This window comes from Aliterella atlantica CENA595 (genome assembly GCF_000952155.1).
Taxonomy (GTDB): Bacteria; Cyanobacteriota; Cyanobacteriia; order Cyanobacteriales; family Chroococcidiopsidaceae; genus Aliterella; species Aliterella atlantica.
Genome location: NZ_JYON01000034.1, coordinates 1 through 55,237, shown reverse-complemented (window position 1 = coordinate 55,237; position 55,237 = coordinate 1). Strand labels below are relative to the sequence as shown.

68 protein-coding genes and 1 pseudogene (1 of these 69 cut by a window edge) are annotated in these 55,237 nt (G+C 43.8%); 19 read left to right on the top strand and 50 right to left on the bottom strand.

Annotated features, from left to right (window positions below; translation table 11 throughout):
* The 18 genes from UH38_RS22100 to UH38_RS22015 all read right to left on the bottom strand — a co-directional run.
* Positions 1-138, bottom strand: partial view of a hypothetical protein gene (locus UH38_RS22100; RefSeq protein WP_160296012.1) — the start only. Its footprint begins 384 nt before the window's first position; only the first 138 of its 522 coding nucleotides appear in the window; its start codon is at positions 136-138; its stop codon lies beyond the left edge, outside the window.
* 167 nt (positions 139-305) lie between these two features.
* The gene (locus UH38_RS22095) at positions 306-767 is read right to left on the bottom strand and encodes a DUF488 family protein, N3 subclade (RefSeq protein WP_045056851.1); all 462 of its coding nucleotides are present in this window, start codon (positions 765-767) and stop codon (positions 306-308) included.
* Between the two features lie 49 nt (positions 768-816).
* Entirely contained in the window at positions 817-993 is a 177-nt protein-coding gene (locus UH38_RS26935; protein ID WP_160296011.1) for a hypothetical protein, read from the bottom strand.
* A gap of 82 nt (positions 994-1,075) precedes the next feature.
* Positions 1,076-1,663, bottom strand: a complete 588-nt coding sequence (locus tag UH38_RS22090) for a hypothetical protein (protein ID WP_045056850.1) — start codon at positions 1,661-1,663, stop codon at positions 1,076-1,078.
* A gap of 59 nt (positions 1,664-1,722) precedes the next feature.
* Positions 1,723-2,037 carry a helix-turn-helix domain-containing protein gene (locus UH38_RS22085; protein WP_045056849.1) on the bottom strand — a complete coding sequence of 105 codons (315 nt, stop codon included), beginning with the start codon at positions 2,035-2,037 and terminating at the stop codon, positions 1,723-1,725.
* Positions 2,034-2,255 (bottom strand): hypothetical protein, encoded by a 222-nt coding sequence (locus tag UH38_RS22080; RefSeq protein WP_045056848.1) that lies wholly within the window; start codon positions 2,253-2,255, stop codon positions 2,034-2,036. The genes UH38_RS22085 and UH38_RS22080 overlap by 4 nt, the downstream gene beginning before the upstream one ends.
* Before the next feature lie 63 nt (positions 2,256-2,318).
* Entirely contained in the window at positions 2,319-2,723 is a 405-nt protein-coding gene (locus UH38_RS22075) for a hypothetical protein (RefSeq protein ID WP_045056847.1), read from the bottom strand.
* A 90-nt stretch (positions 2,724-2,813) separates the two neighbouring features.
* Entirely contained in the window at positions 2,814-3,236 is a 423-nt protein-coding gene (locus tag UH38_RS22070; protein WP_144405749.1) for a hypothetical protein, read from the bottom strand.
* Complete coding sequence (locus UH38_RS22065) at positions 3,220-3,504, bottom strand: hypothetical protein (RefSeq protein WP_045056845.1); 285 nt, start codon at positions 3,502-3,504, stop codon at positions 3,220-3,222. The genes UH38_RS22070 and UH38_RS22065 overlap by 17 nt, the downstream gene beginning before the upstream one ends.
* Positions 3,505-3,516: 12 nt before the next feature.
* On the bottom strand, positions 3,517-3,813 hold the full coding sequence (locus tag UH38_RS22060; RefSeq protein ID WP_045056844.1) for a hypothetical protein: 297 nt from the start codon (positions 3,811-3,813) through the stop codon (positions 3,517-3,519).
* Positions 3,798-4,223, bottom strand: a complete 426-nt coding sequence (locus UH38_RS22055; protein WP_045056843.1) for a hypothetical protein — start codon at positions 4,221-4,223, stop codon at positions 3,798-3,800. Before UH38_RS22055 ends, UH38_RS22060 begins: the two co-directional genes overlap by 16 nt.
* A 149-nt stretch (positions 4,224-4,372) precedes the next feature.
* A complete protein-coding gene (locus UH38_RS22050; RefSeq protein ID WP_045056842.1) occupies positions 4,373-4,837 on the bottom strand; it encodes a hypothetical protein in 465 nt (154 codons plus the stop codon).
* Entirely contained in the window at positions 4,834-5,145 is a 312-nt protein-coding gene (locus UH38_RS22045) for a hypothetical protein (protein WP_045056841.1), read from the bottom strand. The genes UH38_RS22050 and UH38_RS22045 overlap by 4 nt, the downstream gene beginning before the upstream one ends.
* Before the next feature lie 359 nt (positions 5,146-5,504).
* The gene (locus UH38_RS22040; protein ID WP_045056840.1) at positions 5,505-5,684 is read right to left on the bottom strand and encodes a hypothetical protein; all 180 of its coding nucleotides are present in this window, start codon (positions 5,682-5,684) and stop codon (positions 5,505-5,507) included.
* 233 nt (positions 5,685-5,917) lie between these two features.
* The gene (locus UH38_RS22030; protein WP_045056838.1) at positions 5,918-6,148 is read right to left on the bottom strand and encodes a hypothetical protein; all 231 of its coding nucleotides are present in this window, start codon (positions 6,146-6,148) and stop codon (positions 5,918-5,920) included.
* A 67-nt stretch (positions 6,149-6,215) separates the two neighbouring features.
* Positions 6,216-7,265: a DUF932 domain-containing protein gene (locus UH38_RS22025; protein WP_045056837.1), complete on the bottom strand. Its 1,050-nt coding sequence runs from the start codon at positions 7,263-7,265 to the stop codon at positions 6,216-6,218.
* 88 nt (positions 7,266-7,353) lie between these two features.
* Positions 7,354-7,587 carry a hypothetical protein gene (locus UH38_RS22020; RefSeq protein ID WP_045056836.1) on the bottom strand — a complete coding sequence of 78 codons (234 nt, stop codon included), beginning with the start codon at positions 7,585-7,587 and terminating at the stop codon, positions 7,354-7,356.
* A 5-nt stretch (positions 7,588-7,592) separates the two neighbouring features.
* Positions 7,593-8,189, bottom strand: coding sequence for a hypothetical protein (locus UH38_RS22015; RefSeq protein ID WP_082065485.1), 597 nt, complete (start codon positions 8,187-8,189; stop codon positions 7,593-7,595).
* A gap of 428 nt (positions 8,190-8,617) precedes the next feature.
* Here UH38_RS22015 and UH38_RS25685 point away from each other — a divergent pair, with 428 nt between their 5' ends.
* From UH38_RS25685 to UH38_RS25070, 5 genes are all read left to right on the top strand, one after another.
* Positions 8,618-8,986, top strand: a complete 369-nt coding sequence (locus UH38_RS25685; protein ID WP_072044975.1) for a helix-turn-helix domain-containing protein — start codon at positions 8,618-8,620, stop codon at positions 8,984-8,986.
* A gap of 91 nt (positions 8,987-9,077) precedes the next feature.
* Positions 9,078-9,296: a type II toxin-antitoxin system HicB family antitoxin gene (locus UH38_RS22005; RefSeq protein ID WP_045056834.1), complete on the top strand. Its 219-nt coding sequence runs from the start codon at positions 9,078-9,080 to the stop codon at positions 9,294-9,296.
* Positions 9,280-9,507 (top strand): type II toxin-antitoxin system HicA family toxin, encoded by a 228-nt coding sequence (locus UH38_RS22000; RefSeq protein WP_045056833.1) that lies wholly within the window; start codon positions 9,280-9,282, stop codon positions 9,505-9,507. Before UH38_RS22005 ends, UH38_RS22000 begins: the two co-directional genes overlap by 17 nt.
* 73 nt (positions 9,508-9,580) lie before the next feature.
* Entirely contained in the window at positions 9,581-10,378 is a 798-nt protein-coding gene (locus UH38_RS25680) for an antA/AntB antirepressor family protein (protein ID WP_072044974.1), read from the top strand.
* 94 nt (positions 10,379-10,472) lie between these two features.
* Positions 10,473-11,648 (top strand): hypothetical protein, encoded by a 1,176-nt coding sequence (locus UH38_RS25070; protein ID WP_052672519.1) that lies wholly within the window; start codon positions 10,473-10,475, stop codon positions 11,646-11,648.
* A 121-nt stretch (positions 11,649-11,769) separates the two neighbouring features.
* Here the strand turns inward: UH38_RS25070 and UH38_RS21980 are convergent, their stop codons facing one another.
* Genes UH38_RS21980 through UH38_RS21970 form a run of 3 tightly spaced genes read right to left on the bottom strand, consistent with a single transcriptional unit; the run spans position 11,770 to position 13,457 of the window.
* Positions 11,770-12,237, bottom strand: a complete 468-nt coding sequence (locus UH38_RS21980; RefSeq protein WP_045056832.1) for an ester cyclase — start codon at positions 12,235-12,237, stop codon at positions 11,770-11,772.
* 5 nt (positions 12,238-12,242) lie between these two features.
* Positions 12,243-12,650, bottom strand: coding sequence for a YybH family protein (locus UH38_RS21975; RefSeq protein WP_045056831.1), 408 nt, complete (start codon positions 12,648-12,650; stop codon positions 12,243-12,245).
* Between the two features lie 57 nt (positions 12,651-12,707).
* Entirely contained in the window at positions 12,708-13,457 is a 750-nt protein-coding gene (locus tag UH38_RS21970) for an SDR family oxidoreductase (protein WP_045056830.1), read from the bottom strand.
* 81 nt (positions 13,458-13,538) lie between these two features.
* On the opposite strand from UH38_RS21970, the gene UH38_RS21965 reads away from it, so the two are divergent.
* Positions 13,539-14,456 (top strand): LysR family transcriptional regulator, encoded by a 918-nt coding sequence (locus tag UH38_RS21965; RefSeq protein ID WP_045056829.1) that lies wholly within the window; start codon positions 13,539-13,541, stop codon positions 14,454-14,456.
* A 426-nt stretch (positions 14,457-14,882) separates the two neighbouring features.
* Here the strand turns inward: UH38_RS21965 and UH38_RS26480 are convergent, their stop codons facing one another.
* Positions 14,883-15,092, bottom strand: coding sequence for a hypothetical protein (locus UH38_RS26480; RefSeq protein WP_235355374.1), 210 nt, complete (start codon positions 15,090-15,092; stop codon positions 14,883-14,885).
* A gap of 96 nt (positions 15,093-15,188) precedes the next feature.
* On the opposite strand from UH38_RS26480, the gene UH38_RS21960 reads away from it, so the two are divergent.
* Both UH38_RS21960 and UH38_RS21955 read left to right on the top strand, forming a co-directional pair.
* Positions 15,189-15,467, top strand: a complete 279-nt coding sequence (locus tag UH38_RS21960) for a hypothetical protein (protein WP_045056828.1) — start codon at positions 15,189-15,191, stop codon at positions 15,465-15,467.
* 148 nt (positions 15,468-15,615) lie between these two features.
* Positions 15,616-16,242, top strand: a complete 627-nt coding sequence (locus UH38_RS21955; RefSeq protein WP_052672518.1) for an AraC family transcriptional regulator — start codon at positions 15,616-15,618, stop codon at positions 16,240-16,242.
* A gap of 8 nt (positions 16,243-16,250) precedes the next feature.
* Here UH38_RS21955 and UH38_RS27495 read toward each other — a convergent pair whose 3' ends face one another.
* The 6 genes from UH38_RS27495 to UH38_RS21925 form a co-directional block, all read right to left on the bottom strand.
* Positions 16,251-16,742, bottom strand: coding sequence for a hypothetical protein (locus UH38_RS27495; protein ID WP_045056827.1), 492 nt, complete (start codon positions 16,740-16,742; stop codon positions 16,251-16,253).
* Between the two features lie 173 nt (positions 16,743-16,915).
* The gene (locus tag UH38_RS27490) at positions 16,916-17,395 is read right to left on the bottom strand and encodes a hypothetical protein (protein ID WP_045056864.1); all 480 of its coding nucleotides are present in this window, start codon (positions 17,393-17,395) and stop codon (positions 16,916-16,918) included.
* A gap of 59 nt (positions 17,396-17,454) precedes the next feature.
* Complete coding sequence (locus UH38_RS21940; protein ID WP_045056826.1) at positions 17,455-17,667, bottom strand: TroA family protein; 213 nt, start codon at positions 17,665-17,667, stop codon at positions 17,455-17,457.
* A 554-nt stretch (positions 17,668-18,221) separates the two neighbouring features.
* A complete protein-coding gene (locus UH38_RS21935; RefSeq protein ID WP_045056825.1) occupies positions 18,222-18,704 on the bottom strand; it encodes a hypothetical protein in 483 nt (160 codons plus the stop codon).
* Positions 18,705-19,156: 452 nt separating this feature from the next.
* The gene (locus UH38_RS21930) at positions 19,157-20,125 is read right to left on the bottom strand and encodes a SitI3 family protein (RefSeq protein ID WP_045056824.1); all 969 of its coding nucleotides are present in this window, start codon (positions 20,123-20,125) and stop codon (positions 19,157-19,159) included.
* Positions 20,126-20,135: 10 nt separating this feature from the next.
* Complete coding sequence (locus UH38_RS21925) at positions 20,136-21,866, bottom strand: hypothetical protein (protein WP_045056823.1); 1,731 nt, start codon at positions 21,864-21,866, stop codon at positions 20,136-20,138.
* Positions 21,867-22,045: 179 nt separating this feature from the next.
* On the opposite strand from UH38_RS21925, the gene UH38_RS21920 reads away from it, so the two are divergent.
* Entirely contained in the window at positions 22,046-23,161 is a 1,116-nt protein-coding gene (locus tag UH38_RS21920) for a transposase (RefSeq protein ID WP_072044973.1), read from the top strand.
* Position 23,162: 1 nt separating this feature from the next.
* Here the strand turns inward: UH38_RS21920 and UH38_RS21915 are convergent.
* Positions 23,163-24,578: pseudogene (locus tag UH38_RS21915) on the bottom strand (alpha-amylase family glycosyl hydrolase); the annotation flags it as partial.
* Between the two features lie 171 nt (positions 24,579-24,749).
* Here UH38_RS21915 and UH38_RS26475 point away from each other — a divergent pair.
* Positions 24,750-24,965 (top strand): hypothetical protein, encoded by a 216-nt coding sequence (locus UH38_RS26475; protein WP_144405747.1) that lies wholly within the window; start codon positions 24,750-24,752, stop codon positions 24,963-24,965.
* Positions 24,965-25,348 (top strand): hypothetical protein, encoded by a 384-nt coding sequence (locus tag UH38_RS21910; protein WP_045056822.1) that lies wholly within the window; start codon positions 24,965-24,967, stop codon positions 25,346-25,348. Before UH38_RS26475 ends, UH38_RS21910 begins: the two co-directional genes overlap by 1 nt.
* A 347-nt stretch (positions 25,349-25,695) precedes the next feature.
* On the opposite strand, the gene UH38_RS21905 is transcribed toward UH38_RS21910, so the two are convergent.
* The 9 genes from UH38_RS21905 to UH38_RS25055 all read right to left on the bottom strand — a co-directional run bounded on the left by UH38_RS21905 (position 25,696) and on the right by UH38_RS25055 (position 34,991).
* Positions 25,696-27,513 carry a HEAT repeat domain-containing protein gene (locus UH38_RS21905; RefSeq protein ID WP_144405746.1) on the bottom strand — a complete coding sequence of 606 codons (1,818 nt, stop codon included), beginning with the start codon at positions 27,511-27,513 and terminating at the stop codon, positions 25,696-25,698.
* Positions 27,514-28,686: 1,173 nt separating this feature from the next.
* A complete protein-coding gene (locus tag UH38_RS21900; RefSeq protein WP_045056820.1) occupies positions 28,687-29,115 on the bottom strand; it encodes an EVE domain-containing protein in 429 nt (142 codons plus the stop codon).
* Between the two features lie 45 nt (positions 29,116-29,160).
* Positions 29,161-29,718 (bottom strand): alpha-ketoglutarate-dependent dioxygenase AlkB family protein, encoded by a 558-nt coding sequence (locus UH38_RS21895; protein WP_052672517.1) that lies wholly within the window; start codon positions 29,716-29,718, stop codon positions 29,161-29,163.
* Between the two features lie 160 nt (positions 29,719-29,878).
* Complete coding sequence (locus UH38_RS21890; protein WP_045056818.1) at positions 29,879-30,091, bottom strand: hypothetical protein; 213 nt, start codon at positions 30,089-30,091, stop codon at positions 29,879-29,881.
* A 279-nt stretch (positions 30,092-30,370) separates the two neighbouring features.
* Positions 30,371-31,203, bottom strand: a protein-coding gene (locus UH38_RS26025) for an IS1 family transposase (protein WP_144405745.1) whose coding sequence is annotated in 2 segments (ribosomal slippage) — positions 30,371-30,856 and positions 30,859-31,203 — 831 coding nt in all. Because the reading frame shifts where the segments join, the coding sequence is not laid out codon by codon here.
* Positions 31,204-31,900: 697 nt separating this feature from the next.
* On the bottom strand, positions 31,901-32,308 hold the full coding sequence (locus tag UH38_RS21875) for a hypothetical protein (protein ID WP_052672516.1): 408 nt from the start codon (positions 32,306-32,308) through the stop codon (positions 31,901-31,903).
* Between the two features lie 683 nt (positions 32,309-32,991).
* Positions 32,992-33,240 carry a hypothetical protein gene (locus UH38_RS26470; RefSeq protein WP_144405744.1) on the bottom strand — a complete coding sequence of 83 codons (249 nt, stop codon included), beginning with the start codon at positions 33,238-33,240 and terminating at the stop codon, positions 32,992-32,994.
* A gap of 246 nt (positions 33,241-33,486) precedes the next feature.
* Positions 33,487-34,344: a hypothetical protein gene (locus UH38_RS26020; protein ID WP_144405743.1), complete on the bottom strand. Its 858-nt coding sequence runs from the start codon at positions 34,342-34,344 to the stop codon at positions 33,487-33,489.
* Positions 34,345-34,424: 80 nt separating this feature from the next.
* The gene (locus tag UH38_RS25055) at positions 34,425-34,991 is read right to left on the bottom strand and encodes a tetratricopeptide repeat protein (RefSeq protein ID WP_052672514.1); all 567 of its coding nucleotides are present in this window, start codon (positions 34,989-34,991) and stop codon (positions 34,425-34,427) included.
* Positions 34,992-35,650: 659 nt separating this feature from the next.
* Between UH38_RS25055 and UH38_RS21860 the strand changes: the two genes are divergently transcribed.
* The 3 genes from UH38_RS21860 to UH38_RS21850 all read left to right on the top strand — a co-directional run bounded on the left by UH38_RS21860 (position 35,651) and on the right by UH38_RS21850 (position 37,673).
* The gene (locus tag UH38_RS21860; RefSeq protein ID WP_045056815.1) at positions 35,651-36,775 is read left to right on the top strand and encodes a hypothetical protein; all 1,125 of its coding nucleotides are present in this window, start codon (positions 35,651-35,653) and stop codon (positions 36,773-36,775) included.
* A gap of 67 nt (positions 36,776-36,842) precedes the next feature.
* Entirely contained in the window at positions 36,843-37,277 is a 435-nt protein-coding gene (locus tag UH38_RS21855; RefSeq protein ID WP_144405742.1) for a hypothetical protein, read from the top strand.
* Between the two features lie 180 nt (positions 37,278-37,457).
* Complete coding sequence (locus UH38_RS21850; RefSeq protein ID WP_045056813.1) at positions 37,458-37,673, top strand: hypothetical protein; 216 nt, start codon at positions 37,458-37,460, stop codon at positions 37,671-37,673.
* A gap of 191 nt (positions 37,674-37,864) precedes the next feature.
* Here the strand turns inward: UH38_RS21850 and UH38_RS28370 are convergent, their stop codons facing one another.
* The 5 genes from UH38_RS28370 to UH38_RS21825 all read right to left on the bottom strand — a co-directional run bounded on the left by UH38_RS28370 (position 37,865) and on the right by UH38_RS21825 (position 45,830).
* Entirely contained in the window at positions 37,865-38,332 is a 468-nt protein-coding gene (locus tag UH38_RS28370) for a transposase (protein WP_200892569.1), read from the bottom strand.
* A gap of 4 nt (positions 38,333-38,336) precedes the next feature.
* Positions 38,337-38,687, bottom strand: a complete 351-nt coding sequence (locus UH38_RS21840; RefSeq protein WP_045056811.1) for a transposase — start codon at positions 38,685-38,687, stop codon at positions 38,337-38,339.
* A gap of 132 nt (positions 38,688-38,819) precedes the next feature.
* Complete coding sequence (locus tag UH38_RS21835; protein ID WP_045056810.1) at positions 38,820-43,979, bottom strand: nSTAND1 domain-containing NTPase; 5,160 nt, start codon at positions 43,977-43,979, stop codon at positions 38,820-38,822.
* A 12-nt stretch (positions 43,980-43,991) separates the two neighbouring features.
* A complete protein-coding gene (locus UH38_RS21830; RefSeq protein ID WP_045056809.1) occupies positions 43,992-45,080 on the bottom strand; it encodes a DUF1822 family protein in 1,089 nt (362 codons plus the stop codon).
* Between the two features lie 12 nt (positions 45,081-45,092).
* A complete protein-coding gene (locus UH38_RS21825; RefSeq protein ID WP_144405741.1) occupies positions 45,093-45,830 on the bottom strand; it encodes a hypothetical protein in 738 nt (245 codons plus the stop codon).
* Between the two features lie 807 nt (positions 45,831-46,637).
* Between UH38_RS21825 and UH38_RS21815 the strand changes: the two genes are divergently transcribed.
* A complete protein-coding gene (locus tag UH38_RS21815) occupies positions 46,638-47,252 on the top strand; it encodes a hypothetical protein (RefSeq protein WP_200892568.1) in 615 nt (204 codons plus the stop codon).
* Positions 47,253-47,394: 142 nt separating this feature from the next.
* Here UH38_RS21815 and UH38_RS27485 read toward each other — a convergent pair whose 3' ends face one another.
* A complete protein-coding gene (locus UH38_RS27485) occupies positions 47,395-48,060 on the bottom strand; it encodes a zinc-finger-containing protein (RefSeq protein WP_072044972.1) in 666 nt (221 codons plus the stop codon).
* A gap of 417 nt (positions 48,061-48,477) precedes the next feature.
* Between UH38_RS27485 and UH38_RS21805 the strand changes: the two genes are divergently transcribed.
* Both UH38_RS21805 and UH38_RS21800 read left to right on the top strand, forming a co-directional pair.
* Positions 48,478-48,957 (top strand): hypothetical protein, encoded by a 480-nt coding sequence (locus UH38_RS21805; protein ID WP_045056806.1) that lies wholly within the window; start codon positions 48,478-48,480, stop codon positions 48,955-48,957.
* Between the two features lie 291 nt (positions 48,958-49,248).
* Positions 49,249-49,815, top strand: a complete 567-nt coding sequence (locus UH38_RS21800) for a CAP domain-containing protein (RefSeq protein ID WP_045056805.1) — start codon at positions 49,249-49,251, stop codon at positions 49,813-49,815.
* A gap of 68 nt (positions 49,816-49,883) precedes the next feature.
* Here the strand turns inward: UH38_RS21800 and UH38_RS21795 are convergent, their stop codons facing one another.
* The 5 genes from UH38_RS21795 to UH38_RS21775 all read right to left on the bottom strand — a co-directional run bounded on the left by UH38_RS21795 (position 49,884) and on the right by UH38_RS21775 (position 53,192).
* Positions 49,884-50,300, bottom strand: a complete 417-nt coding sequence (locus UH38_RS21795; RefSeq protein ID WP_045056804.1) for a type II toxin-antitoxin system VapC family toxin — start codon at positions 50,298-50,300, stop codon at positions 49,884-49,886.
* Positions 50,297-50,659, bottom strand: a complete 363-nt coding sequence (locus tag UH38_RS21790; RefSeq protein WP_045056803.1) for a type II toxin-antitoxin system HicB family antitoxin — start codon at positions 50,657-50,659, stop codon at positions 50,297-50,299. The genes UH38_RS21795 and UH38_RS21790 overlap by 4 nt, the downstream gene beginning before the upstream one ends.
* A gap of 215 nt (positions 50,660-50,874) precedes the next feature.
* Positions 50,875-51,870 (bottom strand): DUF5895 domain-containing protein, encoded by a 996-nt coding sequence (locus tag UH38_RS21785; protein ID WP_052672513.1) that lies wholly within the window; start codon positions 51,868-51,870, stop codon positions 50,875-50,877.
* Positions 51,871-51,939: 69 nt separating this feature from the next.
* On the bottom strand, positions 51,940-52,386 hold the full coding sequence (locus UH38_RS21780) for a hypothetical protein (protein ID WP_045056802.1): 447 nt from the start codon (positions 52,384-52,386) through the stop codon (positions 51,940-51,942).
* Positions 52,387-52,472: 86 nt separating this feature from the next.
* Positions 52,473-53,192 carry a hypothetical protein gene (locus tag UH38_RS21775; protein ID WP_045056801.1) on the bottom strand — a complete coding sequence of 240 codons (720 nt, stop codon included), beginning with the start codon at positions 53,190-53,192 and terminating at the stop codon, positions 52,473-52,475.
* Positions 53,193-53,632: 440 nt separating this feature from the next.
* On the opposite strand from UH38_RS21775, the gene UH38_RS25050 reads away from it, so the two are divergent.
* Complete coding sequence (locus UH38_RS25050; protein ID WP_052672512.1) at positions 53,633-53,956, top strand: helix-turn-helix domain-containing protein; 324 nt, start codon at positions 53,633-53,635, stop codon at positions 53,954-53,956.
* A 33-nt stretch (positions 53,957-53,989) separates the two neighbouring features.
* Here the strand turns inward: UH38_RS25050 and UH38_RS26930 are convergent, their stop codons facing one another.
* Positions 53,990-54,196 carry a hypothetical protein gene (locus UH38_RS26930; RefSeq protein ID WP_235355373.1) on the bottom strand — a complete coding sequence of 69 codons (207 nt, stop codon included), beginning with the start codon at positions 54,194-54,196 and terminating at the stop codon, positions 53,990-53,992.
* 128 nt (positions 54,197-54,324) lie between these two features.
* On the opposite strand from UH38_RS26930, the gene UH38_RS25045 reads away from it, so the two are divergent.
* The gene (locus tag UH38_RS25045) at positions 54,325-55,140 is read left to right on the top strand and encodes a Rha family transcriptional regulator (RefSeq protein WP_052672511.1); all 816 of its coding nucleotides are present in this window, start codon (positions 54,325-54,327) and stop codon (positions 55,138-55,140) included.
* Positions 55,141-55,237 lie beyond the last annotated feature (97 nt).

Here is a 55,237-nt window from a genome sequence, read left to right as displayed (position 1 = left end):
TCCTGGCAGATGCTTCTTCATGCCATATCCCAGTGTAATTGTACTAGCTATTGCTATGACAATAGCCGCAGCTTTTGGGTAGGAGGTATTGTTTGCCAGTGCCTTAATATTCATTGCTAGTTTCTGTCTTAAAGTCACTTTCTTCCAGTCATCACAGTATTCACTTTGTTTGCCCTGTGGGTGTACAGCACAGTGTATTGAGCTTTTTCCGAAGTAGTAAACGCATTGTTCGCATGGGGTTTGTTTTGTTGCAGTATTGTTTTTCAATCCACTTTCTCCCTTTGCTCCTTTAATAAAATAGTGTTTCACTTATTCTTTTGCCAAATGCGACAGCCAGAACAAAAATTCGCGTCCAGCCCAATAGTTAATTGGGTTTCACATACAGTACACTTGGGGATTTCTACTCGTCTGATATCGCAGCCACCGAATACATCGCTTCGATGTTTTTGTACGAGGAGTGCTATCAGATTTCGGTGACAGAAGGCTCCCTGATGCTCCCAGCACAACAGCGTTTGATTTGTTTTAGCATCCAGACTCTTCAGCCAAGATGAAACCTGCTGCCAAGACTCTTTCAGTTGCAGCCGATAGCGCTGACAATATGCCTCTTCGTCAATACTTTTGGCTTTCCAATCCTTGAGCAACTGGGCATTAGGCGCAAGGAAATCTAGAGCGCCGTCAACTCTGAAGCCTTTGGGAACGCTGCGGGAAATCGATAACAGAACGCCGTGATGATGTTCCGGCTCAAAGTACGAGGCTGTATACAGCATATTCCAGGGGTTTTAAAAAAGTTACTTGCTATGTGTTGAAGGACAAAACCTACTTACCTTGGGAACGGAACTGCAAATGCTGGATTCGATAGTTCGCTCTCCTGAAGTATTGTCGCAAAACTGCCTGTCCTTGCAGCTTTGCTTTTGGGTAAACTTGTTGGTAGTGCTTGAGGAAAAATTTTAATTCTTCTAAGCTTTTCTGTTTGAGAAACGTTGTTTCTGGCATTGTTATTTATTCCTTGTGCATGACAAAACCAGGGACTAGATAGTGTTTCTAGACCCTGGTTTCTCTACTTTTGTCTGCCCTTCTAAATACTGTGTGCCAACTGTGGCGATTGCTGCTCCGGCTGCCCTACTCGCCCATGTGCGGCATCGATCTTCACAATCGCTTTTGCTATTACATCTTGCCAGTTTACTTGTTCTGGGTAAGGCGCGAATACCGCTTGCCCTGATGCTGGATTGTAGATGCGGCAGAATAGCACCTGCTCTGTATCTCCAGCTTCTACAGAGATTGTTATTGGCTGGGCAAATGTGGCAACTGGTAGTCTGGAAAGAGTGTAGAGTAGCCCTTTAGCAAATAGGGTTTCTAGCCCAGATTGAATGACGTAATTGCGCTCTGCTCTGATATGCAGGTTTACCTTATGATCTGGTTTACCACGAAATTCTTTTTCCTCAATTTCTAGCTTTTCAACGATGCCTGTTAGAGCGTGCAAGGCGATCGGTTCGTGTGCTTTCTTTGCCCCATCCCAGAAGTACCATAAACACTCAGGATACTGGCGGTTTGCATATATGTATCGGGCTTTCGGTGGATGTCCAAAGCCTAATGGCTGTTTTGATGCTCGTAATTCTTCAAGAATTGCCTGCAAGTATGCGTTACTGTCTGGGTATGAATCCATTTTTAACCTCCTGTGATTGCTTCAATAGTGCGATCGCTTTGCACTGTTAACTCTTGCCTTTAAATCCTTTGAGCAAGCCCAGGCTTTTGCCGCATCCACCGAAACAATGCTGGCATCACCTGGTAGTTTTGCTGTAGGAAGTCCTGATATCGCTCTGGTAATCGACCAGTCAAGCAGACCAATTCCTCATAGTCCAAACCCAAGTAGTACGCTAGTTGTTGGATTACGTACTCCTTGGGCGGGTATTCTGTGGCATCGCTTTCTAGCTTGGATAAATATGTAAAGTCGATCTCCACAAGCCTTGCCAGGTCGCGCTGGCTATATCCTTTGTCTGCTCGTGCAGTGCGGATGATCTGACCAAAGGTTGGGTTCATTGCTGCGTCGGGATGACGAGCGCAATGTTGTACTCGTCGTTAAGCCAATGACTTTTGCAAATGCGGATGAACTTCAATTTCTCACCCAAGGTTGTCGTGTAGTAGAAGCGATCTTGGCTGCCCTCGTCCTGGTGGATTAGCAGTTCTTCTAAATGACGCAAATCCTGTATCTTTAAGTCCAGGCGTTTGCTCAATCTGCAAGGCTGGTCGTCGCTCATTATTCCTCCTGTCTACCCAAAGCTGCTGCTGACGCGATCTCAAAGGCTGCATCAGTTGGTTCCTCAATCAAACATTATTCCTAACAACCAGTCAGTTGAATCAAAGTCAACTCTAGTTTTTTTACAGAACTCTTTTGCTTTTGCAAGTTCTGTACCAAAGTCTTCCAGATTTAAGCTAACCTTCATTGCTTTTGGTTTTTCAAGCAGCCAACAATATTTAGTTAACAGCAAGTAATACTCTCTAGAATTGCCAGCTTTGATAAACATTACGGGTAGCGTACTTGCAAATTGTTCTCTTTGTTCGGGGTCGGCATCAAATATTTCGCCAGGCGGTAAATACTCCGTTTGTTGCGATACGTACTCTAGAAAGTCGCAGTCAAACTCCTCAAAACTTTCCTCTATCCAAGGAGTTCGTTTGTAATCCAGTACAATTCCGTACCCGAAAATAGCTTTAATATCTATACCCATTATTTCTCCTCACTTCTATTGCTCCTGCCATCTCTAGCAGCATTGGGGACAGGGGTACAGTTAAGAGTTGAAAACTGCTCGGTATAGTTGTCATAGGCTTGCCTGCAACTCCAATAAGTCATTGGGATCGTCGTCGAAGCAATACTCAGACGCAGCAATCTGCCCTGCGATCGCTGGCAATTGCCCGTAACAAATGGGGGCAGCAAACTCACACGCCCTGCCAAATTCCCAGTTCCCAGCCTGGGGCAAACGTCCCTCAGGGAAGGACATGGTCATTAAGCCTAAGTTAGTTTGAGTAGGTATGTTATATCCATCTCCTACTAATGCGTAGGAGACGCAGTGTTCGCGAATCGAGGGACCACCGTATCCGCCAGAAAAACCTGTTACTAGATAACTAACGCTATTTGCAAGAGCCGCGTGGCGAAACTGGCTAGCATCGGGATGTTGGGCTTTGCCCCATTCCAATGCTTGTTTTAAAATTTCTGGCATTTCCACCTTAGATTTTCTCCTCATGTTCTTCCTCTAAATAAAGTTGAGATGTTCTTTTCATTAGTTGGACAAGAGCAGCATTAACTTCCGACTTGTCTAGATTTTGTTCCTGTAATTCTAATGAAAGAGAGATGGCAGATAGAAATCCTTGATAAAAGTCTTTTGTTTCTCCAGGAGTAATATGTCGATCTACTGCTTTTTCTAAGTGTGAAAGTATGTTTTGGGGAATTTTACGATGTTCCTCAATTACAGCAATCATGCTTTGAGCTTTATCTGCTTCAATTTTATACATTTGGGCTGTACCTTATTGTTCAATTTTTTGACAACTCATCCAATTAGGCTTGGGATATTCATTCCTCTGAAACCATACCCTATCCTCTTCAATCTCCAGGCTTCCAGGAGGTAAATCTAAAACATACCCCTTATGCATAGAACCAGCGTGTTCTACTGGTTCTATCTCACTAGCCTTTGCTATAGCTTCGGCTTCGGTTGGACAAAACCCGAAGATGGTCAATCCTTGGGCGTATGCCCAAATAACTTCGCTGTTGTGCATTTTGTCTCCTGGTGATTCTGTAATGATTTGCTCTACTTCTTGCTGCATTCTACTACCTCAGCCTTCTGCAATTGCGCGATCGCTTCCTCTCGCTGCTTTTGCACAAGTTTTGCAAAGCTAAAGCCAGCTTCTTCGATGCGATTGCTTAATGCTGAGGCATAGCCATAGTCGATATACTGCTGGCAAGCTGACTCTCCATACCTAAATTTTCTCGTTAGTGCTGCTAAAGTCTCTACTTTTTCGTCCACAGTAGAGCATCTAAACCCCCACCGCGTCGCCTCCGTGTAATAAATCGAAGTTGGGTCGAAAAACTTTTCAGTATGTCCGTTGCACTGGGCAATTACACTTTTGTCGTTAACCTTAGATACTTTATAACCGTTGGCTAGTTCCATGCCTACTTGAGCAGCCACACTACCAATTTTAGTGCGATCGCTGTCTTGGATGACCATCAATTGCATACTTCTTCACTCCAAAACTCGTGCTTGTCAAATGCCTTGCTTAAGATTTCTGTTGCTTGTTCTTCAGTCAGAGATAATGTTTCGGTATCCTTGTCAAAATCCTCTTGGATGCTGCGATAGTACAAGTTCTGCTGCCTGTTGTGCGATTGCTAAGTTTCTATTTCTACGTAAGTTAACGGCAGAATCTTTTGTGCCAACTCTACTTGTTCTGCACTCAAATATTCCATCTCCCCTCTCCCCAGTACAACCAAAGCAGAAAATGCTGTATTCAACAGATCCTTCTCTGAGTCTGGCAAAAGCTCAACCAACGCCAGTAGCATAGGCGATCGCCTTGGTGCAGTCGCAATCATCCTGGCAAACGTTGGTGCGTCCAAAGTTCCCACAATTGCATCTGTAAGGTTGTTCAAGGCTGCGTACTGCTGCCTTATCTGTTGAGTTATTTGCTTCCTGGTTGGACAATTGCCAGTCAGTAAGTTTTCGTTCGCTCTCTCAAAAGCTTGTGTGGACTTCGTTAGAGACAACTGCGCTCTCTTTAGTAGCGTCGCATAGATCGCTATCTCATCCTGTGCTACGTCCATGTGCGCTAGCGCTGGATTTGCGTTAGTTTCGCTCATTGTTTTACTCCCGCTTGGCTTAGTATCGGCTGCATTTTAGCTGGCTGCTTTGCCCGTCCGTTACCGTTAGTATTCGGCAATTGCACTTGCTGATGATTCTTTTGCCGAGGCGCTTGTACTGTGACTTTACTGCTGCAACTAAACTCGAATTTAGGATCTGCTAGCCACCACACTTGCGAAATGAATGCTACGAAGCTGTCGGCAATTTGTTCGCATTTGGCAAAATCTATCTCGTCGCCAATCACATCAATATCTAACGTAATCCTTTGTTTGCGCTGCCTATTGATCGCTGTCGTTTGAAAATCCATGATGTTTTTCCAGTAAATTTGTTGTTATTTGCTATTTGACAAATCACCCTTAACCCCAGACTTGAGTAATGCTTTAAACAAAGCAATCTGTGCGAACGGGACTAAAAAAGCAATTGCACACATTAGTAATGCTGGAGATGCGCTACTTTCCATCTGTTAGCCTCCAATAATTATTGAAGATTCAGCATTAACTTTCACGCTCAAAGCTGGCTAGTGCTGCATCTTTTGCTTGGTGGTAGTATTTCTGTTCCCTACTATGGCAGCCTACAATCTGGCACATTGTATTAATGATAAAAACTCCTAGCTATTGGTATAACTAAGAGTTTTATAATGCAATAATTTATTTGTGCTGCTAAATATTACTTCTCTAATGCTGCCAAAATCTGTTGTTTACTAATTACAGGGTCGTGGGACAAGATTGTGACATCACTACGGATTTCCGCAAGTTCTTTAACAATCTCTTTAATCGAGCGCCCTTTACCTTTTTCTTGCTGAATATAGTCTTGAATTTGATCGATGTCTATTTCTTTAAGGTTCATACAAATTCTCCCTCCGAATTAATAATGAAAAGGTGCTTTATAGATTCACTATCGCAACTTTTAGCCCGTACAAATAAAAATCCGCCGTCCACAAGTAAATTGTAAATACAAAATCTCATCTGGGCTAGGCTACTGACGCGATCGCATAGTATTAACCACTGGATGCTGTTTGGGGTATCAAACATGATTGATGCAAGCTTCCTCATAAAGTTTCTTGACTCTGTTTGGCTCCTCTAAACGGTTGGCGCTGCATCTAACCAGATTTCCCCAACATTCATAGTTAGGTATAGGTTTTCGATCGTGTACGTCCAACCCGACCAATATTCGCTAGTAATATACTTGATGGCGATGACTTGGGCAACTTCTCCGCGCAGCCTACATCCGCTACGGGCATTACATTTGACGTGCGTTCCTAGTTGAAATTTTGGGATAGAGAGATTTTGAGTATTATCAATTTGAGTCATTCGACAATCTCCTCATTGATTTGTAGCTGGCACAGTTGATCGCACCAGCTAGACGAGTGGCTATTTGCTACTGAGCCAAGGCAATCTCTTTCCAAGCCGAAGTAGGTAATGACAGCACCCTACTACCATCGCGCTCTAAATCTGTTGCCCGTTCGTAGTCGTCTAAGTCCTGGCTAGTTCGGGTAATTGCGTTAAGCATTCCATAGGCGGATAAATCCCCACCTTGAATTAGGTGTTGCAATACCCCAGAACTTTCCCCAGCATTAAAGTTGAAGCGCTGGGAAACAAGTTCTACAGCTTTTACTGGGTTGCCCTCTATCTTCTGCTCTGTTGCTTCCCTCATCCTCTGCACGATTGTCGAGAACTTGGCAATATCTACCGCCGCTCGTACTGTGTCTTGCACCTTGAGGAAAAACGCGCGGTCATCAGCCTTGAGTGTTTCATCCCTGTACAACTCCAAAGCTTCATCTGACTCAGCATTTCTGCCTACGTGGTAGCGCTTCTGGCTGTGGTCTTGAGCTATCATGCCATTCGCGCAAATAAGGCGGTAGATTAGGGGTTCTACCTTCAACGAACCCAAGCCTACCTCGGAATTTGAGATCACCATTCCCGCTTGGACTACATCACCTTTCTTAACTTCTAACTCGACACGCTCGTTAATTACTTTGACGTACATCCGAGACGCTGTAAGTTCGGTACTGATAATCTTTAGTCCTTCGCCCATTTCCTTGAGAACGGGCAAAACTGCTTCAGCCAAGTCGTAATTATCTAGGCGGCGGTAACGTTCGCTCAAATAAGCCCTCATCTGTCCGTCTAACGTCCGCACCATGCGTCTTTCTGGCTTTTGATAGAACCATTCGTTGACGTTCGCTGCCAGTAGTTCTGGCGCTGAAGAACGCATCCTTTGATAGTATTTGGCGGGGATGTCTAGCCGTGATGCTATCTGGCTGTGTGCAATGTCTGTAATTGCCAACTCCTGGCGGGTATCACTTTCTATTGCCATCTCGCCTGTATCGGTCATCTTCAGTAGTTCAGTGCTGGCGATGTAGTCTCTCTTCGATTCCGATTGTCTTTCGAGTTCTAGAGCTAGTTCGCTGAGGGTCTTGCCTGCTTTCATGATTGAGAAATCCTTTAGTAAGTGAGTAGAAAGGGCGCTCAGTGTGAAGTGCAGAGCGCCTGATGATGTAGTGCAGTCTTTCTATTGCTTAAAATGGTGCAGTTACAGTAAGTTGAGGGCAGGCTGTATCACCGCTAGCTCTTGCCTTTCCCAGTAGGGTGCAATTGCCTTGGCTCAACGTCCCGACTGACTGGTAATAATCGCATTGCCCACAAGTCAGAGGGGCAACAATTGGCTTATCATCGGTTGCATCCGGCTCATGGCGGTATTCTGTATATTGAGCGCCGAATGCTTCTATCACTTGAAGTTCTATGTATGGCATCGCTATTACCCTGCGTATGCCGCTAACACTCTCTCCCGATGCTCCTGCTGAAACTTCTTACTAGCGATTGCCTTCTGTGCCAACTGCTCGGCTTTTTCGTGGGTTGATGCTTTCCCTACAATGCGATCGCCCACCCATACTTTGTACCAGTATTCACCATCGTATCTCACCACCCAAGAAGGTGCGGTAGGAGTTTTTGTCTGCTGTGGGGTTGGGGTGCTACTGTAGCCTTTTAGGTAGCCTTTAGAATATTGGCACTCGGCTTGAGCGCATATCGGCGGCAGGCGTTTGGCTGCATCAAGTTTGCCGTGTTCAAATCCTTGCTTGTACTCGGTTTCTTCCTTAAATAGTGGTTGCTGTACTTCGTCCTCTGCGTCTAGCACCCATTCTTCTGTATATGAACCGCTATTCGGTTTGACTAGCAGCCATACTCTACCATCGAGGTAAACGTCTTTATCTACTACCTCCATTATCGGAGTGAACGGGATGCAAATGCGATCGCCAATGTTTACTGCTGTCGTTGCTCTATCCCAGGTTTTAGGGGTAGATACTTGATTGTTGACCGCTTCTACTGTTTGAACTTCAGTTAGTTGTGTCATCATATTGTTAGTAATTTTTTAGTTGTTGCCCCAGTCAGTTAGTCGCTGCTGGGGCTTTTTGTTTGGCTTAGGCTATAGTTTCTTCCACCAGGGCATCTCATCAGCGTTCATCCCCTCGCGGGGCTACCTGGCTCGTCTCTCGTCTGGTGGGTGCTAGGCTGACCTTCGTTTCCAGTTCCACTGTTGTCTAGCCAACAGCAACCTTATTCCTTTGTCTATTCATTTTGGCTCGGTCGTTGAATCGGAAGTGAGATTCTGGATTCCGTTGCGGGTGGGGGCTTCTCTCTTTCCCTTTGCCTCATACTACTAATATACCCTCAATGCACTACTATTGTCAATATATTAATAATACTTTTTCGGGTAACAACTATTCTAATATTAGTAATAAAGTGCTAATATACGTTTAGCAGTAACATTAAAGGATTGAGAACATGACTATAGACTCTATGCCATTGAGGAATCGCGTTAAAGAACTTGTAGATAATCTAGGAATTAGCCGCTATCAATTTTGTAAAGACACTGGTCTAACACAGAACACAGGCTACCGACTATATAAAGATGCTGATTATATTCCTGGCTCTGATGCTTTGTTGAAAATTTGTAAGGCTTATAAAATCCAGCCAGGAGTTTTGATTGAATACATCCCTGAAGAAGATGACGGCAACCAAAAAGCGCTTAATAAACAAGAGCAGCCTACTGAGTCGATGCCGCAATGGAAATCGGCTTCTGCTAATCAAGTCAAGCACCGTCGCACCCGCTCTTTCCTTTCTGTTGTTCCCAAAGTACAGGAATCTGCCTAAGCTGTCATTTTCTCTGTACTGCTTTTTCTATACAGGTTTGGAGTCTAAGTCAAATTGAAAGCGGTATAAGTGAAAAATTAAAGGAGACACCATGACTACTAAAACTTTTACCGCCGTTATTCACAAAGAAGAAGACATATATGTTGCTAACTGCCCTGAAGTTGGCACAGTTAGTCAAGGGGAAAACGTAGAAGAAGCGATCGCTAACCTTAAAGAAGCGACCGAGCTTTACCTAGAGGAATTCCCCTTGCCTGACAACAATCTGCCTATTACTACTACCTTCGAGGCTAACTATGCCCAGACTGCCTAGAATCTCTGGGCAAGAGGCGATTCGTGCTTTGGAGCGTCTAGGTTTTGTCCAGGTGAGGCAAAGGGGTAGTCATGTAGTTCTCAAGAAGTTAACGCCTGAAAGTACAGTAGGATGCGTTGTACCCCTGAGCCAACAATTAGCAATCGGAACGTTAGCAGGTATTCTCCGCCAAGCCCAAATAACAACTGAAGAATTTATCGCAAATCTTTGAAGCGATCGCCCTGTCTGGAAAACACGCGATCGCCTAGTTGCACCTTAACCATTGACGAAAAGGTTACAGCCTTATGGAATTTTCGCATGAATTAGCACTAGCTATAGTTCAATCAACTGATGAGTTTCCGATAGATTTCGATACTGCTTGGAAATGGATTGGCTACTCAACCAAGCAGAAGGCTAAGAATAAGTTAACCAATAACTTTGAGCAGGAAATAGACTATTTAACCAAATGGGTGAAAACTCCACAGGGCGGTCGTCCTAGCGAATACATCAGCTTAACCCTTGACTGCTTTAAGTGTCTAGGCATGATGGCTGGCACTGGGCAGGGTAAAGAAGTACGCCGCTATTTTCTTGAATGCGAACGGATTGCCAAGAAAGCAGCAGAAATCATCCCAGTCCAATCAGCAAGGATTCGAGAACTGGAGCTTGAGCTTCAGCTAGCACAAGCTCAAGCCGCTGCTGCCCAGAGTCAGGAAAGACTGATGCAAGCGACAAATGCGATCGCTGCTTTGCATGGCTCTGGTCTAGTGGAGCTAGTTCTTGGCAAACCAGATGCAGTTATTACCCGCACCGAAGTAGTTGAGAAGACCATCGCTGTCGATGCCAAAACTGGACGAGTCAAGAGCCAAAGTGACGGTCTAACCATCGGCTATTTAACTAAGCGCCTGGGCTTCAAAAATAACGAGCAGACTTGGCAGTGGCTTAACTCTGTGCAACTAGGTAAAGATTCTGGTGCTTGGTCAAAAGAATTAACGGCTCACCCTACCCTGAAGCTACCCCGACATCTCCTGCCCCAAATCCAACGCTTGTTTGCCTATCAAGTAGGCAATCGTCAGCTTTTGCTTGGGGAAGGGGGCGGCAGATGAGACAGCTAACCCGTTTCTTTTTCCAATTAGCTTCTGTTGCGATTGCGCTTCGCGCAGTGCTGGAAGCAATCGCATTGACCAAGGAGGTAAGCAAATGACGACCTCTCTTGCTCCTCATCCCTTGCTCATCCCGCCAGACTTAGCTAAGGAAATTGGCTTGCACGAAGCTGTTATTCTTCAGCAAATCCACTATTGGTTAGGAAAGTCAAATCACCTGATTAACGGCTACCTATGGATTTACAATACCTATCAAGCTTGGCAAGAGCAATTTCCCTTCTTGAGTCTATCTGCAATCCGTAGAGCGATCGCACGACTAGAAGGATTAAATTTGCTCAAGACCGAGCGGTTCGATAAGCAACGCTGGAACCAGACAAAGTGGTACAGCATTAACTACCAACGGCTGGAAGTATTGATTTCTAGCATTTGTTCAAATCGGACAGATCGATCTGCTCGAATTGAACACCTCGATAGTGCTATTTTGAGCAGTTCATCTACAGAGACTACGGCATTTACTACTTCTAAAACTACCTCTCTTACCAGCCAGGAGAGGGAAGAAGAAAAGCGATCGGACAAGGCGGTTATTGCTAGATCCTATACTTCGCTGTTAGCCAAAAACGAAATGGCAAGTAAGGAGCCGATAGATTTAGATCGGGATCATCTTTCCGCCCCTGGCGATCGTGTCCAAAATGATTTTGATGGTTTGCCCTGTAAAGAATCCTCTGTAGACTCGCCTGCTTCTGTCCAATCTACGCCCACTAAACAAACTAAATGCTTACCTCCACCTATCTCAGCAAATCAGCCTTCTCAGCCCACTAGCGCTCGTACAGATAAAGCAACAATGGGCGAGTCAGCGCTTGAATCTCCTGCCCGTACTCAATTACTAACCAAGCTATCAGCGCTGACTAATGAATCAGTAGATAGCCTGCGCCTTAACAATATCCTTGCTTCTGCACTTGACCGTTATCCAGACAAGGTTGATGATGCTTTTGAGTATTTTCAGCAGGCAAGTTCTACTTGGAAAAATAAACCAGGGATTGGCTTGTTCGTTCATGCCGTCAAATCTGGGCAAAAACCATCCTTGACTAAACCAGGTAGCGGATGGAAGGAGTGGGCTGACGAAGCTGTTAAACGCCGCTTAATGGAATATTCGCATTCACACGATGGCGACATTTTGGTGCATTTTGTTGGCGGTGTTTCTAAGCTGTGGAGCCAACTGAGATCGTTGCCTTGGTCGGAGGTTGAGCTTATTGCGGCTGGAGGAATAAGATGAGCGATTGTCCCCAAGCTCTTAAAGAGCGTATTGCCGAACTGGAAGCAGAACTAAGGGATGTTTAGCTCTTTCCTCGTGCAATTAAGTATCCTTTAGCCTAGAACTGAGAACTCAGAAGGAGCTATGGCTTGGGTGTGCTGTACACATCTGGTAGCACTAGCGGTCGGATCGCGTCTGCCAATAGCATCTCGAAACCGAGCGGATTATTGCCGCCAACAATGTTCTCGATTAGCTTACCATTACGAAAGCGCATAATATGAGTTTCAATCATAGGTACTTCAATTCCAGTGGGCGACACGCCAAACATTTCTCCAGTATGAGTGGCGTAAGCATCAAACATGACTACTACGCGTTCGCCATCGGCAGATGCAAAGATGTCAGTAATCGTAAGACGACCGTTTGTGAAGGCTGAACCGAACTTCGTTAATATGCTTCGATACTCTTGTTTACCGTCAATGAATCCATTTGGCTTTAGCCCCGTAGAAATCCTTATATTCTCGTCTACGATCTCGTCAAAAGCGGCGGGGTTGTGACCACCAAGTACGCCTTCAACGAAGCGGCGGGCAATGGTAATGTTATCATTTTGCATTTGTATTAGCTCCTTTGTTCCAAAACTGGCTTGTCACTGTTGAACATATCGGCGGCGATTTTCCATTCACCGTCAACCTTAATTAGCAGAAAAAAGTATTTGCCTTTATCTTTGAACTCTCCCTGCGGAGTATCCATGCTTAATTCGTAAGCACCGATTTCGGTTGCCATATCACCTAACTTACTAACCATGATGTTATCGGTTGTATGAACGAGGCTTATATTTTGAGCTTGAAAAAGTCGTTCGTAGGTTTCTCTAACAGCAATAGTGCCGATGGAACGAGCATCATTAGGCGGAAGCCACAAGGTATCAGTGGCATAGAGCGCAACCATTCCAGATAGATTTTTAGTTGCGCTCATTTCATTCCAACGTTTACTAAAATTGCGGATAGTTTCAATCATTACGCTATTCATAGTTCACGCTAACTCAATTTAATTAATGATTCGTCGTGGCTGAATATCTTTATATGACTACCAATTTAGTTCGATCGCTCCGCCAGACTTCCGCATTTCAGCGAAGAATTTACCTTGCGCTCCGCCCTCTGGCAAGGTAGCAAGATATACCGCAGTTTCAGCACCCTCTTCAGGGGTGAATGGCGCATTTTCGCCACCCATATCAGTTTGCATCCAACCAGGTGAGTAGGCATTCACTAAAATATTAGTTTCTTGTAGCTCCTTTGCCAGAATTACTGTCACTCCATTCAGTCCAAGCTTAGACAATCGGTAGGATGGAGCAAGGGGATAATTGTCATTTGGTGTAGCGGTAAGCGATGCCATCTCCGTTGAAATATTCACGATGCGTCCATAGTTTTGCTCTTTCATCAACCCAATTAATGCTTGAGAAATGCGGGCGACAGCCAGAGCATTCGTAGCAAAGGTTGAGAGCATAGTCTCAAGTTTTACGGTCAATACACTAGATTCTTCGATCTGCCTTGTTGGATTGACTCCAGCATTGTTGATCAAAATGTCAACTTTGCCATACATTTGCTTCAACCATGCTGTAAATGCTTGCACGCTTTCTTCATTGGTGACATCTAGGCTATGGTAGTCAGCACTCACGCCTTCTTGAGCTAGTTTTTCTTGAGCTACGCGACCTTCTACTTCACCGCGACTTGTCACAATAACCTGTATTCCTTGAGTTTGACCTAGTTTTTTGGCGATCGCATAGCCCAAACCCCGATTACTTCCCGTGATTACCGCGACTCTAGATTGCTTTGTCATGATATTTATTATTCAATCTTGAGTTCACCGTATCAAAATCATATACATTAATCAAATCGATTATAAAGATAGTAGTTATCAATGAAATCAATTGATTTAGCAGCACTTGACTTAAATTTGTTGGTTGCCTTTGAATCGCTATTTCAAGAACGAAGTGTGACGGTAGCGGCTCAACGCCTATATTTAGGTCAACCTGCCATGAGTGCAGCTTTGGGACGCTTAAGAATTTTATTTAACGATGATTTGTTTATTCGAGTGGGTCGAGAAATGCAACCGACTACTAAAGCAATGGCGATCGCACCTGGTATTTTCACCGCACTGCATCAAATTCGGCACACAATCCAATCTAGTCAAGACTTCGATCCGGCATCCGAGCGGCGAGACTTTGCGCTCGGTAGTACCGATTACACGAGTTTTGTAGTGCTGCCAAAGTTGATTTCCCACTGCTGCGAAGTCGCACCGAACTTGAACTTTAGAACGATCGGCTTTGAGAAAGACACTGTAGGTGATTTGTTGGAGACAGGAGCAATCGATTTAGCGCTTGGTGTTTTTCCAAATCCACCTCGACAAACGATTTGTACTCCTCTATTTCAAGAGCATTTTGTGGGCATTGCTCGCAAAAATCATCCCCAGATAGTGCAAAAGCCCATCTCCTTGGAACTATTTGCAAACCTCCCTCATGCACTAACTACAATTCGACGAGATACCACAGGTGAAGTCGATTTTGCTTTAGCATCCCATAGCTTACAGCGTCGCGTTTTACTAACCGTTCCGCATATGTTAGTTTTGCCGTCGATCGTTGCCTCAACCGAGCTAATCACTTCCCTGCCTTCTCGAATAACAAATTATTCTTCTAAACTTAATGAAATTGAAGTCTTTGAGCTTCCAGTCGAGATCCAACAGTGGACAGTCTCAATGCTGTGGAGTAAATTGACTGACAAAGACTCTGCAAGCTGCTGGTTGCGCCAAACTCTGCAAATGTTATGCAAACAAATTTGATTTCCATGCGAGTGTTCGACTACCACAATTTTAGTTCATCACTTAAAATTTAAGCTGACTGACCAACTCTTTGCTAAGTTTAGTTTTTTCTAAATTCGTATAGTCAACAAGAAACTTCTTTCCTCTTCTATGCTGGGGCTAACACTTGCTCTCTAGTAGAAGCTTTGCAAAGAATCCCCTACGCTTAAGCCTGACCCGCTTGCTTCCGACCTACCGATAGCTACCCAACAGGCTAATTACTTACATCAACCTGCCCCAGCGAACCAGTCTTCTCAATCCACTACGATCTCACAGATGAAGCCACAGTACACGAGCCAGCATTGGAATCACCTGCCGTACTCAATTACTAACCAAGCTGTCGGCTTTGACTAACGAATCGGTAGATAACCTGCGACTTAATACTATCCTTGTTTCTGCACTCGACCGCTATCCAAACAAAGTGCCTGATGCTTTGGAGTATTTTGGGTAGGCGATCGCGAATTGGAAAAATAGACCAGGGATAGGTTTATTCATCCATGCCGTTAAGTCTGGGCAAAAGCCATCGCTGACCAAACCTGGCTGCGGCTGGAAGGAATGGGCAGATGAAGCTGTTAAACGCCGCTTAATGGAGTATTCACATTCCCACGAGGGAGACATCCTGGTGCATTTCGTCGGTGGTGTCTCTAAGCTGTGGAGCCAGTTGCGTTCTTTGTCTTGGTCTGAGGTTGAGTGCATTGCTCAAGGAGGGACCCTATGAGTGATTGTACTCAAGCTTGCAAGAAGCGCATAGCCCAATTGGAGGCAGAACTAAGAGCGATGCGGCGGCAACATGAGGCTCAACGTCAGAGAATCACTTACAAATTTGGACGAGAATTCCTTGCTCTAATTGATGGCGATCCTGGCACTAAAGTAACTATTACTGACATAGTGCAGAAGCTAGTGTTTGAAGATGAGGAGGGGAATACTATTTCTGAGACAGATGCCTCATTGGTGGGCAAGCTTATTCAGGTGAGGTTTAAGTCACTGCACTAGGAGAATAGTAGTCTTGAAATCAATGGCTTTATCCCAGAAGTAGCGGTCAATATTTTGGCTAGATGCGTCCGCTAGTTGACCGTTATTACCCTAGAGTCAAAGCATTTAGCCGTTTAATATAGTGGCATGAACTAACTGAACTCAAGCTATGACCGCTCAACTTTCTACCGCTAGCATAGTCAAACAGCAGGTCGTCTTCTTGCTGTTAGAGGCAGTCGAACTGTTAGACCTAGCTGGACCCGCACAAGTCTTTAGTATAGCTGCCTCCTTGGGCGCACCCTACTGTTTGCATTTCTGCGGCAACATTAGTGGAGTGCGCTCGGCACAGGGACTATTTCTCGGAGGGCTTGAGGTTCTACTATTTCTGTCGGCTGACGATCTAATCCTCGTACCTGGTGTGACGTTGGAGCAACTGAGCCAACCGCTATTAGATGTAGCTACTTGTGATTGGCTAACTGATGCTCATAACAGGGGCATCTGCATTGCCTCTATCTGTTCTGGAGCGTTAGTTTTAGGAGAGGTAGGTTTACTCGATGGTCGGCGCTGCACCACACACTGGTTTGTCGTTGATGCTCTCCAGCAGCGCTACCCGATGGCGCAGGTTGTAGATGGTGTCTTATATGTTAGAGATCGCGGTATTGTCACTAGCGCTGGGATTGCCTCTGGAATCGACATGGCACTATCGTTAGTTGAACAACAGCATGGCGCTCGGCTGGCGGCTGAAGTAGCTCGCCACTTAGTAATCTATTTACGACGCAACGGCCTGAAGGGGTGACGACATAGCTAGAACGCTGACTGAATCAGGCTCATAGCTCTCAAACCCCGTTGAAAGAACGGCAGTTTGTTCGGAGCCATACTCATTAATTTCTGGCTCCACTGGGATAAAAACTCCATTCCTATTATCCAGACACCACCATACAAACCAATCCAAAAGCTACTATTTTTAGTAAGGATTTGCTGAACTTTTCGTAGGCGACTAATGTAGATTTGTTGCCCAGTTGATTTAATAGCTCTGCCTTTTAAAGTTGCCCAAGTATAAGCTAACGCTATCAATAATACTAACCGAGTTAGTCGCTCAATTGAAGCGTGAGAGCCTGCCAGATTATAGCCTCCAGTTTTACAATCCTTAAACATTGCTTCAATCCCAGCCCGCTTTTTGTACGCTGTTAATGCTTCAGCTAAATTTCCTAAGTTAGTCAACAAATACCAAGGCTCTTTTTCTCTCTTTTGGCGATATTTTCGTTTCCAGTAAGCGGCAAGATTTGCTCTTTGCAAATCCTTGCTCTTTAGTTACCTTAATATCGGTCAAAAATTGGCTCGTTCCAGGCACTAGCTCTAACTTTATTAGCTCTTGATAATCTTGACTTTTTTGCTGAACCAGAGTGTCTTTCTTTTGCCGTAAGACAAAGTAAACTTGCTTTCCACACAGCCATTGGGCTAATTTAACGCTATGAAATTCTCGCTTCTGCTAATACGACAATTTGATAGCCCTGCAGCAGTCGAATTACTGGATGCAAGATTGCTTTTTGTTCTGCTAAATTGCTAGCACCTTGCTTTGCTAAAAACTGCCAATAAATTGGAATTGCTCGCTTCTCTATAATCACTGCTACTACGAACAAGTTTTTGTCTTGCCATTGAGTTCTATCAATGGCTAAGTAAACTCGCTGACCTAATTTAATTTTTGCTTGAATTATTGCGCTGATGATAGGAAACCAAAGCAGTACAACACTCAATTGAGGCAATTGCAAAAACCTTTGAATGTGACGGCGACGGCTTTCAAATTTGATTGGCAGAGGAAAATGCGCCGCTAACCTTTCAATTTTGACTTGTTTATGAACTTGAATTAGCCATACTAAAACTTCTATGGTTAGTAGCAATCGTGTGTTTAGTTGATTTTTGAGATGACTGCGATATAATTCTGGTAACATTTTTGCTTTGTCGGTCTTGTTGTCGAAATCAGACCGATCTTTTTTTACCACAAATCGCCTCAAGTCCCATTACAGACAGCTTTTACCTCGGTTGTCACCCCGTCAGATTTTTTATACATACGATCGAGAATCCCAAAGCTATACTCTTTGGCATCCGCAAAAATCACTTCATGATTTCTCTGCTGGAGTTGCTCAAATATGAAGTAGGCAGCTTTGATACCCTGGCGATCACGACGGTAAGAACCATAGAAAACAATTGTTTTGAAACTCATGGATCAATTCCTTATGCAGAAGTACTGTATAGCAGAATGACACTAAGATAAGCTTGCCTATGCTCTAACTATATGTGTTTTAGCTAAATAAAGAAGTGTTATGAGTTTCAAAACCTCAAAAAGCGCATTGCCTAGTTAAAGGCAGAAATAGAACCAGTGCAGCAGCAATCCTAAGCTCAACGTCGAAGAATCGCTTACAAGTACGGGTAGAATTGCTCGCACTACTTGACGAGGATGCTAGCACTAGGGTAACTGTTACCAACATAGTGCAGAAGTTGGTGTTTCAGGACGATATTGTCGATTTATTGCTGGAGAAAAATTCTAATGGACAATAACAGCAAATTGTTACACTTGGAACTCTGATTCTATCGTTCGTCATACCCCTCATTAGTCACTCTGGGTAAACACAAAATAAACCGAGACTTGAACAAGCTTGCAATGTAAGGCTTTTAAGCTTAATTTCACAACAAATGAATTCATTTATGTCAACTTTGCCAAAATGCTTATTCACAAAAGGTTCTAGATTTTAATCTTCCGAAAGTGACAAATGAAGGTTACTCGTAAATAACGAAGCCTGCCCCTGGCACAGTAAGTTGAACAGCTTTGCCTTTTTTAGCTTCAACTGGTATTTGTTTACCTAACTGCTCCCGCTCGGTAGAGTAGATACAGGTGAGGATCTCTCCAGAGATGTGCAAAGCATCATCAATAGTTACCCAGGCTGTTCTAGGCTGATTGTAGTCTGTATTGATGGCTAAAAGTATCTCCTTGTCACTAAGAATCCGCGACCAAGGCACAACTGAGCGAAGTTGCCCCCCAATCATTTCTGGAAAATCGAAGTTTTCTCCATCTCCAGAAATTTGGCGTAAGTATTGACGACCTCGGCGTAAAGCCTTTTTCTGTCTTCTAATTTCCAGAATTACTGCCAGTTCTTGATATACCAGGTTATCTTCATTGAAAAAGTGTACTCCCCGACTTCTAAATGCTCCAAACTCGCCGCCAAACATAGCTTCCCGCAAGTAGCGGTCATTACCTGACATCTTGCACCATTTGAGCAAGCTGCTCAAAACCTGCTTACTATACGAAATACTTATAACTTGGTGCCTATACGAGTTTAGAAATTTGAAGCAGATGTGCTTAGGTATCTGATCCTTATTTTATAAATCGCATTTTTTTACTTTCAAAGCAAAACCCAAGGGTTAGTTGTACCCTTGGGCAGCGTGTAACTAAAGCTATTACTCAAAGACTAGCCAAACAAAGATGCCAGGGTCAATTTATCAAGTTGCAGACATTTACGCTCTGTTTACCTAAACCAGCGAACGTAGTAAATTCTTTTCTTCACTTTGCTATGGTTCTGGCAGTCGCTATCGCTGGATGTAATCGCTAGTTAGTAGACGCATATAGCCTAGAAGCTCGAAGAACTGCTTGATTTTCGGATACTCCTCTACTACTGGAGGATACCACTTTATGATGCATTCTACGTTGAAAATACTTAGCTCAGTTCAGATCCAATCCAACTACTTAATTTGGCATCAATATTGAGTTGTCCTGAAATTCGCTGGAGTAATACACTAAGGTTGCCTTCATCAAATAACAATACAGCGTCTCCTGGGTCGTGTTGCAATACTAATGCTACTACTTGCATCATCAATGGTTCTGCTGCCTCATACCCTTTCTTGTATCGATTCAACCGAAACCACATACGGACAGTAGGGCGAAACCCGTATTTTTTCTGAATGAAAGTTTGGGAAGGGCTTTTAACTACAGTCGCACCTATAACTAATGCCGCTGCTTTTAAGCAAGGTATATTATTGTGCTTGTGGTCTGTACTCCACTCTAGCCCAAATTGCGTTGCTGCCAGTTTTAAAGCTTCCATTGGCTCAAGAGTAGTCGAGCTTTCAAGGTAATACTCTTCCTCAGCATACAAATAGACTTGTTCTGCTGCTGTCCATATATGACCGTCGAGTTTATCGACACGCGCGATAACACCACCAGGAATATGACTAACCTCGCTTAATTCTGGAGACAGCGCTCTGAAGTCCCACCACATTATATCTTCACGGAAAAGTTTAGTAGGTTCAAAGTTGTAGTTGGGGAATAGTAACGCTTGTTTAGAAACAATTTCCTGTTCAGCTATGGGATAAGCCATCTCCTTAGTAACTTTGGGCTGACGATAGGTATTTGGTATAACTAATCCACGTCCACCAGCTATCTCTATGCGTTCAAGGAGTTCAGCCGCTAGATCTGCAGGCAAGTTTAGCCCCATAAATCCAGGTATAAGTTTCTGCTCTATTGTTTGAGTGAGGTTGTACCAAGTTGCCTGAATATTTGCAGGCACTTTTTCTGTCAATCCAGTAAAATCTGGTATTGTATGAAATTTTGATGATGACAGATGAAGGTCATACAGCTTTAAGGTTTCGCTGGTAGTAGGCTGACTTAACTTGATATGTTCTGATGTCATTAGCTTCACCTCATGGTTCGATGATAACTGCTTCCCTAGTCCACGCATTCATAAATATCTCTGTTCTAACTTTATACGCTGCACCTTGTCCTTCAGGTAGGGGATCTCGGATAAGAGCATAGTCACCTTCAAAGCCATCAACAATCAAAGCATGCCTACCACCAGTGGTTGGAGTTGAGACAGAAACGATAGCTGCTCCATTTTCAGTAGCAGACTTAAGTTCTTCAGGAGATAGGCTCGACTCATAGCGAGAAGCAATGTCATATTCTGCCAGTGCGTTAGTAGCATCACGCAGATAAGCTCCCTCATCCTTTACTACCCCTGCTGCTTCTCGTACATAGGCTTCTGGTATGTCATCACCAGTAGCATCGTAAACTGCCATTCTACAACTAGCCGCAACGCAAGAATCTGGTTTCAATTGACCAATTACTTTGCTAGGCGGGTCATAAGGCAGGGTTTCTTCTGCAGAAAAGGCTCCTTCTCCTGTTGTCCCCTCTCCTGGTTCGCTATCAGGTGGCTCAGATGGCTGATCTGGTGGGGAACTTGGGGAGTCAATACTTGCCGTCGGAACAGCAGGATTTCGTGGCTGCGGATCGTATGGATCTAAAAACCCATCGTTATCATCATCTGCATCCGTTTCATCAGGATCGCTATCATGGTCAAGATCGGGAAATGTAGGTCTAGGATATTCTTCTGGTATGCTTTTAAACTGACGGTCATCCAATGGAGTATTAGGATTATCCCACTCTTGACCAGGAATTCCAATTACGGGAGCTTTAACACTGTCGCCAGGGTCTAGAGTTCCCCCTACTGGCATTGAAGTTGCAAGTCGTTGCCAATCAGTATCATTTAATAAAGAAACAGCCGCATCACGCTTTGCTTGAGGCCAATCTTTCCAAGGTAGAGGAGGTGAATTGCCACTATTATCTGGTTGTCCATCTTCTCTACCTATTACTCTGACACCGAGTATTTCTGCCCAGTGTGGAGCACTGCCAGCAGCACCAGTAACATGATACATTTGTTGTACTGGCTCACATCTAGAACCGTAAGGACCACAAAGACGGGCATAGTAAGTGTCTTTAGAATCAAGTCGAATGTGGTATCCTCGACCTTCGGTTTCTAAAACCTTTGCTGTACCGATTTTTCCTAAAGCACTAAGTCGGAGCGTGTATGGTCCCCATCTATCTCTGATAATGTTGCTGTAAGGATAAGGATTAGCGAGTGAATCGTTTGAGTTACTTCTATCTCTAGTAACACCTGATGTACCTGCTGGAGCGTAATAATAGTACTGGTAGTAAGTTATTTCGGTTGTATACCAAATATCTTCATTTTGACCGCCAGGGAATCCGCAAACCACATCAGTTGGATAAGCAGCACAATACCTTTGTTTAGCCCTATCTTGCGCTCGTCCATTATGAGCCTCATCCCAATAATGCCAACCTAAATATGCAGTGGTAGGTCCAGCAACAATAGCAAAGTCAGCAACACCGTTAACGAAAGTTTTAATAGCGCCGCTCGAAGTAGCAGTCCTGAGAGTTGTTACACCGTAACCAGCGCCAGTAGGTGCTGAAACAGCAGTACCCGCACTTTCTTTGATCAAAGCCAAACACTCACGACTTCTAGCGCAAGCATTAAGGGAAGAGAAAGCAAAAGCAGCGTTAGGAACAGCCTCATTCAGAAAGAAGAATAGCAAAAATATTAAGATGCGAAAATATTTAGAGGTAGCTTTTTTTAGTTTCATCCGTCCTGCCTTACTTTTTTCTACCCTGAGATAGATGTAAATTCTACTAAAGACTAAATTAAAAGTAATAATAATGACAGCTAGACACTTTACATAACTTTACTTAAGGACATTTTGTATTGTTTTGGAGTAGGTGGGGAAAAAGGTAAAGATAAGCTGTAAAGTTACGCTTGTTTATTATGTCTGCCAGCCTGTCACAAGCCCAAGCTCTAGTTTCCGGATTACGAGAACTGATGCCTAGTAGCTATCAACAAGATAGCCTACAAGCAATGCTAGGCTTGTTTTTAGGAAGACAAGGGATTTCCCTGCCAGAACACTGCAGGAGCAAGTCAGCTAGTGCATTGAGTCGGTTTCTAAATGAGTACAAGTGGCCGACGCGGCAGGTAATTAGGGCAGTGCGTCAAGCAGCTATTCAACAAATTATGTCTCAACCGCGCAGTGGGCGACGACCAACTTTACAGGTGATAATTGACCTGACTACACTAGAAAAAGCAGGTAAGTTCAAAGAGTTTCAAAACCTAGTCCGAGTCTACAACGGCAAACGCGGTCTTCATGTTGTGATGCTCTACCTTGTTGTAGGGCGATGGCGAGTGCCTTGGAGTTTTCAAGTCTACCGAGGTAAGGATACGCCAACTCCTACTCAACTAGGATTGCGCCTTGTACGACGACTGCCGAAGATTCTGATTCGACACTTCAAAGTATTAGTTCTAGCTGATACCGCGTTTGGCAACAATGAATTTGTCAGTAGAATCCATCAACTTAAACACCATATACTTGTAGGAGTTTGTAGTACCCGTAAGCTGGCTGATGGACGTAGCATAAAACACTTGCATAAAAGAGGTCAGCAGGTGCGACTGCGTGGGTTAAAGTTAACGGTATATTTATCCTGGTACTACCTCAAGCGTTCCAATGGCAAGTTAGAAAAACGTTATATCCTCTGCACTAAAGCTCTCAAGGCTAGCACCATGACTTGGTGGGGTCGTCGCCGTTGGGCAATTGAGGGGTTTTTCAAAACGGCAAAGCACCGATTTGGTCTTCATCGTTTTGGTCAGCAAACTCTATTAGGAGTGTATAGATGGGTGATTTTGTCCTTAGCTGCTTACCTTCTAGCTCATTGGGTCTACCTTAATGCTCCCGAACACCCCTTACCAGATTGGGGTGATGCTGCACAAAAAGCTCTTGAACTCTTGCTTCCACTGATGACTTTATTACCTATGCTTGCAGAGATTCGACGTCTACAACCTTTAGCCAAACGCTACGGAATCGACATCAATGTGACCTGGTGCAAGATATGAGATTACCGCCAGCCCCATCAAAGCATTGTTCAGTACCGTAATAGATACAAGAAATACCCAAGGTCATCGCATTGAGAGCTAAAACATTCAATACAACTTTCGCTCCTTCGTCTTCAGCACAAAATCTAGCTTTGTGACTTCCTTTACGTACCTGGTCATGATCGTCAAACATTGTCACGATCTTATCCCTGAACCAGATATGGGACTTTTTATTGACCAATTCAGAATTACGAAACAGACTAAAGTAATCGCTCGGATTTCGATACCCTTTAACTACGTATTCTAGTTTGTCGGGAATATCATCTATACCTAGTGCTGCATCCAAGCCAGTTAGCTCCAAAGTTTCAAATGCTCTGATTCGACCTCCACTAATCTCACCAACTAAGAAAAAATTTTCTTTACCTATACTCTGAGTAAACTCATGGATGACTGAAGCAAAAAAGCGGGTAGCGCCTATGTCCATGTGTTTGACAGCATCGATGCGAAAGCCATCAATGTCTGCATATGCTATCCAAAACTTATACGCTTGACAAAGGCTAGCGAGCGCATTAGAAGGAATATAGTTATCAACATCTCCTTGACCATGATGAATATCTTTTAAATCAAAAAAATCTCCCTCTAAAAATTCTGGTTCCCTCTCCCAATTAGTTATCTGTCCCTTTTGCGTGTAGTAAGACGGGTTTTGAAATTCAAGCGGCCAAACGGCTCCATCCAAGTTCGTCCAGGTTGAAGGTTCTTGAGTATTGGGTAGCTCAAAAGGTATAGTCGGTTGCCCATCTTTGTCATTAAATCCCTCGACTAGATAAAGGTTGCCATTCCAATGAGGAGCGAACTTTTCTTGGTCATCTTCGGAATTAGCCTGATAACTAAATACATTGCCAGCATGGTTCAAAATGATATCTAAAATCACATATATGCCATTTTCGTGAGCAGTTTTAACTAGCTCTTTCAAGTCTTCATGGGTTCCAAACTTATGGTTAACATCTAGAAAGTTTTGGATACCATAGCCATGATAGGTTGCTTGAAAACGCACCTGCTCGAAAATTGGGCTGATCCATAAAGCTGTTACTCCTAAACGCTTTAAGTAACCTATCTTACTTGTTAACCCCTTGAGCGTACCGCCAACGTACCTTCCACCAGCATCTTGCCAACGCGCTGCATCATCGACAGTTGCGATCGCATTGCCGCGATCTTTCTGTGCAAACATTGGGGTTATACCATCAGTAACTACATTTCCCTGAATATCCTTGTACCCCTGCTCCTTGCCATCGGAAAAGCGATCTAGCATCATAAAATACAATACTTGATCTTCCCAAGCAATAGGCGACGGGTAAAAATTTCCGTCAGCCGGAAAGAATGACTCAAGATTCAATTTGGATAATTGCTTTACTACTGGGCTACTTTCGCTAACCTGCATGATTTTCTGTTCTCCTTAAGCTCTGTCTACTACCTGCCCAAATCCTCTTTGTCTCCTTCAAGTCAATAAAATAGATTTACAGAAATCTTCTAAATTCTTGATTATTTAAAGCTAGAAAGCATTTATCTTTTAACCTATTTGTAGTTATGACTGAAGTAGGCGTTCGCTAATTTGCACCCTGCCTACAACCGGATTACCTTCTTTTATTTAGTGTGGACCCCGTTAGTAATCTTCTACTGTGCGATCGCCTTCATGGGAATGCCCGTTGCCGTAGCCTGCGCTAAACCGGACGGTGTTTGTCACAATCTACGGGTAATAGCACTGGAGACAAAGAAAACGGTATCGTTGCCGCAGATGTGGTGGGATAAGTGGAGGAGGGGACAGTGATGGGGATTTTTGGTTTCCTGTTTGGACTTGGTTGTCTGGTGGTTATTGCTTGGGCGATCGCATTACTGGGTCATGCAGTTTTCGGTCGTAAGCATTGGCAACAAAACCGACCTCAACAGCCGCCATCACTTGCGCCTCCAGAAATTCAAGAACGCTTTGGCTCGCCACAGCCTCCTATCGCTGTACCTCCTACCCCAACAGTCCCACGTCGCCGAGTAGTTGCACTAAGACAGCTAGTTTCAACTAGGGTTCGGCTTCCTAGTAATTGGCATCAGCACTACATTCGACTTGCCGATTCTGTACTTGAGCGCTTGCGCAATCGCATAGTTGTTGTTCAACTACTAGAAGAGATCGCTATCCTCCATCAATTGTACTGCCATTGAGCCAGTCTCCACAATTTAACTAACTACAGAGATTAGCTTCACTTAGGAGCGCCAGTTAGGTAATATATAGTGCCTGCTGCTAGCTTTTGCTGTTATACATATTAGTTATTGCTTGGGCGCGAACGCAATAAAGATAAACTTTGTAGATTCTTGAGCGCGGTCGCATTTAGTTGTAAGTGCAGATTTAAAATAAGAAATTGGATTGACTAGAGCAAGCACCTGTAGCAATTTGCTTAGTGCCGTGACTTAAAACATAACTCAAAACATAACTCAACAGTCCTACCTCCTAAATCACACCCAGTTTCAGAAACAATATTGCTCTCCTCTTCTTGAGACAGCAATAGAATCTATCTTCGATCTCTTACAAGTTGATAAATAACAATTTCATAAAGTTCATCTTCTTTACGTTGTGGATTTTTTCTACGCTCTAGCTCAATCAGACGTTGACAAGCTTGACTGTCGCCCTGAAGAAGCCTCAGTAGATCCCGTTTCAGAGAATGTAATTGGCTAGAAGATTTAGAATGTATATGAGAAGCTTGTGCAGATGCTGAGGGTTCAGGTCTAAAGTACTTGCCGAGTGTATCTCTCGACGGTGGATCTGCATGTTTCTCAATCGCCGTCGGCTTTGGGTCAATTTGCATTAGAGCATCAGCCGCAGCTTTCCGAACTTCGGGATCCAAGTCTGTGAGGAGTCGCTGAAGATTCGGAACGGCAGGTTTAGCTGTTGCACCAAATTGAACCAAGCATCTCACCATAGCTTTACGGACATCTGAGTTTCGGTCAGTAAAGCCGACGACAATCTTCGAGATAGCAGCTTCTGCACCAGCAAGACTTACAATCGCCTTAACGATAGCAGGATTGGACACCCAATTGTGGTCAATATTTCCCAGTGCTCGGACTGCGGCAAGCTTGATGGTCGGATTTGGAGCTACCAGTGCTAGAGCGATCGTCGGCATAGCTAATGAAGCGTCGGAACCGATTTCTCCCAGTACTTGTAAGGCAGCCTCAGTCATCTTCTGATATTGCTCAACATTATCAATGTCAGTCCTTGACTTGGTGCACCCCTGCGAAACTATCCTAATTAGCGCTGGCAAAGTATGCGAACCGATTTGTATCAGAATATCAAGTGCAGCTTCGCGAACGTTGGGATTTTTGTCTACCAGAAGGGGTAGAAGATCCGGCACTGCGGTTTCAGTTGCTATCAAGCATGCCATCATAGCTTTGCGGACATCTTCGTTTTGGTCAGCAAGACCAACGATGAGTTCTGGGATAGCGGCTTCTCCTCCAGCAAAACTTACAATCGCCTTGACTACAGCAGGGTCGGAAAGCCAATCGCGGTCAATGTTTTCCAGTGCTCGGACTGCGGCAAGCTTAATGGTTGGATTTGGATCTACCAGTGCCAGAGCGATCGTCGGCATAGCTACTGAAGCGTCGGGACCAAATTTTCCTAGTAATTGCAAGACAGCCTCAGTCATTTTTTGATTGGTCTCGACATTTTCGGTGCCAGCCTTTGAATTGGTACACCACTGCAAAACTACTGCGGTTAAAGCTGGAAGCGCCTGTGGACGGATTTGTATCAAAGCATCAGCCACAGCTTCGCGAACGTTAGGATTCTTGTGTACCAAAAATGGCAGAAGATCTGCCACTTCGGGTTCAATTGCAACCAAGCATGTCAACATAGCCTCACGAACATCTACGTCTCGGTCAGCAAGTCCGACAAAGATCTCTGGAATAGCTGCTTTTGCAGCAGTTCTAAAATTCGCCAGTGCCTCAGCGGCTGCGATACGTACCTTTGACGCTTTGCAGCTCAACACTTGAATTAACTGAGGCACGGCACTCGTAGCGTCTGAACCAATATCTTTCAGAATCCAAATTGCATGTATCTTGTATTCTATCTTGTCTTCCTCCTCCACAATGAGATTGGCTAAGTAAGAGACAGCAGGTTTACCAATCTGTCGCAGCAATTTGTCAGCAGCTTTGCTCACTTCTTCTGAGTACGATTTTTTGAAGCAGTACAAATGTTTAAACTCCTTCGTCAGTCTCGGCAAAGCCTTTTGAGTTTCAGAATTGTGAGTCCAGTTAGGATCGATCGAATTTAGTGCATCAAAGGCTGCTTTTCTTACGCTTGCATCAACATCAACACAGGCAATCAGCAGTGCTGACATTGCTGGAGTCGCAGTAGGACCAATCGGAGCTAAAAGCTCGGCTGCGAGGCGACGAAATTCTGAATTGTTAACACACCTAAGATACTCGATCAGATCTTCAATGCTGGAATCTGAGGACGGTCCCGACTCACGTGGAAGGTTAGGTCGGTCATCAGTGGTGTTAATCCATGACTTATCACGCTCACGAACTAGTAGCTTGGAAGAATCTGGGTCTAGATGATCTCTTTGAACACGCTCGGAAGAATGAAATTTGGTTGCGCTATTGTTCCTCTGTTTTTCCCCTATTCGCGCAGTTGAGCTACCAGTAACGCTTTGCAACCTTAGTGTCCCTAAATAGCGAATGATATTGTTCAATATCAGAAATGGTGTTAGGCAAAAGGAAAGTACTCCCCACCACCCTAATGTTAGGTTGATTAAAGTAAATCTCCAGAAATATTTATTAACACAAGACTTACACAGGTTTCCTTTGATTTGACTATGATAACGGACAAATAATGCACCAATATTTTGATAAAACTCAACATACTTCGTTGGTGCTTCCGCGCCACAGCATTTGCAAATCACGAGAAACCTCCCAATAAGTCAGTTCGTTTACAGGACGGAAGCCTACAAAGAGTTATTAGGAAGAGGTTTTATGAGAATCACCGCATTCTGTTCATATAACTCTATGACCTAGATTATATACTGTGCCATGCTAAAATACATTGCATCATCATTTGGCATGGCACAGTGTCAGGCTACGATATGCGTACGGTTCAAGAACTGTTGGAGCATAGAGATAAGGATTTCAAAACAACCATGATTTACACCTATGTTCTCAATCATGACGGTAGGGGTGTGCAATATCCTCTGTCTTCATAGCACTTGCCTGCGAAACCCGCAGAAGTTCTAAAATATGAAACAAAGCAGGAGAGCTCGTGCTGTCGAACCAAACCGCGATCTTCTAGCTTGCTCAAAGCTACAAGCAGTCTTACGAGTTTGGATCGTTCCAGCGTAATACAAACAGATGTTCTAGTCCGATTTCAGTCTAGCCCCAGTTTGAGGCAGTCAATCTCAAATTGAGAAAGTAATTCTATATACTGACGTTATATATACTGAATATCTACAACCGTAGTACTATATACCACTAATGAAGCTGCGCTGGCTGAAGTTGAAGTAGATAAAGACAGACTTTTACTCACCATCGAGCAGGCTGATAACTCTATGCCATTGCTCTTCGCTGACACGGAAATTACTATTGTGCGGTCGACGGATAACTTCTAATTCAGAGAGAATATGGTCATATCGTAGGGCTGACTTTAGCAAGGGAGCATCAAGCAGTTTTTGCTGGAATATTACTGGAGCATAAAATCTAGCTTTAGCTCGTATAGGCATTGTCCAAATATCCATATCGGGAGGCTCATCCATAAACTGCGGTGCTGCATCTACTTCAGCAAGCGCATAAATCCCAGATCGCTTGCCTGCAATCCAAATCAGTACGCCATCGCCAGAAGCAATTTCTTCGGTGTAGCGAGTTACCAGCCAGTAAATTCTATCTAGCTTTTGGATAGCATCTAGAATGTGGCTATACTTTGGATTTGCTTGAAATAGCCAAGATACCATAAGTAACTATATTTAGGGTAGAAGAGAAGCGTTAAAGTGGAGTTATTACGTCATCACTCTGAAGGTGAGGTTAATTCTCGGTTCCTTAATTTTGCGCTGAACAGGTACTTGATGCTTCCAGTATTGCTGTAGTTCTCCAGCCATAATCAGAACCGAGCCATCTTCTAAGTTGACACTAAGCTGTTCGCCGTCAAAGTGCCTTAAATCAAACCGACGAGTTGCACCAAAACTTACAGAGGCGATCGCTGCATTAGGAACTAAGTCACGCTCGTCATCTGCGTGCCATCCTATTGCTGTTAATCCATCTGGGTAATAATTTAGTAATACACCTTGATAAGATTCGTTTGTCAGTTCTTCCACCTGCGCCTTTATTTCCAGCAAGACTGACAGCCAAGGTTGTGCAGTTTTGAGTTGTCCAGAGTAGCGATAATCTGCTGTACCGTACCAGGCAGTTTGACGGCGCAGTTTATGCCACTTACCAAAAACCTGCACCTTTTCAGTCTGCCAACAACAAGCAGTTTTTAGACGATTGAAGTAATCCTGGGATGGAGCAAAAATCCCAGGAAAGTAGATGACGCTGCCATTGCGGTTTGTAAGCTGCAATTTAGCCTCCAGCTTGAATTAAATTACTTAGATTGCAGACGGTTAGGAACACGGGATGAATGTTGTAAAAATATCCTCCAGTAAGTGTTTTATAAATTACTAAGTCAAACGGGAGGATTTATGTACAGGTTGCGATCGCAGGGGTAAGTTAGTGCAATTATTAGCGGGAAAACTCCTGTTCATTGACTCTACCTGTCATAGCATTGCCATTGCCGACCTGATGCAATGTCAGACTAAAGATAGACTTAACCACTCCAAGCAAATACACTTTGCATGAGCCAAGACAACGCGACAATTCAGCAGCCCAATCGCTCATGTCAAAGTGCCAATTAATATTGCGAACGGCTGCGGATTTGGCAGCTAATGATAGCATTGACTCCGTAGTCAATACGTGCCAGCTCTCTGTTAGCTCAAAATTCACCTTCAGAGAGTGGCTGAATTTCCATGTTGCCATCATCCACTTTATAAAGAGTCAATCTCAGCCTACTGAATTGAACTCCTCTTTTAGTTCTAACTTCTTTAAGATGAAACTGCTCCGTTCGTGATAGTAATTCAGAGGTAAGGTCACGATACCTAACGTCGTAGTTACCAGATTTGACATTTTTAACAGTAAATGTGTCGCGAGCACGAATAAAAAATACCCGGTAGTGCATCAAAGAATTGTTGGATAAGTGACGATATCGTGCCAAGTCCAAGGTCGGTTAGTTAGCTCTGCACGCCACGCCGCAGTCGTTTTAAAACGACTGTGCTGCCAAATCCAATTGAAGTAGCTCACGACTAATCGGGTTGTAACTTTCGTCATATCCCACAATTTGCCAAACTTATTCTGTCTGCGATGCCATCGACTCGTTTGTTGTCTGACAATGCCATTAGTACGTTCTAATCGCTGAGTTTTGTCTTTACCAATATAGTGCAAGACCCCAGGCGGCAATACCCGTTCATACCCACCCCAATCGTCACTGTTCCATTGTTGGCAATCCGTTTTTCCTTGTGTACTAACGACTAATTCCTCAATCAACTCATCGGTGTGTTTACCCACTCGTGCTGCCAGGATCAATCCACTGGAATTGGCTAAACTCAGTCCAATCCAGCAATCTCCCACTTCTAATTCCTTGGCGAAACATTGCTTCTGTTTTTTTGCACAAATGACCACATCTCGTCTGCACTCACCTCCTCTGTCTCGACCTGCTCAACCTGGTGATTATGAATTAATTGCGCCTTAGCACTTGCGCCACGAACAATACTCACTACGGTGTTGTATGCCAAGCTTGTAATTCTGCTAATTCCTCGTAGACTACACCCTTCACTATGGGCTTGCAGTACCTGTTGAACTTGTTCTGGACTCACTCGTCGCCAGTAGTAAAGCGTGTCAAAATTTTCACAAAATGTCTGCTTGCACTGGCGGCAGAAGTAGCGTTGATGTCCGTTCGGCATCTTGCCATGTTTATGTGGTTTAGGATGACCGCAAAGCCGACATTCTATCACGGGTTAAGGGGGTAAGGGATACTTCTATTTTACCAATCCCACATTCCTTTAACGCACAATCAAATACCCTTGCTGCCTTGGGAGGAATAGTGTCCAACCAAAAGAGTTTCACAAATACGTCTGAGTTATTTTGTGAGTTATCCACAGTCACATTTGAGTAGCCACCCCATGATAGAGCTGGATAACCTTTGAGATATCCCGATTTAGTTGGAAATGGAACTCCGTTATCATCAGTGGGTCGCCGAACAGGTTTAGGCTTTGGTATCGGCTTAGGTTCTGGTGTTAATGATGAAGTTGGACTTGCAGTTGGGCTGGACGATGCAATAGGTGCTGAAGATGAGGATAACAACTGACCCTCGTTTGAATAACTGCGGACAAGCACAAGTAAGCCAAAGCCAGCAAAGACAGTTATAATGCTCAGTATTCTCCTAATTCTGAAACCACTACTCAGCAATGCTTGAACCTGCTGCTTCGATAAAGACACAGACGGGTAAGAAAGTTTATGTTGGCAATGTCTGCACCTGTAGGCTCCTTCGATTGTTCGGATAACAAGTCGGTCCTTCCGACGGCATGACGGACAAGTAACATCAGGAATTTTTCCAAGCATAGTATCAAACCTCTAACTCCTATAAATCAACAAGCCAATCTGAAGGATTTATGTAGGAAATGGGAGCGCAGACTAGGTAGGTTAGCGCAACTAATAGCGATCGAATTCCCGTTCATTAACTCTGCTTGTTGTAGTATTGCCACTAACAACTGGATTAAGCGTAATCCTGAAAGCCCTATAGCGTATTTCATTACTCAACTGCGTTGTAGTAAAATTGAGAAGCTTATCGAATTTTGCAAAGCGCTTGTTCTTTTTGAATGATTGAGCATTAGGATTCCAACCCTCTCCTAAGACAAATAGAACTTGGTAGGTTCCATCAGGTATCTGGTCGAGCGTAGAGGCTGAGTTGGCTTTGACGTAAAGCGATCCTACTAACGTGCTAGAACGCGGCTCAACTAGCTTGACGTAGGCATCGCTGCTGGTACCATTGGAGACCTTGAGAGAACCTCCGCCTATAGCCTGCGATACTACAGCAGGCAGCGAGCGGTTCTTTGCCACAAAGATGGGTAGATTTGCAAGAGGTCTGTGCTGAGAAGTAACAGATGATAAAGATAGGGATGGCGACTGACTACTTCCCAAAGCGCTACGCATAGAACATACAAGTAGACTAACACTGACAAGGACACTAAGACCGAAGATGTTTCCACCTTTTAAAGCCGATTGAGTCTGCGATGTTAATGACACAAGCGGGTCAGATTGTGAGTGTCGGCAACGGTTACATTTGTAAGGCTCTTTATTTAATTGCTTGAGAAGTAGGTTCTTTTTGTGGCAGGACGGGCAAGTAACATCAATAACTTCTATAGGCATAGTATGAAACCTCTAACTCTTATAAATACAACAAGCTAAACTGAAGAATTTATGTAGGAACTACGATTGCCGAGGAGTAACGGTTAGCGCAACCATCAGCAGGTAAACAGTTCTTACTAAAGGGGGTATTTAAAGGATAGTGATTTGTTGCACAGATTTTCAAGAGTTAATTTAGCTTCTATGCTGAGTGCTAGACCAACTCCCATTTCTGTTACGGCTTGCTCCACAAAGCAGTTTGCTTGACTGGCGTTTGTGCAATGCCAGACTCAAAAAATGTGGCAGAATCTATTAGTAACAATCGCTGTCGTGATAATTACCTAAAACCTCAAGGATATTTACCCGACTAAGTGGCAAGCAATTGCTGGAGGCTTATTCTAGGCGGAATGGAAGCGGTGGGAGATTTGATAGTCTCCCAGGTGGGGCGATGCGAGTGCTGTGTCAGAATTTGCAGTAGGTGGGGATATAAACTCAGGCTTTGGTGACAATGAAGATGATGTCCTGCTAGCAGTTGAGCTAGGCGATGTAATTGGTGCAGTTTCAGTCTGAACATGAGAAACACAACCTACTACAAAAACAGCAATAGTGCCTAAAATTCCACTTGGTAGGTAAATTGACTTAGCCATATTCTCAAATACCTTGAATTCTCAAATTTTTAATGTTTACTCAAGTAACAAGTCTTGGTTCCCTTGCTTTTCTTCAGAACTTTTGTATTTGTAATACCTTCGTATTATTTGAATGAGTACTGAATGACGATCTTTTAAAGTTCAAACTTTGCAAAACTGACTTTTTCTTACAAAATTAAGTACCAACGATAACTCTATTGTAAGGCTGGTGGGCGATCGCTCGCCCACCCCGTTAATGCACCTACATCAGTCTCTTCCATACTGTTGATGAAAACGTGGTGACACAATCCGAATGTTACCTAAGTCATACACCTCACCACCATGCTGCAGGTCATGACTATGATCCAGTTGATAAACTTTATTGGCTCCTCCACCTGTTTGCTCGGCTCTTGGAGCAATAGGAGCCATCCCTTGCCGCATACGTTTTATATTTCCCTTAGTCCAGCCTTTTCTGAGATATGGATCTTGTTCAACTAACTTCCAAAAGGTCTTACGAAACTCTCCAAAATTGTTAAAGTACATTCCTTGCATTCTGCGAGCAATTTGACCTGGAATTAGTCCAATGCGACCATCCGGAAGCAAGCGACCTTTAACATTAGGTAAATTGTTGCCTCCATTAGCTTCACCAGGTCGATAACGAAATTCTTCTGTTGACCTATTCGGAATCCTAGTATTGATGGAGGGAGTTGAAAGATCTGGTTTCGTAGAGTAGGGCTTATATGATGGACTAGAACCATTTCTCTTATCATCCAAATAGTCTCTCACCAAGCGGATCGTTTTTGGATCTCGCAATAGTGCTGGAGGTATATCACGACCGACGAGTTTCTCTAGTTCTCTTATCTCTTTAGGTGTTAGCTCATTAGTATATTTGCCAGATTGATTCTGAGGTCCGTTTGATCTCCCATTTTGGGGGAGTCTAAAGCACCTATACGAACTGGCCCTACCTGCTCGGACGAGCGCCTGCATTGCTGCTTCGCAATCAGCCCTCGACTTAAAAGGTCCGAAATTTTGCACGCTTTGTGAGTGAGAGATCGTTGCGGAACCCATGAGTGTAGCGATCGCGATCGCAGTTGAGATGACCATTCGGCGTAGGTGTGTATTCATATCTATCTTCTTGTAGTTCAGTAAAGTAATCTTGTTGACGACAAAGTTTGCTGAAGATGTCGTCAACAAATCATTATGAATTAGCGCTCGCTGAGTGAATTTTTCAACTCAAGTTTCGTTTTGCAGCGATTGATTGCTCCTTGATAAAATGTGACTTTGTGTGTATCTAATGTAGTCATTGCGGCTTTAATGTAATAATCTATTGCGGCTTCTGGGTTTTGCTGCATCTCGTACATAAGACCATACTCAAAGTAAATCGTTTCGGCAGAAACAGTTGATATAGTTAAAGCTATATCCAAGTGTGCTTTGAGTTCATCAAAACGTTTGCAACTTGATAACAAGCGAGCATAATGGGTGTAAGCAGCACTATACTCCGGCTCATATTTCATTGCCTTTTTGTAATATTCCTCAGCACGGGTGTAATCTCTGTAATCGATTTCATAAACATAGCCGAGATGATTGTATGCCTTGCCGAATTGTGAATTGCGTTGCAGAATCTTTAATAACAGTTCGACTGATTCTTGGGAGCGTTTTTCTTGAATTAATGTATTAGCTTGGGCTAACATTGTTTCGCATTCAAGGTAGCTACGATCAAAATCAATACCTTTGATATAACCATTTGCATTGCTGAATTGACTCATATCCATTTTTAGTTCTCCTTGAAAATTAGGTACTGTGTAATTAATTGATTGAATTGTCAATTATGCGTATCTACTTACATCACATACTCAGCGTTGAAAGCTACAGACAAACCTCATGCGAGTCTTTTATCTCAAAATCAATTTACTCTACCTTCTGCTAATGATTAGGAAGCAATGGCTGGGTAGGACTTGCTTTACTTAAGTAACAAGTCTCAACTGGAAAAATTATGTAGTTTTAAAGAGATGACGGAAAAATGTTTAGTGTAATTCGTGGCATAGTAGTCTATGCGTCGCGAAACAAAGGTTTGGGATGGAGGAGTAGAACATGGCATAGATGTCATAAAAGTGTCCTCCAAACTAGGTTTATCTAAGAACTGGCACTAAGTCACCAAAGATGAGAGCAAGGGGTGTGATGTAACCAAAAAGTGGGTAAGCCGTCTTGACAAGCCATCAGCCATTAGTTAAAGTTTGATCTTAGCGAACTCACCTTAGCTACACCGCCTCAATCAACCCTTCTTTTTAATTCCGATATTGTTTTGACTTTTGGTAGTGATTGGGGAAGTAAATAAGGGTTTTACACAAGTTTTTGAATTTTTAACAGTCGTTAAAAGTGCATAGTTTATGGCTATCTCTCCCGAACAGTTAATAAAAGGAGATCGAACTAAATGATTCAACTTATTAATGACCTCTACAAACTTAGTGACAATGCAGCATTATTTGCACATCTACGCGCAGGTCACGATTTTACGGCACTTGCAAGCCGTCTTTCTGAATCTTCTCGTATTCCTCCAAAGGCTGTTAACTCGAAACTGCTTCAAGCTGTCCGTGATGCGCTCGTTCTGGTACTGCAATCCAATAAGCATTCCAGTCTCTACAAACTCATTGAAGATGCAGATGTCAACGCCAGAGTGATTATCGTCGGAGAGTTGCTACTGACTCTGTACGCCCTCAAAGAAGGTAAACATTCCGGCGAGAAGGTTGAAGCGATTCTCGAACAGGCCTTTCGGTTGACGTGCGACTTAGCCAGGGCTTTTGAAATTGTAGATATCCAACATACTGACAACGAAAAGCTGTTGGTGCATGGGATTGCTATGCGGGAATGGGCTCATCTCTTTGCAGGTTACTACCAAGCTGCTGGCACGACGATCTATCACAACGCAGAAATGCTCATGGTTCGCGCTCGTGTGACAAATCGCACCTTATCATCATGTCCGCACTTGGTTGGTTCAGCCATGATCGATGTCGCGCTTGCCCTGGAGTCTGTTGGAAAAATCGATATGGCTATCAATTGCTACAACGGTATCCGCATGGACTTGGCTTATCTCATTAAGCGCATCGACGACCCTGCGTTTTCGGAGTTTGAGAAAGTTTCAGCGCTCTATTGGCTGCAACGAGCCTGTGAAGAATTCCATCGCTTGGTACCCAATGACGCGAGCGCAACTTACGAACTACAAAAAGTTCGTAAGCTACGCCAAGAGCGCGGCTACCCTAACGCTGTATCTGTTCCCCGCTTTGGTCCGATCGCCAAGACCTACCTGCCTAAGACTCCCTTTTTGGCGCTCATTCTTCGTGCCCTGGAGGAAAGCTACGACCCGAATCGGCACAGCGAGAGTGTGTCCGCCATTTGTCAGCGGTACGGCTGTCTCTCCAGTGACGTGGATTTTTACCTGAGCGCTATGGATTCCTATGTAATTCGTAATACAATTCTCCGCGATGTTCAGTCGTATTACGACGACGCACACCAAGAGGTATTTGCGGCAATTGACTATTTACGAGGCTTGTCAAATTGATTTGCCAAAAGAGTAAGCAGCTACTATTTTCTTGGAAAATTTGCAAAGATTCTAGCAACACGTAATATTGAGATTAAAACAACAAGCTATGAGTACAAAAAAGAGCGTAAGGTCTTCCAAAAATACTGACCAATACAAGAAAGTTGAAAAGGCAGAGGCAGAACTCAAGAAAAGAATAAATGAAGATTATCCAGAGGTTCATCGACGTTTATTTCGATGGATACTTTCGCTTGGCTGGCTCGGAGTTGGCTCTATTATTGTAACAGGACTTGTGACCTGGAGTTTTGTTAGTTATCTCAGTATTTCAATTACAGTTAAGTTGCTCCTGGTAAGCATCACCTGTTATGTCGTAGGTATTTTAGGGAGTAAGAATACTAAGCGGCGTGAGAAGATGTTCAAAAGTCCCCAAAAAAGTTTCCAGGAAAGTGCTCCTCTTTCAAATTCTCCGAAGGGTTCTTATTTGTACATCAAGAACGAAAGTGGGAGGATTTACGCAATTTAGTTAAACAAGCTTGCTGGGGCAGACAACAGGGCTCTATTATTTGCTATAGCCGCGAAAGATGGAGTTTTAGATGAAATTGGAGAATTGCTTTGTAGAACCCACAGGGTTTCTCCTACAAGGCTAGATGGTCAGGATGGTTATCTCGTCACGTTTCTTGACGAGGGAGAGGTATGCGAGGGGATGTCAAAGTCTCAGGTAATCGAGATATTGGGTGAGCCTTATAGAAAAATGACTTTTAGTGAAGTCCTGAAGGACTCTAAGTTCGTGGGAGGTTTATCAGCAGATAGCCCACGCTGGCAAGACGAGTTTTGGCTCTACAAACTCGAGGAATTCGAGTATGAGATTACTATCAAAGACGGCAAAGTCTCAAACGCGAAGAAAATCAAAAAGAAATAAGATCGAACTGGGCTAACGTTGCTGCGCAGCGTCAGTATCAATGTCTACCGATTGCCCTGCTGAACTAATCCCACTAACTTTAGCAGTACGTTCCAATCTGCGGCTAATTTAGCATCCGTTAGGAAAGTGCTGACGGTGGTTCGTTCTCGAAAGCTATAAGCCTTGCAATCATCTTTTGTAAGATGTAGAGGCTATCCCAATAATAACACTTTGTTAATCCAAATGTGAATTGTGGCAAGAGAAAGAAAAGCATTGAAACAGGCCGTAATCCTTTCCCATCGAACCACAAGTCGGCGATACTTTCGTTGAAACCATGCGAAGCAGCGCTCTTGTTGAAAACGTGGAACCGAGAGTTTAACTGGTCTACCCCGATTTTTCTTCGTCTTCCAAATTCGTTTTGGTAACTGTGGTCTAATACCACGTTTACGTAAAGTTGTTCGTAATTCCTTTGAATCGTAGCCTTTGTCGGCAGCTAGCACTTGGACTCGTTTGCGTGGTCTACCAGGTTTTGTCGTCTTGACTTTAATACTATCTAGAAGTGGTATAACATGGTCTCTTTCGCTGCCATTAGCTGGTGTTGTACAGTTGGTCAAGGGCATACCATTACCATCAGTCAGGGTATGTATCAAAATTCCTTTGCCCTTATAACCATATGCCACATCTTCACCGCCACCTTTGCCAGGGGGAAAAAGACCCGTCAACCGCGCCGTAACTCCAGTTGATTAATTTTTGCTCTGAGGCAATTCCTAATATCCGTGCTTGTAAGTTTTCTAAGACCCCTTCACTCTGCCAACGCTTGAGCCATCTGTGTGCCGAACTTTTTAATGCCCAGATTTCTCCCTTGGGAACATCGCACCAACGACATCCTGTGATTAGTACATATAGTAAGGTATTGAGTACATAGCGAAATGGCGCATGAGGCATTCCACGCTCGCGTTTTTCTGGTTTTTTGGGGAATATATCTTCAAATAGCCGCCATTCTAAGTCGGTTAATCCTTCAAATCGTCTAGCCATAATGTGATACATTGTTGCTTCTAACTAGCAGACTATCACATTCCTGACATTAGTGGGATAGGTTCTAAGTAAGGTTAGAGATCGCCAGAAATCCTGTAAATTTTCTATGCAAACATCTAAATAACTTTTTATTCAATCGCAAATGTACTTATCATTCTCGGTCACACTCGAATTATTTTTCAGGTAATCGCGTGTAATCTCACAGCTAAGTTTTAGAAGCTCTTCTAAATTAAAATTCAAAAAACTAAATTCATTGTCTGATTGTAAAATGAGTATTTTACCATCAGATCTGAAATCAATAGAGGGGTTTAAGGGGCTTCCTATCGGAAGTTTGAATGATGCAATTTCTCGACCTATTGAAATATTTAATACTTTTAATTCATCAGAATCAAAAGCGAAAAGTAATTCACTCTCAGGACTGAATTGGATACCCCACATATTTTCTAAGGTAGGTCTAATCGTTTTTAACAACTGACGAGTTGAGAGCTTCCACAACTGAATTGTGTCATTACTTTTAAGAATTGCTAATTCATCACTATTAGGGCTAAAAGAAATGCTTTTAATCCCAGAAATCTCCTCAGAAAACTGGATAGCATTCCCCGTTGAGACTTCCCATAATTCCAAGGTACTCTTTTTTTTGTCATTTTCCGTTCTTACAATAGCCACTATCTTACCATCTGGGCTAAAGTGAAGGTTACTCCTGCGCCAGTCATTCGCTTCATCGGCTATGGTTGCATATTCCTTTAGTGCAAGTATTTCTTTGCCCGTAGTGGCATCCCAAATTTTGACAGTATAATTCGATCTTGCTGCGGCTACTTTGCGACCATCTGGACTAAACTTGAGGCTAGAGGCGGATTTGTCAAAAGGTAGGTTTATAGATTTGAGAATCCGACCTGTTGTCAGTTCTCTTTGTTGCAGCTTTCCATACCAATTCACAGTTGTAATCGTTTTATCATCACTAATACGAGCAGCACTTACCATCATGGAATCATAACGATTCATCCTCAATTCTTTGCCTGTTGCTCGCTCTCGAAATCTCAGCGAACCATCACTTCTTAAAGCTATGTCTACTTTTTCGTCTGCTGATGTGCGCTGACTAATCTCACGGGAAGGACTGATGTTAGCGAGGTTAAGTTCACTTCCAGTTGAACTATCAAAAAATTTAGCAATACCGCTACTATGAACCGCTACAATTATCTTTCCATCTGGACTAAATTGAGTTCCCAAACCTACAGACAGTCCTTTCGTGCTAAACCTTATAGGTTCGTCAATAAGTGTTTTGAGTTTTCTACCTGTTGCAATATCCCATAAGTTGAGTATAACGTGGTAACCGTCTTTAGGTGGCGAACCAAAGCTGGAAATCGCCGCTTTTTGACCGTCTGGGCTAAAGTTTATTTGAAAAATCTCTCCTAGTTGTTCTATAGTTTTGAGTCTCGTTCCATCTCGCTTCCAAAAGACGATCTTAGCCTTAGAGCCAGGGAAAGGACCAAGGTATGAACCACCCTTATTATCGTATGCATAAACCGCTATCAACGAACTATCAGGACTAAAACTAATTTCACCGAGTTCACGTTCACCAGGGGGGAAATTATTGAGTGTTTTTACTTTTTTACCCGTTGAAGTATCCCAAAGTGAGACTGTACCTTTCGTGAACGAGGTAGAAAATTTGCCTTTACTAATTAAATTATTATTATCCCTATCAATTACTGCAATTACTTGTCTATCTGGGCTGATAAATGGTTCTCCAGGGACAAGAATATTTCTGATTTCTTTCTTATTCGCAATATTCCAAAGTTTTACGCTTTGATTTGTCGATTTACCATCGGAATAGATAAAAGTCTGGCTATCTGGGCTGAACATGAAGTGTGGGAAAGAACTAATATCGTTGAAGCGAATAGTTTTAATTTCCTTTTCACTAGAGACTTTCCAAAGCTTCAGAGTACCATCTGTACGTCTACTTCCAGATACGAAAAACTGTCCATTTGGACTGAAGAGCAACCAAGCAACGTCTGGATTCTTCTCATCTGAATGCCCTGACAGTTTGTTTAGTTCCCGCCCCGTTCCTACTTCCCAAACTATGATTGTGCCATCATAATTTGCTACTGCTAATATTTGACCATTAGGGCTAAACTGGATCGCCCGTACTTGACTCAAATGTCCTTTTAATTCTCGAATTTTCTTGCCTGTCACGCGATCCCATAGATCCACCGTGCCATCGGCAGTACCCGATGCAATTATTCTCCCATCGGGACTGAACGTGACATCATCAACCCACTCCGTCTCTCCCTGAAAGATATTCGTTTTTTTACCTGTAGTGCCGTCCCAAAACCTTACTGTTCCATCGTAATTTACACAGGCGATCGTCTTCCTATCCGAAGTCCACGTTACAGAAATAAGTCCTCGCTTCATTGGATCGCATTCTGAGAGCGTCAAGCTCGCTGATTCTTCTTTTGTAGCAACAATTCGTCGTAATGCTTCTAAAACTTGAAATCGAGTTGCCGTATCGACTCCGATAGAATGTTGCATTTCCCGACCTGCTTTGATAGCTTTAAGCGATGCTTCTTGAAATAAGATTTCTTTTTTCTTAGCATCTTCCTCCTCTTTTTCTTGCTGTTTTTTGGTAAAAGAAGAGTCTTTAGATAAAGTAGAGTTCCTTGTGTAACGACTATACTCGTTAGCTCCTGATAAAGCGAAAAGTGACTGGGACTCTAGTACTAGCGCCTTGATTCGATCGTTAGTTGCAGCATTGGTAGCGAACCACCACCCTACTCCTGCTATCGCTGCTAGCCCTAGCGCACCTACCAAACCGCTAGTCAATCCGACAATCGTGCGTTTTCGTTGACGAGACAGTTTCTCTTTTTCTCTTTCCCGTAGCCCCAAACTGGCTGTGATAAATTCCTGCTCTGCTACCAGCTCATCTGAGCGCTTTTGTAATTCATCTTCCGCAACAGCGAGCGATTTACCGCGTAATAATGCACCTTCGTCTCGCTTGCTCGCCTCCCATTGCCGCATAGCCGCCCGTAACCTCTCTTGCCACAGGCGAAATTCACGGTTTTCCTTAATCCACGATCGCAAACGACTCCATTCTTGAATCAATGCTTCATGAACTAGCTCTACCGTTTCAGTTTTGGCGATCGCATCTTGCCCCGTCACTATTAACCGCTCCGAGGCTAAGTGTGTCACTAATTCCCAGTTGTCGCCCATTTCGGCACGCGTTGCTACACGACGAGTATTTACTGTTCCCTCGCTTGGACGGACTAACTGTAGGAAGATTTGACGCGATCGCTCTTTCTCTAACTCGCTAAGTTTGTTATAAGCTTGTTCGGCATGACGGGCTACGGCTGCTTCTAATCCACCAATTTCCTCATAAGCAGCGTGAGTAAGCTGAGTGCCTTGCTTTTTCCCCCAGAGTTCTTGCAGGGCAAATTCCAAAAGCGGTAAGTTCCCTTTTGAATGACTTACTGCCTCAATCATCCGGTCAGTCAGTCCTTCTTCTAGGGTTACTCCTAGAAGTGCGGCAGGTTGAGCGATCGCAGCCTGTAGTTCCGTGCGACTCATAGCCCCTAGCATTCGATTGCCATGCTGGAGAACGTCTGCAAGCGGAGGATACGTGAGTGCCTGTCCTAAAAAATCTGTTCGTAGCGTTAGCACCAAGGCAACATTGGGCAACTCAACCACTTTGAGCAAGCGATCGATAAATGCCTGACATTCTAAAGTATCCTGACACTGAGTATAGAGTTCCTCAAACTGATCGATAACGATTAATAGCTTCGTTCCAAGCGCTTGCCAAATTGCTTCCTCTACCACAGCATAAAGTGCAGTCTCATCCGTGTGCCATGCTTCAGCCAGTTGAATGATAGATAGCAGTTGTTCTGCTGCGGGCATATTGGGCATTCTAAGTTTAACCCAGGCAGCGGCGATCGCTTGAAACGGTCGTTGTCCTGGTCGAAATGCCATAATTTCCCAGGAACCCTGTTGGCGCAGTTCGGCCACTAGACCCGCAAAGACAACGGAAGATTTACCGCTCCCAGAAGCTCCAATCACACTAACCAAATCCTGTTTTTGAACCGCTTCGACCAAGGTTTGGGTAAAATTTTCTCGTCCGTGGAAAAACAGAGCATCTTCTTCGCGAAAGGCAAATAATCCGCGATACGGGCAAAGCACAGTCGGTCTTCGTCCTAGATTTGCCCAGGTGGGAGGCGTAGTAGCAGGCGATTGAAAAATCACAGGTAGCCAACTAGCTCCTGGAAACTCATTTTCGCGCCCATGCAGCCGCAGCCTGGCTTCTCGTTCGGCTAGGTACAGAGATTGACCGCTAGCAAATGCAGGCAGAAAATATCTGAGGAATTCCTGGGCAATTTCATCTGGCACAGGTTCTCGCATCACGATCGTCTGTGGCAAATGTAATTGTTGCAACTCAAATGCCAATCCCAGACCATCGCAGGAATTGAAAATTGCCAACTGTAATCCTTTGTCTACTGCCTTTTTTAAGGCGTGTTTAAGATCTGCGATCGTTAAACTGTCGGTCTGATTGATGTAAATTCTTCCCCGATCGCCTTCTGAGCGACTGTGACCTGCAAAAAACAGAATGTCCCACTCTTGCTCCCATAACTTGTCGTTAATATCTTTAAGTTTGGGTTCAGGGAGGAAGGTTGGATGAGCATCAGCAAGACTTTCTAGTAACTCTCGATCTTTCTCGATATCAATTCCCGTACTATTGCCTAAAATAGCGAGAATCCGGACTTTGCCTCGCAAGGTTGGAGTTTGGTCTTTTTGGACAGGTTCGGTATCGGGTACTCCTAAAGCCACTTCTGCTAGCGAATTCCGCTCAATCAAATCCCACAGATGCCAGGGAAGTTTCAACAATGACCGATCTGAAGCGCGAACGAGAACTCGTACTTCATCTTTCATCAGTTCCTCCAGCCACTTATCTCGAATGGAACCAAAAGAGGATGAAGACAGCCAAGTATTGAGTTGCGATCGTAATTGTCGATCTAATTTTTGGCAATTTAAACGAAGTTGATTAATCGAAGCATCATAGCTAATTTTATTAGGTTGAATGCGAGTTGAACCCAAACTCCGATAATTAGTTTGCCATTTGTCAATTGTGTTAACTAAACTGGGATTTGGAGGTAGCGTCCCACTGATTTCAGTATCGGGGAGAGAATGGTCTGATTGAGTTTTTGGCGAAGCAGTTCTTTGTGAGTTTTGTGATGTGCTAATCGTAAGTATTACCCGTACACCTTGCTCTAGATTGCCATCGACCAGTCTAAGGGTTGCCAACTTGCTCATTGCTAGTTTCCTCTAAATCTCAAAGTCTTCTATAACGCTAGTTTCTCCCAGAATCATTTGTATGCTGAAGCGTTCTTCGGGTTCAGCATTAAAGTCAAATCGAATGTTTCTGTTTGTACTGCTAGTAGTTGCTTGCATCACTGCTGTTTGGTTCTCGTTCAAGATTTTGACTTGCAGCATATTTGGTAGATAAAGCTGACCGCTTTGGGGGCGAACTTCTACGATAATATTAGTGTCTTTTTCAGATTGAGGATTCAACTTAACAATCAGAATAATCGATTGTTTTATTACCTGCGTTGCCAAACAAATCTGCTTGCCCCGTTCTATCAAAGAGCTTCTCATGATGAATGCTGGTGTTAATTCCTCTGGGCTAAAAAGTGTTTCTAGCTTCTGCCAACCTTCTTCAATATAGTTGTTCAACCATTGCCTTAAATTCACTGTATTTTTGGATGGTTGTTGGAGCTGGTTCAGGGCTTCTGGAAAATCTGTAATCGGTTTGAGTTGATTTAAAGGTGACTCTGCTACAGCATTGGGTGCAAATTTAACTCCAAACTCATCTATTGAGTAAAGTTCTTTCCGGCTTAATATCTCAATCGGGTTAACCTCATCCCTGCTTGGTATAAACCCTAACAACCAACCCCAACGCCCCTCCTCATCCATTTCTACCGCTACATAACCCGATCGCCCAAACTGTCCTTCCGATGGAACGGGGCAAGTTAATTGACCGGGTTTCATAGCACAACACTCCAATCGCCCTATCTGAGAGACAACTAAATCCGCTACCTCGCCCGTTCTGCCAAGAATCGGATTCCAGCAATCGCTCGCTTCTAAATCGGGTAAATATCCCTGAAGCCTCAAGTAATCGTGTACGGCGATTGTTGCCAACAGATTGCGCCTCATTGTTTCTCTGCGATCGCTATTACGGCAAAGACTCGCCATGCGCTCGGCTTTCTGTCGAGCCGTACTAGAAATGGGAATTGGCACCGCACCTGGCGGGAACTGCGGTTTACTTGGTATTGGTAATTGAAGTTCCACTAGCTCTGTCTCAACTGTCTTCCAAAAAGTTTTTAACTGGTTCAAATCGTCGCTGTTGTAAGTCATGGCTACGCTCCTTTATTCTGATACCAAATCTATTGCCATCTGAGCGTACTTACGCGCCAGCGCTTTCCAATTCGTCGGCTTGATGCCGCCTAGCACCGACCCACGAGGAATGTTTAGCTCCTCAGCAATCTGGTAAATAGTTTTTTGCTCCCGATAGTACATTAACAAATAAGTTTGAGCTGTTAATGTATAGACTCCCTTCCTTCCGCGTAGGGTGTTGATTTCATCCTTTAACTCGCCCGTAGGATCTTCTTCTAAAAGCTTCAGGAATGCCTCAAACTGGCGTGAAGCTAATTCTGGTTTGGGATTGGGCACGTTATCGAGTGGTTCCGTAACATCGCCTTCGCTGTTGATTCGAGGCTCCTCCTGCTGAGAGGCTTCTTCTTGCCTCTGCTTCTCAATATTTTTCAAATGACCCTTAAGGTTGACAAGCAAACGTCCTACCGCATAGTTACAAGTCTCAAGAAAAGAGCCACTTTTTCTCGCTGTCTTTACTTCGCATAAATTCAGAAAAAAATATCGCCACATTAGGGATAGTGCATCTTCGTAGTAATCGCGATTCCCATCATTTCGGTATCGATGAAAACGGCGATCGCTATAAATTTGGCGAAAAATGGTATTGAGTTCGGCAATCCTTTGAGGTCGAGGATTTTGTTCGTAACAATGAGCAACAATCCAAATTTCTAATCGTGCTTCTAAGGTCATTGATTGGGAGTCTATCGAATCGTCGCAATTCGGTTTGCTTTTCATTGTCCTAGATGTCGACAAGTCTTTCGGTAAATCAGATAAACAATACAAATCTTGAACTTTTATTGAACTTACATCATCTTTCACAAAAGTATTTTCGTAATCCTACACTGTCAGTAACAATGGCTAAACCTCAAATTTATGTAGTTATATGAAAAAGTTTTGTAAAGTTTTCGGCAACTCCCTAAACCTGTAAATCTCATCACCTACTCATATGCTCAAAGGCAACAATCTACCAAGTAATGTATGGGAATAAAACGACACCAATCTGTGGAGCGCAAGAAAAGAGTTAATAAATCACACCTACGCCCGCTATCTAAACTCAAGCCGGAGTGATACTTAGAGCCATCACTTCAAGAAACAAAGAGCGTAGGCGAGCGCCCGATAACAGCTTATGACATCAGCGCTGAGGAATTTCCTAGAGGTGCGTTGCACCCTAAACTCCACTTTAATCAATTCAAGTAAAAGATACTCCCTCAAGGCGATCGCACTTGGACAAAACCAAAATCCATCAAGTTGTCGGTATCGACGGCACTACCTTGATAGTCTTTTACACCGAAGCGCACTGCTGGCAATTCCGGTTGATAAGCCCTGGTGGTGAAGTATTGGGTGAGCGCAAGATTTACTACACGGCTGAAGCTGCACTCAAGGCGGGGCTGGAGTGGGTTGCTTGGGGGGGTTAGATAATATCAGAGTTCAACCTGTAGGAGTAACTAAATTTACAGACGCGCAATTTTACTGAGGTAATTCAGAAATTGTTGAGCCATAATCGCTTTGAAACTGCTTTACGAAAGGTTGGTTTGGACTTTAGTGAAAACGAAAATAGTTACTTCAATTCCTGTGAATGTAGCCTGCTGCAAGCATAAAAAGCAGAGTAACGAAATCAACGATCTTGAGTTCATAGTCAATGAGTATTTACACTGCTATCAAGATTTATATAAGTTTGAGGATTCATGGTGGGCAGAAAGCTCGACTTGGGAAGAAGCTCTGAAAAGAGCGTGGGATTCACGTCTTGAAAATGGCAAAATGCACCGTCATCAGTGCCACGTTGCCGATAAGTTGCCTGAAGGACTAAAAACTTCACTAGAGGCGAATGTGAAGCCTGACGAATTTACAGATTTTCACCAGCTATACTCTTGGATAAAATCAATAACTACCCGCGTAAAAGGTTTAGGGGACACTACAACCTATGACGTTGCCCAAAGGTTATGTGTGTGGATGAATATGCCACCAGAACTTATCTATTTACACGCTGGTGCGGCTAAAGGCGCTAAAAAATTGGGAATTAAGGGCGAGTCAGTACCATTAAGTAATTTTCCTAATGAAATTCAAAGGCTGGGTGCTACTCACGCTGAGAGATTTCTGTGCAAGTATAAAGACCAAATACCAGCTACAACGATGAAAGATAGTGCTTGTAATAATTAAAACTTTGAAGGCTATAAAAAGCCAATATCATATTCGCGATTTCTTAGTTACTTCTACACAAAGATTGTGAGAAGATTTACTATTTCACAAATACGATTGCCCTGGCAGGACATCTTGCAGATTGCGCGTTGATTTTAATGAACTATCTTTTTGCTCCAAGGCTATAGTTGCTAACCTTTCCCCTACTACTTTTGGCTTTGAGGATGTTCTGCTCAAGATGATTTGGATTTATCTCAGTCGGGAACACCAGCCGCGCCTTCGGGTTTTTCTGGTACAAAGCGATCGCTTGCCCAGGACGCGCTAGCTGTAATAACCGCCACCGCTTACTATCTTTTTCCCACACAGCAACTACATCGAACCCGTTGTCTATGTTGAGTGCGATCGCACTAGGTTTCAAATCGTTCTCCTTTTTAGTTGACGGTATGTTGCATTGAAAACCCCAAAACTGTTGCTGAATAACCCCGATCGCTGTTTGGCATTGCCCTTGGTCAAACATCGCGATGTGAGTTTGTTGAGGTGGCAACTTCATAGCTTTTGCCAGCCATTTGTAAGCAGCACTGCGGCTGTTAAAAATACCTGACTTCCATAAGGGGTCAAACTGGCGATGAGCTAGATTGCGCCATTTACGTAACTCCTTGTCAGCTAACGTGCCTAGCGGCTTATTGCTACCAGGATGACACCCGACCCTGGCATCACATTTGGGGTATCGATCGCACAGGTAGATAAACCCATAACTACGCCCGTAGACTTTGGTGCTATCTACTAATGACACGCTGCTATTGCAGAATGGACAAACTTGAGGTTTCATACGCATACTTCCTGAAGTTGTTTGAGAACAGATACTTCTTTAGCGATCGCTCTAGCTACAGCGAGTTTTCTTGCTGTTGATGGATATTAAAGGGAGGCAATCAACTTATCAGGGTTGGTAGAGCGAGCGCTAAATGTATTTGAAGTCGATTGATGATTAGGTAGCTTTGTAAAGCGCCGCCGCTCTTAGCTGAGGTGTTGCCAACAGATTTCTAGTTGCTACGCTCATTGGCTAATGTTGACGATGGCGCGAGTAGCTGGTGAGATTTACTATTGCTCTTAGTTCTGGTATAGATAAAACAAAACCCGCCAGTTAAAGAATGGCGGGTGAGGGTAGTTTGTTGCTTGATATCAGGAAACATTACGAATTATTAAGCGTCACCAGTCCCATTTGCAGTTAAGTAAAAGGAGATAACTGATGGGACGATTGCTACTTAAGGGGCTATTTGTAGGCTTGGCGCTCTGGACATTGCCTGCTGGGGCGCAGCAGGTAAGTGAACCTCAAGTGGAGGCAATGGTTGATGCTCTGCGCCAAGCTGCCCCGAAAACAGGCGTTCAAAACGATGGGCTATACAGTCAGTGGCAAATTACCCCAGGTATCATCCCAAGTTGGTCAAAGCAATGCCTTGGGCGTGAAGTTACAGCCAAACAATTAGAAAGCAGCCCAAAAGTCGCCAGGAGCATTGTCAGTTGCATTCTGCGCCGAGAGCTACCAAAGCAGTATGCAGCTAGTGGCAAAAACGGAACTATGGCAGTGCGTCGTACTGCTTGTTGGTGGATGACGGGTAATCCTACTAGCTGTACTAGCGGTCAGACTGCCAAGTATGTTCAAAGCGTTGAACGTTTTTATCAGCAGGTGCGGACAAAAGCAGTAACCGCTCCAGCAGTGTCTAAGTAGTGTTAGATTTCTCGCTTGAAACTTTGCTCTATCTGCTTTTAGTAATTATTTAAGGCAGATAGAGCAAGTCAATTGCCAAGCACAGCGTTGGTACAGATTGAGTATATTTACTGAACTGAATCTCTACTCTACTTCCACCTCAGCTAAGTTATCAGTAAAATCTCGTCAGTAAAATTTCCCTTGAATTAATTCCCGAAAAGCATTAACACTGTGTAGAGCTTAGAAAAGTAAATTTACACTGTTAAATTTGCCTTGCTCCTTGACATATATGCAAAAACCAGAACGATTTTGATGATGCGCTACCTTATTAACGGCAAAGTATTGACTGCTCTGGTCTTGGCTACTGGAGCGATAGAAATTGTTGCTAACGTCCAAGCTCCCACTTTAGCTGCCAAGCTGGCTCGTGAGGTTCCACCCTCTGCGGTATTGAGACAGGTGCCTACTTACATTGCTCAAAGTTCTACCACTAATTCCATTGATGCGGTTGAAAAAGCGATATATAGCCAAGTCAATCAGTACCGAGCAAGTCGAGGTTTGCCACCGCTCACCGCAAATACGCGCATGAGCGAACAAGCACGAATCCACAGTCAGAATATGGCTAGTGGTAAAGTTGCCTTTGGTCATCAAGGTTTTGCAGGGCGAGTTACGGCAGTTGCCATCCCTTATAGTTCAGCAGCAGAGAATGTAGCTTACAATCAGGGCTATAGTGATCCAGCTACCCAAGCAGTCCAAGGCTGGATTAAAAGCACTGGGCATCGCCAGAATATGGAGGGTAACTTTAACCTCACAGGGATTGGTGTTGCCACCAATGCTAAAGGTCAATATTACTTCACCCAAATGTTTATTCGCAGTCGTTGACCTTTGGGAACCATGCTCTGCTGTATTGGTTGCCTTTACCGCACTGTGACAACGTTGTTCTCTTCTACTTAATACGACCAGTCTTCAATTGTCAGATTTGGAACTTTCTGAAAGTCTTGCAAATTTCTAGTTACAAGCGTGCCGTTATGAGCCAATGTAACTGAGGCGATACGTAAGTCTTGTGTCCCTACTCTGATTTTTAGCGCCTTAAGTGCTTGGTAAATTGCGATTGCATCTGCATTGTATGGAAGTACCTGAAACTCAGATAGAAGCATTACTGTTTCTCCTAAACGTTGATAGGCATTTGACAGCGCTTCTGATTTCTTTGCTTCAGCAATTTGTGCTAAACGTCCTCGCAACTGCTCTTCTACATTGATTGCAGTTGTCGCCACTTGTTCCCAATTTACCCGCAATCGAGCAATTACCTGCGGCTGATTGCGCCCATAGAGACTCAGATGGTCGGTATCGAGAACGAACAAAGTCATTGCTCATCATCAGCAGCATTTGCTTGTTGGCGGATGATTGCAAGTTTCTCTGTCCAATCATCAAAACTAGGGTCATTAGCAAAAATTCCTGCATACTTCATGGTAGGTGTGGGAGAGTCAGATTTATGATTGACAGCGATCGCCGTTTTCAGTACCGATGTCAGTATTTCTGGGCTATTAGTTTGGGGAAGCTCGATAGTAATAAATTTTCCCCTCGCAAGTTGCGCTTCTAAAGCTGCTTTAGCTTTGAAAACCGCTTCTTCCTCCGTTGCTCCTTCCTCGCTAACTGCGGGTATTCCCACAATTGATGCTACAAATTTTCGTTCGGCTGGATTTTGGACAAATACTTGATATTGCACGCTCAGTTCCTCTAAATCGCATTCTTATTCTACAAGCAAGGGCATTTCCTTGAAAGCCCTACTCTGCATAAGGCTAAAGACACAGAGCGCAGTCTTGATGTTAAAACGTCCTAGATTGGACTAGCGTTCGTCAATCAAGAACTGCTACTGGGATAAACAAACTAAATCCTTTTTCCCAGCAGCAATTGATGTTGTATTAATGCTTCAACGCTTACTCAAAATCCAACGTTTTCTTCTTCCTCGTCTTCGTAGCTTGCTTTTACTGTTGATTGGGCAAGCAACCGCTCCTGGGGTTTTATACGTTGGTGATAATTATGTTCTGCACTATCTAGCTCATCACTAGGCAATAGTGCCGCTACCTGCGCAGCTTCCCCCTCCAAGGCTGGAATTGACAGCACATCTATCTTTTGCCCAGGCTCCAATGCTGACCAAGCATAGTCTTTCAGTTGCGTGTAGCCGATAAAGTAATCTCGCCAATTCTCAGTTGTCGGACTTTCATGGCTAGTTACTCTACAACACCACGACTTGTTTTGTTTCTCACCTACCAATTCCGCAATAGTTGCAAAACAAAATACGCCTAGACTATGAAAGCGATCGTTTTTCGGTTTGGCTGCTACGTGATTAATTAGAGCATGACAAGCTTCTAGCTGCGACTTGAATGCTCGTCTTTCCACTTCAAACGTTGCTCCGTTTACACCTCTTGCGGCATATTTCAGAGGTGATGTATGCAAAGGATTATTGTTTGCGTCTAGGAAGAATACTAAATACAGCCGCTCAGTCCTAATATTTCTATCACCTTTAAGGGCTGGATCGAACAACCCCACTACTGCCCGCTTCTGTTGTTTTTCCGACGCTTCGACATCATATTGATAAAGCTCACTCTTGGGGCAAACTAGCATTCGAGGGTGGGTAATTAGTACACCTTGTTCGATTTCTCCAGAACGAAAAGTATGACTAATTAACTGGGTTTCATCAAAATCGACCCAGCCGCATTTTGCCATCGTGCTGACGGGGATGAAATAGCCGCAGTGTTCTTTATCGTTTAATACTATTACGGTCGGTAGGGTGGCGTTCTTGTCGATGTATTCGTCGCTGATAAATTCGTCACGTTCCATGTCGTGTGTCATTGCTTTATTCCTGTTGATTAGAGTAGTGAATGGTTGTACTTCGTTTGCTGTCTCTTGGATGCGATCGCTATTTGATGTCTGCATATTGACTTTGAGTCAGCATTATTGAGCTATTTGGAAAAAAAATTCCTGCTCTTAGATAGTTGATGCAGATTATTTCCTTACCGCATACAGAATGCTTGCAGCTAGATTTACTTGTTGCTCGGTAATCGAAAAATCCTCGCCTTCTGCTTGCAATAAGCTAGTTAAGGCTACGCAAATCAAATTCCTCTCTTCCTGTGGCAAGCAAGAAAGTAAATTAATTAGCTGTAGCGATCGCTTAGGAGCAGTCGCGGTCGTCTTGGCAAACTTCGATGCAGTTAAAGTTCCAACGATCTCCTGGGTAACAGTTGACTGTTTGCTTGCTGCCAATAGCTCGTGAATCTGAGCTAGTATTTCACTTTTGTCTGGGCTATGGAAGGCGAATATCTCTGCTAGTTCGGTATCGCTAGCCTCGTTGCCAGAGTTATCAGCCAATAGCTCGTTTTCCCGCAGCCAAGCAATCAGTTCAAGGGCGACCGCGCGAGCGCATAAGTTCTTTGTAAGTTCGTCAATGTCCATGATGAGTTCTCGCCTGCAATAAGTAAGTACAAGTGGCGCTCTTGATTTGGGGTTAAGAGCGCCTAATGCAATGGGAATTACTTTAGTTAATCTGCGTAGCTAGCTAGCACTCGCTCTCTGTGCTGTTGCCAAGCCTGCCCATCAGCAATATACTTCTGAGCTATCTGCTCTGCTGCTTCATGTGTCAATGCTCTACCAATGGCGCGATCGCCTACCCAGACAACATACCACTGCCACTCGTTGTTATACGTTACTGACCAAGTAGGAGGCTTAGTAGTAAAGGCTTTCGTTTTTTCCTTTGCCTGCGTAAAACTGCTATACCCTTCCAGATACCCTGCCGAATATGCACAACTACCTTCTGTGCATATTGATGGCATTTGCGCTGAAGCGTCAAGAAGTCCATGCGCCTCACCTTGCTCGTACTCCCTAATCAGTTCTGGATTGGGTCGTAGCTGACAACTTACCGAATCTCCAGCATATCCGGCTGGTTGTTCTTGCTCTGCTTTATCTAGCCATATTTGCAAGCGATGAGCGTGGAATGTCTCTATGTTTAGAGGAATTGCTTGATGAAAGTCGATTTGATACCAGACTGTATCGCCAGTTAAGGCAATATTAGTGATTTGTACTGGCGTTACTTGTTGTGGAGTATTGTAAGTGCCTCGATCCCAACTGATGACTGCTGCGGCTAGGGTGTAGTCGCGCAAATATAGTTCATCTTCCTTAGTAATTTGGCGGCTAGGATTGATGATACCTTGTTGGGATTGCTCTGTTTTGACTTGCTCTAAAGATTTGTCTTGAGTTAGCATTTGATTACCTATGAATGTAGGAACCAAAGCCTGTAGCGTTCAACTTTCCAGGGCGACCGCTATAGGCTTTGCTGTTTTTGAACTGGCTGAAATTAACAACAAAGTATTTCCTCATCTGCCCTTCGCATATCAGCGTTGACCATTACTGGTAGGGTCTGTCTCACCGAGGTATCGCTCCTCTTTCTCACAGGTCATCCACTACAGCAGTGGGGTGGGCGGTGGTTGTTCGTCAGTTCCGCGCTCTGGCTGCTTTGTTGTTATTGAAATTGCGCTGAGACTCTGGATTGCGTTGCGGGTGCGGGCTGTCTCCGTCCCTATTCCCATGTTTTAATAATACCAAGAACTTCTATGTTTTGTCAAGAACTTCTATACAAAGAACTTGATAGCTAAGAGTTGATTAACAAAGAAAAAAAGGGTACAGTAGTGGAAGAATTTAGGACATGGCAGTGAAATTAATGCTTGCTGAAGTTAGAACTCAGCGCGACATGACTCAGGAGGATCTAGCCAAGGCGATGAAAATGTCTTTGGGTGGCATTCAATACCTAGAGTACAAAGCAACTACTCTCAAACTTGAGCTTTTAGATCAACTTTGTGAGGTGCTTGATTGTGAACCTGGGGATCTGATTAAACGGTTTGATGACGAAATTCAAGCGGAAGGTCGCATTGCTAGAGAAAAGCGGCGGCAACAGAAATCAGAACGGATGAAGCAGTGGTGGGCAGACAAGCGGCAACAGTCAAAGGAGGAAAAGAAAAATGTTGCATAACCTCTACTGTCTTCTTTTTCCAGGTAGGTTTTTTTAGAAACCCAAACTTAAACAAGTAACGACCGCACCTCCGGCAAGAGTCACGCGATCGCCACTTGTACCACAACCTGTCCCAGTTAAACTATTGAGGTCATGGCAATGATAATAATATCCGATTCTATATTGGTCGAGCCAAAATCGGCTCGTGACAATCAACTTGAGCATATTTGTTCCAGATGTACTCAAGAAATTTGCAATCAAATCAATCTACTGTCTGCTGGCAAAGAAATATCTACTCCACAGCAGATTGTCTACTGTTATCAACAGGTAAGCTTTGAAGATAGCCCTGAGCTTGAACAACTGAGCTATGAAATTAAGCAGGGGTTATTATGAGTCTTCTAACCGTTAGCGATCGCGGTGATGGTTTACTATTGGTTGACTCTAGATTGGTTGCCGATGAGTTAGGTATTCAGCACAAGAACTTTTTAGCCACGATTGAGAAATACAACCCTTTAATGGCATCAAATCCAGTAATGGGGGCTGTCGCGTTTGAAACGCGAGAGTTCCAAACCAAGCAGGGTAACGTTTCTTATGAACGATGGGCATGGCTGACTGAACTCCAAGCAACCTTTATCATGACCCTGAGCCGGAATACTGAACAAGTAGTTAACTGCAAGCTAGCTTTAGCTGTAGCATTTGAAAAAGCCAAGCAAGTTATTAAACAGGTCATCCCCGCTCAGTCTCAAGAAATCGAACGTCTCAAGCTAGAACTCCAGGTTGCCCAAGCCCAAGCAACCGCCGCTCAAAGTCAAGAGCGACTAATGCAAGCGACAAATGCGATCGCTGCTTTGCATGGCTCTGGTCTGGTGGAGCTAGTTCTTGGTAAAGCAGATGCAATTGTTACCCGCACTGAAGTAGTTGAGAAAACTGTTGCCGTCGATGCCAAAACTGGACGAGTGCTTGCCCAAAGCGACGGTATGACCATCGGCTACCTGACAAAGCGCCTGGGCTTTAAGAACAACGAGCAAACTTGGCAATGGCTTAATTCGGTGCAGCTAGGCAAAGATTCTGGTGCTTGGTCAAGGGAATTGACTGCTCACCCCACCCTAAAGCTACCTCGACATTTACTACCACAGATTCAACGCTTGTTTGCTTACCAAGTTGGCAATCGTCAACTTTTGCTTGGGGAAGGGGGCGGAAGATGAGACAACTAACCCGTTTGTTTTTCCAAGTAGCTATTAAGCATTTGCTAGTTAAGGAGGTGAAAGCATGACGTTTACCTCAGCAGTTTTGGGTGCAGTA

Coding starts and splice junctions, on each gene's coding strand:
- UH38_RS21960 (WP_045056828.1), top strand. CDS start 15,189: ATGAGTGATTGTACTCAAGCTTGCAAGAAGCGCATAGCCCAATTGGAG.
- UH38_RS27485 (WP_072044972.1), bottom strand. CDS start 48,060: ATGAAACCTCAAGTTTGTCCATTCTGCAATAGCAGCGTGTCATTAGTA.
- UH38_RS21900 (WP_045056820.1), bottom strand. CDS start 29,115: ATGGTATCTTGGCTATTTCAAGCAAATCCAAAGTATAGCCACATTCTA.
- UH38_RS21925 (WP_045056823.1), bottom strand. CDS start 21,866: ATGAAACTAAAAAAAGCTACCTCTAAATATTTTCGCATCTTAATATTT.
- UH38_RS22085 (WP_045056849.1), bottom strand. CDS start 2,037: ATGAACCCAACCTTTGGTCAGATCATCCGCACTGCACGAGCAGACAAA.
- UH38_RS22095 (WP_045056851.1), bottom strand. CDS start 767: ATGCTGTATACAGCCTCGTACTTTGAGCCGGAACATCATCACGGCGTT.
- UH38_RS26480 (WP_235355374.1), bottom strand. CDS start 15,092: ATGTCTCCCTCGTGGGAATGTGAATACTCCATTAAGCGGCGTTTAACA.
- UH38_RS22080 (WP_045056848.1), bottom strand. CDS start 2,255: ATGAGCGACGACCAGCCTTGCAGATTGAGCAAACGCCTGGACTTAAAG.
- UH38_RS22025 (WP_045056837.1), bottom strand. CDS start 7,265: ATGAAAGCAGGCAAGACCCTCAGCGAACTAGCTCTAGAACTCGAAAGA.
- UH38_RS21830 (WP_045056809.1), bottom strand. CDS start 45,080: ATGACTTACAACAGCGACGATTTGAACCAGTTAAAAACTTTTTGGAAG.
- UH38_RS25680 (WP_072044974.1), top strand. CDS start 9,581: ATGGAATTTTCGCATGAATTAGCACTAGCTATAGTTCAATCAACTGAT.
- UH38_RS21780 (WP_045056802.1), bottom strand. CDS start 52,386: ATGGACATTGACGAACTTACAAAGAACTTATGCGCTCGCGCGGTCGCC.
- UH38_RS26020 (WP_144405743.1), bottom strand. CDS start 34,344: ATGAATACACACCTACGCCGAATGGTCATCTCAACTGCGATCGCGATC.
- UH38_RS21775 (WP_045056801.1), bottom strand. CDS start 53,192: ATGCTAACTCAAGACAAATCTTTAGAGCAAGTCAAAACAGAGCAATCC.
- UH38_RS21800 (WP_045056805.1), top strand. CDS start 49,249: ATGATGCGCTACCTTATTAACGGCAAAGTATTGACTGCTCTGGTCTTG.
- UH38_RS21935 (WP_045056825.1), bottom strand. CDS start 18,704: ATGTCAGGTAATGACCGCTACTTGCGGGAAGCTATGTTTGGCGGCGAG.
- UH38_RS21955 (WP_052672518.1), top strand. CDS start 15,616: ATGACCGCTCAACTTTCTACCGCTAGCATAGTCAAACAGCAGGTCGTC.
- UH38_RS22060 (WP_045056844.1), bottom strand. CDS start 3,813: ATGCAGCAAGAAGTAGAGCAAATCATTACAGAATCACCAGGAGACAAA.
- UH38_RS21805 (WP_045056806.1), top strand. CDS start 48,478: ATGGGACGATTGCTACTTAAGGGGCTATTTGTAGGCTTGGCGCTCTGG.
- UH38_RS25055 (WP_052672514.1), bottom strand. CDS start 34,991: ATGGATATGAGTCAATTCAGCAATGCAAATGGTTATATCAAAGGTATT.
- UH38_RS25050 (WP_052672512.1), top strand. CDS start 53,633: ATGGCAGTGAAATTAATGCTTGCTGAAGTTAGAACTCAGCGCGACATG.
- UH38_RS25070 (WP_052672519.1), top strand. CDS start 10,473: ATGACGACCTCTCTTGCTCCTCATCCCTTGCTCATCCCGCCAGACTTA.
- UH38_RS22020 (WP_045056836.1), bottom strand. CDS start 7,587: ATGCCATACATAGAACTTCAAGTGATAGAAGCATTCGGCGCTCAATAT.
- UH38_RS22050 (WP_045056842.1), bottom strand. CDS start 4,837: ATGAGCGAAACTAACGCAAATCCAGCGCTAGCGCACATGGACGTAGCA.
- UH38_RS21835 (WP_045056810.1), bottom strand. CDS start 43,979: ATGAGCAAGTTGGCAACCCTTAGACTGGTCGATGGCAATCTAGAGCAA.
- UH38_RS21980 (WP_045056832.1), bottom strand. CDS start 12,237: ATGCAAAATGATAACATTACCATTGCCCGCCGCTTCGTTGAAGGCGTA.
- UH38_RS22000 (WP_045056833.1), top strand. CDS start 9,280: ATGCCCAGACTGCCTAGAATCTCTGGGCAAGAGGCGATTCGTGCTTTG.
- UH38_RS21940 (WP_045056826.1), bottom strand. CDS start 17,667: ATGAGTTTCAAAACAATTGTTTTCTATGGTTCTTACCGTCGTGATCGC.
- UH38_RS22040 (WP_045056840.1), bottom strand. CDS start 5,684: ATGAACCTTAAAGAAATAGACATCGATCAAATTCAAGACTATATTCAG.
- UH38_RS21970 (WP_045056830.1), bottom strand. CDS start 13,457: ATGACAAAGCAATCTAGAGTCGCGGTAATCACGGGAAGTAATCGGGGT.
- UH38_RS22075 (WP_045056847.1), bottom strand. CDS start 2,723: ATGGGTATAGATATTAAAGCTATTTTCGGGTACGGAATTGTACTGGAT.
- UH38_RS21965 (WP_045056829.1), top strand. CDS start 13,539: ATGAAATCAATTGATTTAGCAGCACTTGACTTAAATTTGTTGGTTGCC.
- UH38_RS21850 (WP_045056813.1), top strand. CDS start 37,458: ATGTCAAAGTCTCAGGTAATCGAGATATTGGGTGAGCCTTATAGAAAA.
- UH38_RS22065 (WP_045056845.1), bottom strand. CDS start 3,504: ATGTATAAAATTGAAGCAGATAAAGCTCAAAGCATGATTGCTGTAATT.
- UH38_RS26935 (WP_160296011.1), bottom strand. CDS start 993: ATGCCAGAAACAACGTTTCTCAAACAGAAAAGCTTAGAAGAATTAAAA.
- UH38_RS22030 (WP_045056838.1), bottom strand. CDS start 6,148: ATGACTCAAATTGATAATACTCAAAATCTCTCTATCCCAAAATTTCAA.
- UH38_RS27490 (WP_045056864.1), bottom strand. CDS start 17,395: ATGTTACCAGAATTATATCGCAGTCATCTCAAAAATCAACTAAACACA.
- UH38_RS21860 (WP_045056815.1), top strand. CDS start 35,651: ATGATTCAACTTATTAATGACCTCTACAAACTTAGTGACAATGCAGCA.
- UH38_RS21905 (WP_144405746.1), bottom strand. CDS start 27,513: ATGTCAGCACTGCTGATTGCCTGTGTTGATGTTGATGCAAGCGTAAGA.
- UH38_RS21795 (WP_045056804.1), bottom strand. CDS start 50,300: ATGACTTTGTTCGTTCTCGATACCGACCATCTGAGTCTCTATGGGCGC.
- UH38_RS26470 (WP_144405744.1), bottom strand. CDS start 33,240: ATGGCTAAGTCAATTTACCTACCAAGTGGAATTTTAGGCACTATTGCT.
- UH38_RS21840 (WP_045056811.1), bottom strand. CDS start 38,687: ATGGCTAGACGATTTGAAGGATTAACCGACTTAGAATGGCGGCTATTT.
- UH38_RS22005 (WP_045056834.1), top strand. CDS start 9,078: ATGACTACTAAAACTTTTACCGCCGTTATTCACAAAGAAGAAGACATA.
- UH38_RS21930 (WP_045056824.1), bottom strand. CDS start 20,125: ATGACATCAGAACATATCAAGTTAAGTCAGCCTACTACCAGCGAAACC.
- UH38_RS21785 (WP_052672513.1), bottom strand. CDS start 51,870: ATGCAGACATCAAATAGCGATCGCATCCAAGAGACAGCAAACGAAGTA.
- UH38_RS22055 (WP_045056843.1), bottom strand. CDS start 4,223: ATGCAATTGATGGTCATCCAAGACAGCGATCGCACTAAAATTGGTAGT.
- UH38_RS21920 (WP_072044973.1), top strand. CDS start 22,046: ATGTCTGCCAGCCTGTCACAAGCCCAAGCTCTAGTTTCCGGATTACGA.
- UH38_RS22045 (WP_045056841.1), bottom strand. CDS start 5,145: ATGGATTTTCAAACGACAGCGATCAATAGGCAGCGCAAACAAAGGATT.
- UH38_RS25685 (WP_072044975.1), top strand. CDS start 8,618: ATGACTATAGACTCTATGCCATTGAGGAATCGCGTTAAAGAACTTGTA.
- UH38_RS22070 (WP_144405749.1), bottom strand. CDS start 3,236: ATGAGGAGAAAATCTAAGGTGGAAATGCCAGAAATTTTAAAACAAGCA.
- UH38_RS21890 (WP_045056818.1), bottom strand. CDS start 30,091: ATGCTATCATTAGCTGCCAAATCCGCAGCCGTTCGCAATATTAATTGG.
- UH38_RS22015 (WP_082065485.1), bottom strand. CDS start 8,189: ATGATGACACAACTAACTGAAGTTCAAACAGTAGAAGCGGTCAACAAT.
- UH38_RS25045 (WP_052672511.1), top strand. CDS start 54,325: ATGAGTCTTCTAACCGTTAGCGATCGCGGTGATGGTTTACTATTGGTT.
- UH38_RS21825 (WP_144405741.1), bottom strand. CDS start 45,830: ATGAAAAGCAAACCGAATTGCGACGATTCGATAGACTCCCAATCAATG.
- UH38_RS21910 (WP_045056822.1), top strand. CDS start 24,965: ATGGGGATTTTTGGTTTCCTGTTTGGACTTGGTTGTCTGGTGGTTATT.
- UH38_RS21975 (WP_045056831.1), bottom strand. CDS start 12,650: ATGAATAGCGTAATGATTGAAACTATCCGCAATTTTAGTAAACGTTGG.
- UH38_RS22090 (WP_045056850.1), bottom strand. CDS start 1,663: ATGGATTCATACCCAGACAGTAACGCATACTTGCAGGCAATTCTTGAA.